The following is a 46121-nucleotide window of genomic DNA, read 5'->3' as shown; positions in this document are numbered from 1 at the left end:
TGGCGTTCAACTTGAACGGTTTCAACTTCAACCAATCAATCATTGATTCTCAAGGTCGCGTTATCAGCACTTGGGCTGATGTAATCAACCGGGCTAACCTGGGTATGGAAGTAATGCACGAGCGCAATGCTCACAACTTCCCCTTAGATTTGGCTGCTGGTGATGTTGCTCCTGTCGCTCTGACTGCTCCTGCTATCAACGGTTAATCATAATCTGAGATACAATCTTCACGATTATCTATAAGTAAAAGACGCTCTCCCGAAAGGGGGGGCGTTTTTGCATTGGGTTAATTAGTACGTTTTTTTGAAGTGCAAAATGATGGGTGTTGCATCAAAACTAAACCGCCATAGTTTAGAACTTAAGCAATAATTATCAAAAAGTAAATTTTACAGGTAATAATTGCTAGCAGCGCAGATAATTGCCTCAAAGCTCAATTATAAGGAGAATCCAATAATGATTTTACACCGTGGGCGTAGGGTAGTAGCTGCTTTGCTGCTGTCAGTGGTATTACTGACAACAGCCTGTACCCCAAAAGCACCTGGGCGTTTTGACCAAGTGCAAAAAGAAAGCACTCAGCAAAGAAAGGGTCAAGCGGTGGCTGAAACCGCAACTAAGGGTAGCGAATTTAATAAACTTTTTCCTGATGCAGGCGATGGCTATCAACGCGTCTATACCCAAGAGAAAAAAGGCTTTGCGGAAGCGAAGTTGAAAAAAGGCGGTAAAGATATAGCGATGCTGTCTATTTCTGATACCACTAGCACACCTAGCACAGCAGCAAAGTTCTCGAAGAGCACCAAAAAAATTGGCGGTTATCCCGCAGTAGAAGTTGGTAAGACGCAAACTGCAATTTTGGTAGGTAAGTACCAAGTAAAAATACTTTCCCGCGTTCCGTCATTTACAGCTAGCGATCGCGCAGATTGGCTAGAGAAGTTTAATCTTAATGGTCTGGCTAAACTGAAATGATTTGCACTACGAACATTTAGATAATAAAACCTAAATAAGGAGATTTTTGTGAGCAAATCGATTTTTGAGTTGGTTGATCAATTACCAACCGGCGGCTTGACCATTTCTATGTTGAAGTCCCTCGATTTTGTTGCTCCTGGAGAGTGGCAAAATACTGTCGGCTTTGTCAACACTATTAAGACCGTCACTGGCGAAGATGACGAAGATTTAATTCAGCAAATTGGTGAAAGAGCAATTTATTTATTCAACGACAAATCTCAAGGATACCAAACAGCCTTGTGGTTATATCAAACCGTTGATAGTACAGATAAAGCGCTTGGTGCAGCAGCTTTAGCTAACAAAGTCGGTGAGAAAATTCCTCTGTTGGGTTTTTTAAACTCTGTCACTCCCAAACCTGACAAAGCCCAAACAATCGATCTGACATTAAAATTAGTGGCTGAATTGGTAGCCTTCTGCCAAATTAACGGCATTCCTGGAGACAGCATTGGCGATTTTGTTGCCTCTTTAGGTGAGTATAGTGGTGAATCGCTCATCCGTATGGTGGCATTAGTTTGCGTTGATGGTTTGATACCTCTAGGCCCAGACTTCATCAGCAAAGCGATATCTGGGCTTAATCAAACAAATCCACAGGAATTAGAAAAAAACTCCACTTTCCAAAACATCAAAGATGTGATTCCAGGGAACAATGCTGGTAGTAAACTCAATTTTATCGGCGAAAGTTTTGACTCAGTTAAAGGTTGGATGAATGGGCTAGTTAGCGCCAATAATTTAACGCCACAAAAGGTTGTCCACAACTTGCAAAGTTTTGCCGATATTGCTGATGACAAGTTGGACTACCTCGCAGCGTTCCTAGATGTAGCAACGAATTATTATGAGCACACCGGCACGCAAACTTTAGCACGTCGCTTGATTGAACGGGCGGTGGCTGAGATTTAGGTTAATGGGGAGTGGGGACTAGGGACTAGGAAGATTTCCCAATCCCCAATCCCTATCAGGGTAAACGCAAATCTGCTGCGATCGCATATAAGTAAGGTTGAAAAATAGCCAAGTTTTCTAGTTTCTCAAACTTACCTGTTTGCGTACCTGGATCAAAGGCAGTGGTAATTACGTAAAGTTTACTGCCATCAAAGGCAACATGACCGATATGTTGCTCTTGTACTTCACCTTGTTGTTTGAGTCCGGCGAACCCATAGCGAATTCCCTGAAGCTTACCAACAGTTACTGGTTGCGGTGGGTAGGCTGAAAAACTAATCTCTTTTCCATATTCACCCTGACGGTCTTTCGCAAAAGCAGCGTAGTGGTCTGCAACCCAAGCCTTGAGGGCTGGTAATACCTGGGTTTGGTATTTGGAACTTTGGTAGTCCACCTGGGAACTATTGGGAATACCCGCTGCTACGAGTTTCTTTTGGAAATCCTCATTGTTTGCTAGTGGGTAAACGTTAATCTCAACTGTACCCAAACGTTTCCCTTTAGAAGAGACACACAACAGAGGTGCATTTCCCTCACAAGCAGCAACTTGCCAGTTAGTTGGAGCAGCAGTATTTCCCAGGATTTTCTGCCAGATATTTCCCTCATTAGGGTTGGGAACTTTTGCAACAGCAGGGGATTTTACCACTTTGGGTAGAGAAAATTGGGGGAGAACAAATTTGGCTCCCAGCGGTATTGACACCAGTAAAATAGAACCTAGCAATAAATGATAAAGTCGTAACATTTTCCTGAAAATCTAAAGTTAAGGATTGTAGACTAACGATATCTACAATACTTTATGGGTATATAGGAAGAATACATTTTTATTGCTGCAAGTTCCGCAAATGGAACCCAACAAACTATAAGTCCTGATAAACCTTGCTATGAGCGATGAATTGTTCACTAGAACTAAGATTTAATTGTATGTTTAATTATGCCTGCCTACTTCATACAATTGAAAACATATACGCATAGTGGCGCTGAAAGCAAGCACAGCGCTACTATGAACAGTGTTGTTTATTTATATATGCGTAATTCCTTGTGGCGTGCCGGAGATATGGCAACAATGAAGAGATGCTGGCTGGATGTGAAATTGAAGGGCAAATTTGCTTAGACTTGTTAATTGAAGCGAGAACGTTGATTACGACGTTGCTTGTGCCTAGCAATTGCTTTACGCTTCTCTTTTTCTATTGGTGTCTCGAAGTGACGCTTTTTTCTCATATCCTGGAAAATTCCTGCTTTAGAAACTTCCCGTTTAAATCTTCTCAAGGCTGATTCAATACCTTCATTCTCCCCTAAAACTACTTGTGTCATTCTCATTCCTCCTTAATGTGGATGAATAGTTTAAAGCTAGATACAAAATAAAATATTCCAGCAGAGTGGAGCCTTTGGCTTTATCTGCTGGAGACTCTAAATGTGAAACTTTAACGAATCGACTTAGTAGCGATTATTGTTGCGGCGGGCATTACCGCCACCCCAGCTACCACGAGGAGAATTACTTCTTTCTTCACGAGGTTTAGCTTTGTTCACTTTCAAGTCACGTCCCATCCACTCAGCACCATCAAGTGCATCAATGGCAGCTTGTTCTTGTGTGTCTGATTCCATTTCCACAAAAGCGAACCCACGAGGCCGGCCTGTTTCCCGATCTGTGGGTAGTTGAACACGATTTACTGTGCCGTATTCTGCAAAAGCCTGCTTTAAGTCCTCTTCTGTAACCTGATAGGACAGGTTTCCGACGTAAATTGACATATAAATCTCCGAATTCAGGGAGTGTAGAGACTTAAATTCGGAGAGACGGTTTTTAGAAATCAAAACGAGTTACTCAACCGAAAATAATCTTTATGTCCATGAGTGTAGCACAGCCTTCAGCCTTTGAAAATCGTCTTATAGTGAATTTTATTCACAAATCAAACCTTTAGGGCAGGTTTGCAGACTTTCCAAAGACTGGCTTTTGTGGGTTGTACTATAAAAGTTACACTTTTAACAGGAAATCGGAGTTAACTAGCGATCGCCCAGGTATTTAGTGTTTTGAAAATTAAGCTGTGGACTAAGGGGTAAAGATTATTATCGGTATTCGGGCTAATCATACCATGACTAACTGTATTAAAAGCAAATTAAAAAATATTCATCCTCAAATGCCCCATTTAGCTATGCTCGAACTGCGCTAAAATCTTTTCCGCTTGCTTGCATAGTGCTTCGTGATATTCACCATTACTAGCCAGCAAACCTCCCCATTGATTGATATCACCTGTGTTGTACTGCAACGAAGTACCGTCGAAGTGGGTAAATTTACCACCAGCTTCTGTTAAAATCAGTTCTGGTGCTGCCATATCCCAATCTTTGGGCGCAGATTTGCCAGAAAGAGAAATGTAGATATCTGCCTGTTGCTCCACAATGGTGGCGATTTTGCAGCCTACACTACCCACGGATTTATGATTTTGACAGGGTAAGTTTTGTAATAAATAATCTAAGCGTTGGTTGCGGTGAGAGCGACTAACAACTAAGGTTAAATCCTCAACTGGTTTACCTGACGACACTTGTAAAGGAACAGAACCATCAGGGGTTTCTACAAATGTACCCCCGCCTTTGATAGCGTAATATAACTTTTTAGCTTCTGGTACTGCCACCACTGCCAAAACTGGGCGTGTTTCCTTGATTAAGGCAATGTGAACTGCATAGTCCCCAGTTTTTTCGATAAAGTCTCGTGTGCCATCCAAAGGGTCAATTATCCATATCCAAGGGGCGGAAGGCTGTGCGTCCAGACTTGGCGATTGGTAAGTTTCTTCACTGATATAGGCAAAATCTTCGTTACCCAAAGCTGCTTGTAGCCTCTGCAAAATGTATTGACTCACAGCTATATCAGCAACGGTAACAGGCTCATTCTGTTTATATTGGACTTCTAAGTTAGGATCTTTTGCAGTGCCATGATAATACGATCGCAGTATATCTGCTGCGCCCCAACCTACCTCACGAGCGATCGCTAATATTTCTTGTAAGTCTTTCATTAAATTTGACCTTATATAATTTTATTAACCTGACTACTCAGCCGTTTAAATTCATCCAGCGCCGAGTACCAAAAAATTTACAGGAATCAGCAGCAATATTAGCTGCCAGTGCCAGTGCATTAGTAAAACTTTCCCTTAAAATGTAATCACAGAGAGCACCGTGGAAAATATCTCCAGCCCCTAATGTATCAACCGCTTGAATCTGCGGCACATCTACGATACCAGTTTTAGTGCAACTCAAGTATTCAATTGGTTTTTGTCCGTGGGTAATAGCAATGTGAGGAATGCCAAATCCACTCAGATAGGCAAAAACGTCTTCTCCAGTTTGGCAATTGGGAGGATGAAAATTAGCCGAACAGATGGCGTAATCTACAAACGGCAGAATTTCCTCAAATCCAGGCTTCCAACTACCACCATCAATTACTACTGGGATATTCTTGGCTTTAGCCCTTTGAGCTATGAAATAACTAACCGTCATTTGATGTCCATCAATCAGTACTATATCGATATTTTGCAAAATATCTGGCGGGATAGATGCGCTGCTGGCTTGAGTTTTGACAGCATTGATGGAAACTACAGCTCGTTCACCCGTGGCTTGAGTAACAATGATTGAGGAGACAGGCGGTGCTAAATCAGTGGTAGGCTCAAGGTCTGCGATCGCAACTTTGTAATTTGCCAAGTCACCTCGAATTAGCTGTGTCATTGGGTGAGAACCCACTATACCCAAGACTGTAGCCTGATTTCCTAAATAATTGAAAGTTACAGCCGCGTTTGTTGCTGGGCCCCCTGCCGCTACAGTATAGTCAGTAGCAACAATCTTCTGATTATTTTTCGGGGCAGAGTCAGCAAGGTAGATCAAATCTAAGGTTACTAAACCTACAAATAATCCACGATCCGATTTTGAATTTTGAATTTTGGATTTTAGATTATCCATTCGTCATATATGTTCGTAATTATTTTTAACTCTTGTACAGACGCGATGAATCGCGTCTCTACAAACTCCTACACAGACGCGATGAATCGCGTCTCTACAAACTCCTACACAGACGCGATGAATCGCGTCTCTACAAACTCCTAACTTTCCCTCATGCAAACCGATCCAAAACCAGGAACACTTTATGTTGTCGGCACCCCAATTGGCAACCTGGAAGATATAACCTTTCGGGCGGTGCGAATTTTGCAGACTGTGGATATCATTGCTGCGGAAGACACCCGTCACACGGGAAAACTGCTACAGCATTTTCAAGTTAAAACTCCCCAGGTGAGTTACCACGAACATAATCGTACCAGCCGCATCCCAGAATTATTAGAGCATTTAGTCAACAATAAAGCGATCGCTCTAGTGAGCGATGCTGGAATGCCAGGTATTTCCGATCCGGGATATGAACTGGTGAAAGCCTGTATCGAGGCGGGAATCCCAGTAGTTCCCATTCCAGGCGCTAGTGCAGCAATTACCGCTTTGAGTGCAGCAGGATTACCAACAGATCGGTTTGTCTTTGAAGGCTTTCTTCCAGCAAAAAGTCAACAGAGACAAGAACATTTAGAATCTCTGCAAACAGAATCTCGCACATTAATTTTTTACGAATCGCCCCACCGCTTGCGAGATACTTTGCAAGACTTAGCAGAGGTTTGGGGAAGTGATCGCCAAATTGTGCTAGGGCGGGAGTTAACAAAATTGTATGAAGAATTTTGGCGGGGGACAATTGCCGAAGCGATCGCTCACTACAGCCAACGAGAACCCCAAGGTGAATATACGTTAGTAGTGGCGGGAATTCCAGCCAGTCAGCCACAATTGACAGAAGAGGAATTGAAAGCCGAATTGAAGCAGTTAATTAGTCAGGGAATATCGCGATCGCAAGCTAGTCGTCAGTTAGCAAAATTTACCTCTCTTCCCCGTCGCCAACTCTATCAACTAGCTCTTTCTTTAGTCCTCAGTCCTGAGTCTTGAAATGCTCATATCGCTTTCAGAAAATTGCAAATTAAAATATATACTTACCTTCTTGTGAATAATTAAATCTACAGAATTATCTGATTGATATTTTAGGACAAGCATAATTTTAAAGTCCAGTTCCCACTCTTATGTTGGGAAATACATTATTATGAATAATTTCTATATTCATCCTCAAAGACGATCTGGTGAATATTCAAATGATATCTAAAGATTTTTGATATTAGTTCTCTAGATAGATCAGGAATTTTGTGGGCAAACTTTAATATGAAATAGTCAAAAGCAAACAAAACAGATTCTCAAGGAAGGAGAAATTTTATGGGTAACATTATTGCTTGGCTGGTTTTAGGCTTAATTGCAGGTGCATTAGCTAAGTTATTTTATCCAGGAACCCAAGGTGGCGGAATTCTTTCCACCATTATATTAGGAATCCTTGGAGCCGTAGTTGGAGGTTATTTGGGTCAAGCTTTGCTAGGAAGTGGTTCGGCAGCCGCCGCATCTGTAGGAGCCTTATCCCTTGGAAGTATTTTATTTGCTGTTCTTGGCGCTATGCTACTGATTTTCCTTTGGGGTTTACTGACTCGTCGAGCTGTGTAATTGCCTCAAATTAGCTAATACTATTGGGAATCATTTCAAGCTGCAACAAACCGATAAAATGACATTAGAAAAAGAGCGAAGAACTATAGGAGTTTTCGCTAAGTGTTCCGATGCACAATTGGTACTTCAGGAACTAAAAGCTTCTAATTTCCCGATGCACAAAGTTTCTGTGATTGCACGGAATGCAGAACAACAAAGTGATATTGCTGGTGTTGAAGTTAAAAAGCGCACTGGCAATACATCCTCAGAAAATACTGGTGGTGCTTTAAACGGTCTTACTGGCTTATTAGTTGGTTTAGTCGTTTGGGTAATTCCTGGTATGGGCAGAGTTATGCTAGCCGGAGCGGAAGCAACAGCGATCGCTACCACTTTAGCAGGTGGTGCGATCAATGCAGCGGCTAGTAGTTTGTATGGTGTGTTGCTAGGTTTAGGAATTCCTAAAGAGCAAGTACAGGATTACAGCGATCTAGTTAGTAAAGGTTACTATTTAGTGATAGTAACCGGCATAGACATAGAGATTCGTGTTGCTAAGAGGATTTTTAATCGCCTTGATATTCAAGGGTTTAGCATGTATGAACCATACTTGACCCCAGATAGCCGCTATAAAAATGCAGTTGGTGTTTTTTCTACGCGCCAAGACACAGAAAAAGCACTTACTGAACTTAAAACTGCTGGCTTTCCGATGAGTCAAGTCTCGGTGATTGCTAAGGATATAAACACGCTTAATGGTCTCGCTGAGGTAGATATCAGCAGTTTTAAAGATGACTACACTACTTTAGGAATTCCTGAGAATCTAGCCAGAGATTATGAAGATCAAGTGGCCCTTGGCAATTACCTATTAGTCATAAATAGTACTGATATTTACATGGCAGGTGCAAGAGCTATTTTAGAGAGTAACAAAATTCAATATTTTCGGATCTATAACCAATCCGTAGTTAATGCAACTAGAAGCGATCGCGAGGTTATTAGTCAATAGGCTTAGTCAATAGGCTTAGGTTAGTACTTAATTCTCCTTAAAACAGCTTCCCCGATAAGCATTAGTTAAATCTCAAAGTTAATCTTAAGGGGTTTGACACCATAACAGGATTGTGCATATTCCCGGAAATTGTCAGGAAAGTATATTGTTTGGCAGAAATTAGGTTATGACTGAACTGTATAGTTATATACAACAATTTTGATGCTGCATATAACATCAATAAGCATAATATATATTTAACATTTATAAAAATTATGGTTGAATGAGCTTAATTTTCACTATTCATTCGGCTTCTTCATTACTATCCAGTAGAGTAAGGCGTAAGTAAACTACCTACCCATTCCAAATCAATGAAACGCTTGCAGTATAAAAATTGTAAATTCCGTAGTAGAACTTTGTGCTTACTGTAGGGTATAGGCTTTTTGTCAGTTCTAAAAGTTGTTTAACTCTCACAAGAAAACATTGAGTGCTCGTTAAATTACTTAATATACTCAAATCACTTTTTGCTCAAAAGATCATTTCAAGCTGAAAATTAAGCTAAAACAGGCTCGTCTTGGGGTAAAATAATATCTGTTTCAAATAATAAAATTGTAGTTTCACAACCAATCCGACCCATTTCTGGCTCTGAACCCATTTCCATTTCTACAAGATACGACCAGTATCCAGAGTTAAGACAATATTGTATTATGGTTCCCAATCCACCAATAAATTCTACCTTTTGTCCTTTACAAAATTTTGGCCTTGTTAGGTCAAGGGCTGTACTCATAAAAACCACCCTTTTTTAGTTAAAGTCTGTTATTAAATTTATAATCTAATAACAAGCATTTAATTATCCACCACAAGATTCAATTAAAAAAATATATGAGTGCTTCTTTTGAAAGAAGCTACGCTATCTCAAGATTTAATGTTACGCTAATTATCAGATTGTTAGAAAAATAGATTATTTAATATATTTTTTGACGAAAGGGTTAAATATATAAATAAATGTATTTAATAATTAAAGGATGCAAGTAATATTATTTAGCGTGCAAAAAAAATAGAGATATGGCATGTAAACGAAATCTTCATAAATTTGTATAGCTAAAATATAATCCCAATAGTTAGTGCCAAAAATATAAATAATTGCAATTAACTGCCTGGAGTAATGTTGAAACGTTTGAAGATTGGAACCAAAATTGGAATTAGTTTTGCCCTGAGCTTGGCAACTCTGACCACCATCGGTTTAATCTCATACCAAAGCACCAATGAGCTAATTGAAACTTCACGCAAAGAAAGCCATACCTACCAGGTGTTAAGTCAGCTTGAAGACCTTAACTTGCAACTGACAAATGCTGAGACTGGACAACGCGGTTACATTATTACTGGGGAACAGCGCTATTTAGAACCTTATAACGCTGCCATTCAATTACTGAATCAAAAATTCAAAGAACTTCAAAGATTAACGGCAGATAACCCCAACCAACAAAATCGGCTTGATATTTTGCAGCCACTAATAACCGAGAGAATGGCTGTAATGAAAAATGTCATCGACCTACGGCAAATCCAAGGCTTAGAATCTGCCCAGAAAGCTGTCCTGACAGATCAGGGTAAGCAGCTGATGGATAAGATTCAGAAAGTTATCCAGGCAATGAAAACTGAGGAGAATGCATTGCTGAAACAGCGCTCTCAAACAGCGCAAGCAGCTGCTCAAAAAACGATCGCTAGTATTGTCTATAGTATTCCCTTCTTTTCTTTAGTCTTAGCTTTGATCGGATTCGCCCTGACCAGACATATCTCAGCACCGCTGAAGCAAGTTTCTGATTTGGCAGAAAGAATGGCGGATGGGGATTTATCGGTGAGTTTACCAGATAGCGATCGCCAGGATGAAATTGGCGTGTTGACGCGCACTTTCAACCAGATGATCGTTAATCTGCAAAACACAACTCAAAAAAATGACGAGCAAAACTGGCTAAAGTCTAATTTGGCTGAATTTACCCAGATGCTCCAAGGGCATCGAAATCTAGAAAGTGCATCTCGCCTAATATTGTCGAATTTAGCACCACTGGTTGGGGCATCGCAGGGCGTTTTTTATGTGATGGACTCCATAGACGACGAGCCTACACTAAAGTTGTTGAGTAGTTATGCTTACAAAGAGCGCAAAAATCTGGCAAATCAGTTTCGCTTGGGCGAGGGACTGGTGGGACAATGCGCCCTAGAAAAACAAAGAATTCTCCTCACAGAAGTACCTAGTGACTATATCCGCATCAGTTCCGGCTTGGGAGAAGCTCCACCGCTAAATATTATTGTGTTGCCCATAATATTTGAGGCAGAAGTGAGTGCTGTAATTGAACTTGCTTCATTTGGGTCTTTCAGCTATCTGCATCTGACATTTTTAGAGCAATTGAGTGCAATTCTTGGTGTATTTTTAAATAATATCGCCTCACAATTTCAAACCCAGCAACTACTTGAAGAGTCTGTTGCTTTAACAGAGGAACTGCAAAGCCAGCAAGAAGAACTACAACAGAGCAATCAACGCCTAGAAGAACAGGCGCACGAATTAGAGGAATCACAATTTCTTGTCAAGCAGTCTAACGAAGAATTACAACAACTCAATGAAGAGCTAGAAGAAAAGGCAGAATTGTTAGAAGTTCAAAATCGAGAAGTTGCCCGCAAGAACCAGGAAGTTGAGCGGGCGAGGAAGTCTTTGGAAGAAAAAGCGGAACAACTGGCCTTGTCTTCAAAATATAAGTCGGAATTTCTCGCGAATATGTCCCACGAGTTACGAACACCGCTAAATAGCCTGTTAATTTTAGCAAGGCTGCTAGCAGATAACTCGCTTAACAACTTGACCGACAAACAGGTAGAGTACAGCCGGACTATTTACTCGGCTGGGACTGATTTGCTGGAATTAATTAATGACATTCTAGATTTGGCAAAAATTGAGTCGGGTACTATGTCGCTCGATATTGAGCAAATTGCTCTTGCAGATTTGGAAACATCTTTAGAGCAGACTTTCCGGCAGCTTGCCCACAATAAAGAACTCAATTTTACTATTGAACGGGATGAGAAGTTACCACCGACAATTTATAACGACTCCAAACGTCTGCAACAAGTGCTGAAAAATCTCTTAGCTAATGCCTTTAAATTTACGGAACAGGGAAGCGTAAAGTTACAAATTCGCATGGCAGATGAGACAGCCGCAGTTGATAATCCGATGATTGCTTTTGCAGTTAGCGACACGGGCATAGGCATTCCAGCCGAGAAACAGAAGATTGTTTTCGAGGCATTTCAACAAGCAGACGGCACAACCAGCCGCAAGTACGGCGGAACTGGCTTGGGCTTGTCCATCAGCCGCGAACTGGCTCAACTGTTGGGCGGGAGAATTGAACTAGTCAGCCAACCAGGGCAGGGAAGCACCTTCACCCTTTACTTGCCTAGGCGACAGGAAAAAAATATTCAAAATACTCTCACTACACCACCCGCTGAGTTAACCACCTCTATCCGCACAGCGTCGATCATAAAAGAAGTGCCAATTGTCGAAAATAGATCCACAACTGTTGATATCTCTCCAACCGCGAAAGTACTTAGCACCTTCATCAGCGAAATTCCAGACGACCGGGAAATAATTCAACCAGGCGATCGCATTTTGCTAATTATCGAGGATGATGATAAATTTGCCCGCATCTTACTAGATATGGCTCGTGAGCAGGGATTTAAAACCATTGTTGCTTTACAGAGCAAACAAGGTCTAGCACTAGCGCAACAGTTTAAGCCCGATGCAATTATGCTAGATATCCATATGCCAGAGATGGATGGTTGGACGGTGCTAGATCGTCTGAAACATAACCCAGACACTAGACACATACCAGTACATATACTTTCTGTTGATGAAAGACAGCAACGGGGATTACAACTAGGCGCGATTACCTATCTCCAAAAACCCGTTTCTCCAGAAGCGCTAACTCAAGTATTGACAGAAATTAAAGGCTTTATTGAGCGTCAGGTAAAAAATCTCCTCATCGTAGAAGATGACCCCGTACAAGCCCAAAGTATTATCGAACTAATTGGGAATGGCGATGTCCACAGTACAGCAGTGGGTACGGGAGCAGAAGCACTCTCGATTTTGCGATCGCATCACTTTGATTGTATGGTACTGGATCTTGGTCTGCCCGATATGAGCGGCTTTACACTAATTGAGCAAATAAAGCAAGAACCCAGGCTTTTAAAACTGCCGATCATTGTTTACACCGGCAAAGAACTTAGCCGACAAGAAGAAACCCAACTACGGGGACTCGCAGAGACAATTATCATTAAAAATGTGCGATCGCCAGAGCGGTTGTTAGACGAAACTGCCCTGTTTTTACATCGAGTGCAGGCAAATTTGCCGCCACCAAAGCGGCAAATGCTAGAGCAACTACACCAAACTGACCCGGTGCTGGCTAATCGGAAAATTTTGATTGTAGATGATGACCTGCGAAATATTTTTGCCCTTACCAGCTTCTTAGAAAGCTATCAAATGCAAGTGCTGTTTGCCGAAAATGGCAGAGATGGCATAGAGAGACTGCAAACTAATCCTGAGATTAATATAGTTTTGATGGACATCATGATGCCGGAAATGGATGGTTACGAAACTACCCGCGCCATCCGCCAACAACAACAGTTTCGTTCCTTACCAATAATTGCTTTAACTGCTAAAGCCATGCCAGGCGATCGCGAAAAGTGCATCGAAGCTGGAGCCTCTGACTACATCACCAAACCTGTAGATACTGAGCAACTGCTTTCACTACTCCGGGTTTGGCTGTATCGGTAAGGGAGGGGAAGCAGGGTAGAAAGAGTTTTCTGTAATATCATGTCCGCTTAATTAGTTATTATTCAGGGCATCTATGCAAAAATCTTAAAACTCTCTTTCCCCCTGCTCCCTGCCCCCAGCAAGAAATGCGGTCTTAATGATAAGTCTTTTACCGGACATGATATAAACCACCTTGGCAGCTTGAACTATTTGTGTTGTAATCACAGTAAAGAAAGTTTAAAAATGCTAAAAACCCACACTGTGCCCGATCAAGAGGACAATGTGGGTAATTTACGCCCATAATACAAATGACAGTCTTTGTATTGGCTAGCGGAACATACTACTGACTGAAGTATCTTCATGAATCCGCCAGATAGTTTCTCCTAAAAGATTAGCTACTGACAGCACCACTAGTTGTGGAAAACGATTGTTTTCTGGTATGGGAATTGTATTTGTAACAATGACTTCCTCAAACAAGCCACTGGATAACCGCTCCATCGCTGGTGGAGAGAACACTGCATGAGTTGCACAGGCGTATACCTGACGCGCTCCTTCTTCACGCAGTAATCGCGCTCCTTCAGCGATCGTGCCCCCAGTGTCAATCATGTCATCCACCAACACTGCCGTTTTGCCTTTAACATCGCCGATGACGTTTAAAACTTCTGCAACATTATGTGCCTGACGACGTTTGTCAATAATCGCCAGTGGGGCATCATTGAGTTTTTTCGCAAATGCTCTGGCTCGTGCTACACCGCCAACATCAGGGGAAACAACCACAAGATCGGGGAGTTGTTTGCTTGCTAGATAATCCAGCAATACTGGCGAACCGTAAACATGGTCAAAGGGGATATCGAAATAGCCTTGAATTTGAGCGGAGTGCAAATCCATTGCTAGAACGCGGTTGGCGCCTGCTTCAGTGATCAAGTTAGCAACCAGCTTGGCGGTTATTGACTCTCGTCCTGCCGTTTTGCGATCAGCACGGGCATAACCGTAGTATGGAATTACTGCTGTCACCTGCCGCGCAGAAGCTCGACGACAAGCGTCAACCATAATTAATAATTCCATCAAATGATCGTTCACTGGTTGACAACATGGCTGGATTAAATAGACATCACAACCCCGAATCGATTCTTGGATTTGAACGTAAAGTTCTCCATCCGCAAATCTTTTGCGAATCATTGGCCCTAAGTCCATGCCCACATAACGAGCGACTTCTTGAGACAGCTGTATATTGGCAGAGCCAGAAAACAGCCGCAGGCGATGATTCTCGGTCAGTCCCGTTGCAGATGGTTGCACTTTGAAAGTTGCAGAACTGAGCACAGCAGATCCTCTATGTGCATTCATAACAATACTATAGTTAGAGATTTAATAGATTTAACCGAGAAATCGCCTAAAAAAACATCTGTGAGTTTTTTTGAAACTTCCATACAAAATTTAAACATTTTTCCATAAAATTATCATTTGCTAATTGTCTAGTCTTCTTGGCAAACAAGCTATTGATAGCTTAACTGACATCAAGACCGTCCACTAGGTCTATAGTTCAAATTTTTTGGGTTGAGGTAAACATTGGTATGGTAGGTTCTTCTAACTACCTCATTTATAGCTGACAGTAAAGCATTTACAACTTAAGTGATATTGAAGTTTGTTCTCATACAGTATAGCACCTGCTACTAAGTATAGAAATTGTATTTTATTATTCCAGTAATTAGCATTTACAAAAACGACAATTACATAATTTAGAAGTCACTCGCAGTAGAGACAACCCACCCACACACAGGAAAATTTTTAGATAAAGTTTTAATAAAGATTGATTAAAGATTGATTAAAGATATTTTTATACTCCCAAAACATTACTTAACAAGGGTAATATCATCAGGGTAATATCATCTTAGATGTTAAGTAAAAATGCTTAAAAATTCTTACTGAAACAAATTTTAATTAAATCTAGAAAAGTTGTTCCCTCTAATTTTCCTGAGACATAAAAGCGGAAAATATACTTATGGACTCTCGACGGACTTCAGTAGTAGAGAAATCTTTAACTGCCATAGTAACTAGTTCCAAGAAGTCGCCATACTATCTAGCTGCGATGCGACCGCGACAATGGACAAAAAATCTGGTGGTGTTTGCAGCACCATTGTTTGCATTTAGTATTAATCTACAATCTCTGCTAGGTAGCCTATTGGCATTTGTATTATTTTGTTGTGCATCAAGTGGCTTCTACTTAATCAATGATATCGCAGATGTTGAATCTGACCGTGAACACCCTGTTAAATGTAAGCGGCCAATTGCCGCTGGATTAGTTAGTATCCGTGTTGCTGCTGGGATGGCATTAGTGTTGTTGAGTAGTGCTCTGATTTTGGGGTGGTTGCGATCGCCTCAGTTGGGTGCAGCCATAACTGCATACGCCCTGTTGCAGATCGCCTATAATCTGCGACTCAAACGGATGGTGATTTTAGATGTTGGGGCGATCGCTACCGGATTTGTCCTACGAGCCTATGCCGGAGCTGCTGCTACCGGAATTGTTTTATCTAGTTGGTTTTTAATCTGCACTGCAATGCTGGCGCTATTCTTAGGTATTGAAAAACGCAAAGCAGAACTACGGTTAGCACAAATTAAAGGCAACAAACCTCGCTCTGTCCTCAAATACTATTCCTTGCCTCTGCTGGCTCGCATGGAAAATGTCGTAACTACTTGTACGGTTGTCACCTATGCTCTTTGGAGCGCAGGCCCTTACTTGCATGGAGCACGCACCTCTTGGATGCTAATCACTTTGCCGTTTGTTTTGTATGGAATTTTTCGCTATCAACTGCTGAGTGATCCTCAGGTGATTGCCAGTTCTAGTGAAAACACTATAGAGCAAGGTGGACGCAGTGAAAGGCCGGAAGAAGTTTTATTGAAAGATTTACCCATCCTATTAACTGTTATTGGTTGGGTGATAGCTTGCTTTGTGATTCTTTTACTCAAACACCAAGGGCTGATCGCATAAATCTAGTAAATGAGTTAATAGCAGAATTTTGGTTTGGCAAGGGAATTTGTGGATGAAAAATTTCAAGGTTTTTTTGATGAAGTGGCGCAAATTGGGTTTTAAACAGAAACGCCATAAGCTTCCACAACATGTCCATACACTCGCTCAAATAAAAATTGACGAAATCAAGGTTTGTGGTGTTAAAGGAATAATTCTCGATTTAGATAACACTATTATTTCTGAAGATGATCGCTACCTATCTCCTTGTGCAGAAGATTGGATTACACAAGCAAAGTTAGCCGGATTGCAATTTTTTATCCTCTCAAATGGGAAACGTCGCTATCGCGTCAAATATTGGTCTCATCGTCTTGATATTCCAGCGCTCAGTCCAGCGAAAAAACCCTTTCCCCCTGCATTTAGACAGGCAATAGCTTATATGCGGTTACCAGCAAAACATGTACTCGTCATTGGTGATAGTTTACATACTGATTTTGTAGGAGCACTACTTTGTGGATGTGGCTACATACAAGTTGCTAGCCTACCACACCCGCCTCGATGGTGGGAAAAACTTGCTAGCAAATGGGTGCAGATACCTTATCCATCTGGAGAAGAACTTTGGAATTTTGACGGTGCTGCTGGCTATGAAAGCTTCTTCTAAATTGTAAATTTCTCTTTTTATCAAAAAATATCGCCTTGTAAAGTGACTAAATTTTCACCATGAATAACCAGATAGTTTTTAGTTTACTGATTCTAATCACAGTAGGGTTAAATACACTGGCTCAAAATCTCTTGAAACTGGGAGCAGGACAAAATCCTTTAAATATCTATTTACTAGGAGGGATTTGTAGTTATGGTCTGAGTACGATTTTTTACGTAGTAGTTTTAGGAAAGCTGAATTTATCTGTCGCCTATCCAGTGGTAATAGGGTTAACAATTATATTCACAATGATTACTGGCGCTGTAATTTTGCGAGAAAAAATCTTAGTTTTGCAATGGTTAGGAGCGGGTTTGATGTTGAGCGGTATCGGGGCAATTGCTTTAGGTAAGCATTGACTAGAGCATCGATTCAGTAATCAAAAACCTAACCCCCCAGCCCCTTCTCTAGCAGGGAAGGGGGAGCTAAACTCCCCTCTTTGCGTCGGAAAGGTTCTTCCAGGATTACTGAATTGGTGTTCTAGTGTTTTAAGAATAGATAAGTTATGTAATTAAAATTTTCAGTATGAAAAACCCTTTATCCTAACATTACTAATAAACCACTATAAACTCATTACATTGATTTGAAAAACTTGCTTGATTACTTGTTACTAACAATTGGATTTAAAAAGGTGTGCAGTAATGATTGATGTAGTGTCATTAAGAAGAAATAAAATTAGGATTAAAATGTTAAAACAGAGAGTGTCAAGATATTATCTATCTGTTTTAATAGTAATTATTTTGGGTGTTTTTCTGCGCTTTTTTCTGTTAGGGAAACAGAGTCTTTGGTATGATGAGGGCTTAACCTTAACTCTTTCTGATGCCTCGACACTTCAAGAAAGCATTGCGAACGTAAGAGCCATAGGAAATAGTGATAGATTTCAACCACTATACTTTATAGTTCTCTTTTTGTGGCGTCAGATATTTGGTGAAAGTGAATTTGCCCTTCGCTCACTCTCTACTCTTTTAGGAATTGGCTCAACTATTGTTATATTCTTTACTGCTTTGCGGATATATGGAAAAAAGCACGCTTTATGGTCTTTGCTAATCCTGACATTCAGTTCTTTTTGTATTTACTACAGCCAAGAAGCAAGAATTTATGCCTTAGCAATGTTTATAGCTTCACTTCAACTATATTTCTTCAGCAAGGTATTAGTTAAAAACGAAGGTAGTCTAGGTATTTCAATATTGCTATTCAGTATTTTTACCGCTATAGGAATTTTTACTAATATTAACTTCTGCTTTTCCACGACAGCTCTATGTCTATCTCATATTGTTATCTATAGAAATTTAAGACAATGGCTGCAATGGTGGCTGCCTGCGGGGTTTTTATCTTTACCGCCAGTATTATATTATCTGTCTTTACCTGGAGCAACTGATCCAGAAAGCATTTCAGTTTCTCGCTTGGGATTCCCCATAATTCAAAATATTATTTTTGTGTTACATGGAATTTTAGTGGGGACAACTTATGGGCCTTCAATGGAGCAGTTGCGAGGCGATGATAAAGTACAGGTTGTGCTTCGTTACTGGCCTCACATACTTTTATTGGTGATTGTCGGTAGTGTAATTTTTCTGGCTTTAATAAAAATTTTATTGAGACACAAAAAAAATAACAGAGAGCAGCATCCTGATTACTTCTTTGCTTCTGTGTTTGTTATGACATTTTTACTAGGATTGCTCTTAGCTATTGTTACCAAATTTAATTGGGTACCGCGTCACTCTTATTATCTTTGGTTCCCACTTGCCATGCTTATCCCATCAGCTTTGAATCAAAGGCCTAGTATTAGCTCAAAACGCTACGGAGTGTCTCAGTTTGCTCAAATCGCTGTCATATCTCTGATAGTTCTGAATATTTATTCTCTTTGTAATTACTACTTTAATGATGACTATCAGAAAGATGACTACCGCTCTACAATCCAGTACATTATAAAAAATCGTTCTTCTTCGACAAAATCTGTAGTTTTATTTGGCAATCTCAGATTATTTAAATACTATGGTGATCCTCTAACTCTGGATGCACACAATTTAGGTAATCAGTTAAGAAAAGGTATTACTGATGAAAATTTCGCAGAAAAAATTGAAAAATTAACAAATAGTGCAGACACAGTTTTGATCGTAGTTAATCGGGAACATCTATTTCCCAAAGGATTGATTGAAAAAGAGATGAGTGATTTGTATAACCTGGATTCTCAAGTTAATTTTACATATTTCAAAATTTATCGTTTTCCCAAGAAGAAAAATTGAATTGGAGATTGCAGACTCTGTAAGTTATACAGTACGACACAACCTTGCTCTGGTGGGGGTGTACCCGTTGAGTATAGTAGAATATTGCCGCAGGTAACTGTCTGTCGCCTCTTGGACTTAATCTTTGTGGGTGACTGCCTCTTCAGTTGCTAATACACTCAATGATTCGATCATGCAACCACCCATTACAGTTGGCACTGTCTTGCAAAACCGTTACCGCATAATTCAAATTCTCGGACAAGGGGGATTTGGTAGAACCTATCTGGCAGAAGACCAGAGGCGCTTTAACGAACTTTGCGCGATCAAGGAATTGATTTCAACAGCAACGGAGGCTTTGGCTTGGGAGAAGGCGCAAGAGCTTTTTCATCGAGAAGCCGCCATTTTATATCAAATTGAACACCCACAAGTCCCTAAATTCCGGGAAAGATTTGAGCAAGACCAACGTTTATTTTTGGTGGAGGACTACGTTGCAGGTCAAACGTACCAAACTTTGCTGGCTGAACGTCAAGCTGTGGGACAAACTTTCACAGAGGCAGAAGTATTGCAGCTAATTCAGTTGTTGTTGCCTGTTTTAGAGCATATTCACAGTCGAGGGATTATTCACCGGGATATCTCGCCAGAAAATATTATTTTGCGAGATAGTGACGCTAAACCTGTGTTGATTGACTTTGGAGTGGTAAAAGAACTGGCAACGCGTTTACGATCGCCAGAGAGTGCAATGCCAGAAACTACCGTGGGCAAATTAGGCTACTCTCCTAGTGAGCAAATGCAAACAGGGGGAGCTTATCCTAGTAGTGATTTGTATGCATTAGCGGTGAGTGCAATTGTTTTGCTAACTGGTAAAGAACCAAGGGATCTATTTGACGAAAACCAACTAACTTGGAATTGGCAGCGGTGGGTAACAGTTAATCCGCGATTGACCCTGGTTTTGAATCAAATGTTGAATCATATACCGAGCGATCGCTACCAAAGTGCTGCTAGTGTATCTCAAGCACTACAACCTTTACAGCAAGTCAGTCTTCCTTCCCTGAATACATCTAACTTGCAAACAATGGCTGTTGGCCGCCGTCCTGATTTTGTAGCACCAGCAGCTTCGCCCAAGAAACAACCCGATCCTGTGATTCCACCAAGTCCCCCTAGTTCACTCTTGGATAATCCTTTAGCGATCGCAGCAATTGCCACTGCTGTAGTGATCGTGGCGGGATTTGGTTCTTGGGCACTCGTAAGTTCCATCCGCAGTCAGTCGAAAACCCCAGATGAGACGCTTCCACAAAATTTTCCTTCACCAGTGATTTCTGGTGGTACTACATTCACATCCACACCCACACCCACCAACGATCAACCTGTTGTATCTAGTAAGCGCCTCAATCTAGGAGCATCTAATAACACAACCGCAGTTCAAGATACTCTTAAAACAAATCAAATAATCCGGTACACTTTTTTTGGGCAGGAAGGTGACAAGTTAAGTACGTTGATTGACCCAGGAAGCAGCGTTTTGCTAACAGTCTTAAGTCCCAATGAACAACCTATTGATAATAATGGGCAGCAAGTAACATCTTATGAAGGCACATTACTGGTTACTGGTAGATATAGTATTGAGGTAACACTGGTTCCAGGAGTTACCGAAAGCAATTACAATCTCAATGTTGCATTAGAAAAACCAGTCAAACCAACACCCCTCCCAATTCCGACAGAAACACCCCTCCCAATTCCGACAGAGACACCTATCCCAATTCCGACAGAGACACCCTTTCCAATTCCGACAGAGACACCTATCCCAATTCCGACAGAAACACCCTTTCCAATTCCAACAGAAACACCTTTTCCAATTCCGACAGAGACACCTACCCCACTTCCGACTACTGGTGAAACGCCAACTTTTCCGCCGGTTGATGAAACACAACCATTTTCTGGCCAAAGAAATTAATGTTAAACACACTACTGATTACTGGAACTGATACAGAAGCTGGTAAAACTGTTTTAACAACAGCATTAGCAGCCTATTGGCAAAAATATTACCCACAGCGTAGCTGGGGAATCATGAAACCGATTCAATCGGGAATTGGCGATCGCGAATGGTATCAAAAGCTATTTGCACTAGAACAAACCGCAGATGAAATTACACCTTTGTACTTCCAAGCACCTCTCGCCCCTCCCATCGCAGCAGCACGGGAAAATCGTCGAGTCGATTTAGCAGTAGTTTGGCAAGCTTTGTCTAAGTTGCGATCGCAACGTGATTTTGTGCTTGTAGAAGCCTTAGGAGGGTTAGGTTCGCCAGTAACTGAGGAATTAACGGTAGCTGATTTAGCAGGGGAATGGCGTTTACCAACAGTATTAGTAGTACCAGTGAGATTGGGTGCGATCGCTCAAGCAGTGGCGAACGTAGCATTAGCTAGACAATCGCGCATCAATCTTAAAGGCATTGTTCTCAACTGCGTCCAACCCCGAACGGATGCAGAAATAGCCGACTGGACACCACCCCAATTGATTCAATCACTTACTAACACGCCAGTTTTAGGCTGCTTGCCCTATTTAGATAACCTGACTGATTTAGATAAACTTGCTCAAATAGCATCAGATTTAGATTGGGAAACACTGACACATTCAGAACGATAAACTAAGAAAATAAACTAAGTTAGCTGCCTAAGTTAGCTTTACTTAAACTAGCTTGTCTTTATAATGGTTTCTACCTTTCCCAATCCCTCTTCTGTTGACCTATCTCGCATCCGACTTTCAATCCGTTCATTGCAACCGCAATTGGTAGAATGGCGGCGGCGATTGCATCAACAACCAGAGTTGGGTTTTCAAGAAAAACTGACGGCTGAGTTTGTCTCACAAAAGCTGCAAGAATGGGGGATTGATCATCAAACTGGCATTGCTCACACTGGGATTGTTGCCACCATCAAGGGTAACAAACTAGGTGCAGAGAAAGTTTTGGCGATTCGGGCGGATATGGATGCTTTGCCAATCCAAGAACTTAACGAAGTGCCCTACAAATCGCAGCATGATGGAGTGATGCACGCTTGTGGACATGATGGACATACTGCGATCGCTTTAGGTACAGCTTATTATCTGCAACAGCATCGCCAAGACTTCTCCGGTACCGTGAAAATTATCTTCCAACCAGCAGAAGAATCACCAGGAGGCGCAAAGCCGATGATTGAAGCTGGAGTTCTGAAGAATCCTGATGTTGATGCGATTATTGGTTTGCACTTGTGGAATAATTTGCCCTTGGGAACAGTCGGTGTGCGGGCTGGGGCATTGATGGCAGCAGTGGAGTGCTTTAACTGCACAATTTTGGGTAAAGGTGGACACGGCGCACTACCGCATCAAACAGTGGATTCAGTTGTAGTTGCAGCTCAGGTGGTGAATGCCTTGCAAACTATTGTCGCTCGGAATGTGAATCCCATTGATTCAGCAGTGGTGACAGTAGGCGAACTTCATGCTGGAACCAAGCGGAATGTGATTGCTGATACAGCGAGAATGAGTGCCACTATCAGGTATTTTAATCCTAGTTTGAAAGGCTTTTTCAACCAGCGTGTCGAGCAGATTATTGCCGGAATTTGTCAAAGTCATGGTGCGAGTTATGACTTAGAATACTGGTCACTTTATCCACCAGTAATTAATGATATGAAGATGGCAGAATTGGTGCGAACTGTAGCAGAAGAAGTGGTAGAAACCCCGTTGGGTATTGTGCCAGAATGCCAAACTATGGCTGCTGAAGATATGTCATTTTTCTTGCAAGAGGTTCCTGGTTGCTATTTCTTTTTAGGTTCTGCGAATCCAGAGAAAGATTTGGCGTATCCTCATCATCATCCCCGGTTTGATTTTGACGAAACGGCGTTGGGAATGGGTGTGGAAATGTTTGTTAGATGCGTGGAAAAGTTTTTGAATTAATCGCACCTGAAGAGTCATGTGACACAGTTTTAGAAAAGAGTGAATGGCAATCCTTGTGTGCCACTATCAATAAAAATCCTACCCCACCTGACACACCACCATATTTACGATTGCATATCTTGGTGACTTTTTAGGTCGAAGAGGTGATGGTGAACTTGGCGTGAAAACCATTTGGCTTGGGCTGCGGCAATTACACGATATCGCTGTCACTTGGAAACTTCTCTACTCAGATTCTCCGAAGACATCTTTGTAGTTAACGATTACCTCAGGCACGCTACGCGATCGCACAGTGGGTTTAATTCCTCACACCAAGCCCCTTTAAATCCTGCTCCTGTCTTTGTAGATTTAGGTTTTTGACCAACACACAACACAATGTCATGAAAAATTGACATTTTTGCCATTGCTCAACATCCAACTAGCTAATGATGTCATAATATCATGACAATTAGATCCCGGAAGGGCTGATAAATTCGTGTAACAGGCAAAAAACCTATGGAAAACACTTGATCCCTACATATGCTTAGTGGTTAATATTGACTTAACAAATAGAACTTCTCCGATCCCAAAGAAATGCTGATTTTGGCATAACTAAGGAATTGAAAGAAGTGACCCCAATTTAAAAACAGACTAAAAAACTTAAAAACTGGGCAAAACCAGGAGTCAGGAATAAGAAATTCATCTGGAGTGGATGACATTTTACATAGCATTCTTTAACCAGGGGAAATCATTTACCGCTTAAACTACTGGAGGCCAAATTAATGGCAAAAGAACGCCCGCCACTAGAGGAGATGACCTTACGCCAACTACGCAAAGTTGCTAGCGAATATAGCATCTCTCGCTATAGCCGAATGCGTAAATCACAATTGCTGGCATCAATTCAAGAAGTCCAGCGCAGCAAAAATTCGTTCAGTCCATCTCGTTCATTGGAGGCACAGGAAACCGTGGAAGCTGCAAAGTTTGAATTAGGTCAGGAAGATCGTACTGGTGGATCTCTAGCTGATGTTGATGAAGGACTCGCAGATTTGCCTTCTGGCTATGGTGAAAGCCGGATTGTTCTATTACCACGTGATCCTCAGTGGGCTTACACTTACTGGGATATTCCTAATGAGCACAAAGAGGAACTGCGCCGGCAAGGGGGACAACAACTGGCACTACGGATTTATGATGTCACAGACATCGATATCGAATACCAAAGCCCCCACAGCATTCAAGAATATCCTGCTGATGAACTAGCTAGAGAATGGTATCTACCAGTTCCAGTTAGCGATCGCGATTATGTGATCGATATCGGCTATCGTGCTGCTGATGGTCGTTGGTTAGTACTCGCTCGTTCTGCTAGAGTACACATTCCTCCCGTTTATCCTTCTGACTGGATAGAGGATGTCTTCATCACTGTCAACTTTGAAGAAGATTTGCGTGGTAAGACTCAATACGAACTAGTTCCCCCTGCCAAGAAGATTGCAGCTACCGCCAGTGGTAATCCTGTGAATACCAACGGCAACCCCATCTACGACCAAATCTTTGGTTTAGCCGAATCTGCCGAAGCACTACGGGTTGCTGGTTCTATCTTCGGCTCCCAGCACCAAGTACCAGGTTCAGCACGTCCTGAACAAGCCATTAGCTCCTACGTTTTCCCATCTGGTGTGGGTATGTGGGCAGTTCCTACCGTCTCTGGCTTAACTGCTTCCGGTGCAGGAATGTCAGGTGTTGGCTTCTCAGCTTCCGCCATACCAATGCGTCCGCGCCAGTTCTGGTTAATTGCCGATGCTGAGTTGATAGTCTACGGTGCAACCGAACCTGATGCTACCGTAACCATTGGTGGCCGGCCAATTCAGCTAAATCCAGATGGAACATTCCGCTTCCAGATGTCCTTCCAGGATGGTTTAATTGACTATCCGATTTTGGCTGTAGCTGCTGACGGTGAGCAAACCCGGTCAATTCAGATGAAATTTAACCGTGAGACACCATCCCGAAATACCAATACCAAAGAAGAAGCTGTTGTAGAATGGTTCTCTTAAGTTTTGGTGATCAGATTAACTCCAGACTGAAATTTTAAATTATTCCCCGCTATAGTAATTCTGTAGCGGTTTTTTTTGCATTATTATGTCTACAAAAAAATTATTTTTGTTATTTATCTTGATAATTGGTGCAAGTTTATTATCAGGTTGTCAAGAAATTGAAGCAAATTCAGTGCCAAAAGCATCTAAAACTTGTCCTGGCAAAGATCCTAAGTTCAGTATTGATTTTTTTAAAACCAATAATCAAGGTAAAAAAAATCAAAGAGGTATTAACAATGTGATTATTTTTAATCCCAAATCATCAGAATTAGATTTCAAAGTTAATGTTGGTATATCTCATAAACTTTATGCCAAAGATGCTAGGGGGAAACTGCGTAAAGAATATGTACCAAAGCAGTTTCGTGATCTCATTGCCGATGATAATGCCAAATTAAACGGACAGCTACCGATTGCTGCAATTAATGCTGACTATATAGATACTGATGATAAACCACAAGGCTTAAATGTTTCTCGTGGTGTCGAGTATTCAGGAGCATTTAAGAATAAGCGTTCTTCTTTTGGGATATCAGGAGGTAGACCCAAGCAGCGACAGGCTACTATCCAGGCTGGTAGAAGAAAAAGCGATATTCTCAATTACAATTTAGTGGGCGGTAATGGCAGATTCTATCGTCAGGGTAAGTTTAAAGACATTTGTCAAGATTTGGGAGAATTTGCTTGTAAAAATGCAACTAATCGTTCTTTGGCAGCTATCACTAATCAAGGCTATGTAATACTATTAGTTAATGACTTGAAAGCTAATTCAGATATTGAATTATCTCAAGTTAATCAAGAGTTACTGCCAGATATGTTTGATAATGTCCTGGAAGGCATTGCTAGCAATAACTGTTTAGGTAAGATTCAAGAAGGGATATTATTTGATGGGGGTATGTCTCCAGGATTGTATTATAACCAAAAAACTTATGTAGAAAATTTTGGGCCGATTGGTTCAGTTTTTTTGATCTACAAAAAATAAATTACTTGGTTAGGTTTTTTAAGATTTTGATGTTAGCAATCATACTTTTCAAACATCCTCTAACTTGAGATTAAAATCTCTATCTCAGGATTAATAGACGCAAAAGAACACTCTGTCGTAGAAATGATAATATATAGTGCTTTATAAACTTTGATCTATATGCTTCAGAGTGAAAGCTTACTTGTGGCCAAGCAACCTAATATTAGTATTGGCAAACTAGTTCGTGCCCTGCGGCAAGAGTTAAATCTGTCTCAAGAAAAATTTGCCGCCGAGTTTGATGTCACTTTTGCAACAATTAATTGTTGCGAAAATGGACGTGCAACACCTTCTCCTTTAGCAATACAGCGAATTAGTAGTTTACTCAATGAGTTAGGTGAACGTGGTCAAATTGTTAATTTAACATACTTCCGAGAAGAGGAGTAGGCTTTGTGAGTTCTGAATGAGAATCGGCCTTGGTAGCTTGGAATATAGATGATATAAAGGTGACAATAGAAAATAGCCAAAACAGCAACTTGCCGCTAAAAGGCAATCTCAATGCTTTGAAAAGTCACGGCAGAGCTGGGATTTTACGCTATATCTGTCCTTGAATATCCTCAAAAATGACTGTTTAGGATCATAAACCTCTGATTTAGAGGGGATTTTTCCCAAAAGATGACCACAGATATAGCCTGTAATCGACGCATGACCAATCGAGAGGAATCAGTGAAGAACGAGTCAACGTTAGCAAGCAACGCCGACGTAAATTTCCTTCTCGGTGGGGGTGAAATGGGTGCGCGGATGCGAGAACAGGACTGGTCAAAAACGTCCCTTGGCCCAACACAGCAGTGGCCACAGAGTTTGAAGACTGCTGTCCGAATTATGCTGACTTCCCGTCAACCTATGTTTGTCTGGTGGGGCGAGGAACTGATTAACCTTTACAATGACCCTTACAAGGGTATTATTGGCGGCAAACATCCAGAAGCACTTGGACAGCCAGCTTCCTATGTATGGCGGGAAATATGGGATCAGATTGGGCCTCGAGCAGAATCAGCGATGCTGAAGAACGAGGGCACTTACGACGAAGCGCTACTGCTAATTATGGAGCGCAACGGCTACCCAGAGGAAACCTATTACACTTTTTCATATAGCCCGGTTCCTAATGACCAGGGCGACACAGGTGGGATCATCTGTGCCAATACAGAGGACACGCAGCGCATCATCGGTGAGCGTCAGTTAGCGCTTTTACGCGAACTAGCGGCGAGGACGGCAGATGCACGGACATTTGATGAAGCCTGCACACTGAGTGCGAATTGTCTAGAGAGCAATCCTTACGACCTGCCTTTTGCAATGATTTATCTGGTTGACCCAGATCAGCAGCAAGTTTTTCTGGCTGGAACGTGCCGCATTGGGGAAAACCACGTAGCAGTTCCAGAAACAGTAGCTCTCGATTCTGATTCAGTTTGGCCCTTTGCGGAAGTGATTAGAACACATCAGGCAAAATTGATTTCCGATTTGGCAGTGTCTTTTAGTAGCTTACCTTGTGGTGTTTGGCAGCGATCGCCCCATCAAGCGATCGCTGTGCCAATTGCACCATCTGGTCAAACGGGAAAAGCTGGTATATTAATTGCTGGTTTAAATCCCTTTAGGCTATTCGACGATAATTATAGAGGATTCATCGATTTGGTTGCGGCTCAAATTGCAGCCAGCATCGCCAACGCCCAAGCCTACGAGGAAGAACGCAAACGCGCTGAAGCATTGGCAGAAATTGATCGTGCTAAAACCATCTTTTTCAGTAATGTCAGCCACGAGTTCCGTACCCCACTTACCCTGATGTTGGGGCCATTAGAGGAAACCTTAGCCAATTGTGCCACTCTGCTTCCAGCCAAAGAACGAGAGCAGTTAGAAATGGTGCAACGCAACGGACTACGCCTGCTGAAACTGGTCAACAGCCTGCTAGACTTCTCGCGCATTGAAGCCGGACGGGTTCAAGCTTCATACGAACCCACCAACCTTTCCACTTTCACCGCAGAACTAGCTAGTGTATTTCGTTCAACGGTAGAACGGGCAGGGATGCAGTTATCAGTCAATTGTCCTTCCCTCCCAGCACCAGTGTATGTAGATCGAGAGATGTGGGAAAAAATTGTTCTTAACCTGCTCTCAAATGCATTTAAGTTCACGATGGTTGGAGAAATTACTGTCAGCTTACAGTGGTCAAATGACCATATTGAGTTCGCAGTGAAAGACACAGGAATTGGTATCCCAGCAGAAGAAATCCCACACCTTTTTGAACGATTTCACCGCGTCAAAGGAGCGCAAGGACGCACTTTTGAAGGATCAGGAATTGGATTGTCGCTGGTGCAAGAATTGGTGCAAATGCATGGTGGAACAGTCCATGTCACCAGTGTTTTAGGAGCAGGTAGTTGCTTTACTGTGTCAATTCCAACAGGATCTGCTCATCTGCCTCCAGACCGGATTAGTGCCCCTCGAACCTTGGCTTCAACTGCATTAGGGGCAACACCCTATCTAGAAGAGGCACTGCGTTGGCTACCTGAGGAAGGGAACAGAGAACAGGGAACAGGGAATAGGGAAGAATCTTACCTATCACCTATCACCTATCACCTATCACCTTCTCCTGCCCGAATTCTTCTAGCTGACGACAATGCAGACATGCGCGATTACGTCAAGCGGCTGTTAAGTCAGCATTATGAGGTGGAATCAGTGTCGGACGGTTTAGCTGCTTTGAATTCTGCTCGTGGGCGTGTACCAGACTTGGTACTGACGGACGTAATGATGCCTGGATTAGATGGCTTTGGACTGCTGCAAGAATTACGAGCTGATCCGCAGACGAGAAAAATTCCAATCATCCTGTTGTCGGCACGGGCGGGAGAAGAGGCACGAGTGGAAGGGTTAGAAGCGGGAGCCGATGATTACTTAATTAAACCGTTTTCTGCTCGTGAATTGTTGGCGCGGGTGGAGGCAGCCCTCAAAATGGCTCGTCTCCGCCAGGAGGCAATGGAACGGGAGCAATATCTGCGAATTGAAGCTGAGGTGGCGAAAGCACACCTAGAGACTGCCTTAGCTGGCATCCAAGACCAGTTTTTTGTGTTGGATCGAGAGTGGCGTTATACCTTTGTCAATGACCAGGTAGCAGAAGTTGTTGGCATCCAAAAGGAAGAGTTGCTAGGTAAGATCATTTGGGAAGTGTTTCCAGATGTGGTCAAAAGCGAGTTTTATACTCAGGTTCAGCGGGCGTTCGCACAAAATACCGTTGTTCAGTTTGAATACTTTTATCAGGCTTGGCAGCGCTGGTTTGAAAATCGCGTCTACCCGAATGCTTTTGGAGTAAGCATTTTTGTTACAGATATCAGCGATCGCAAACAGGCAGAGAAAGCACTTCGTGAAAGCGAAGAACAGTTCCGCAATATGGCTGATAATGCCCCCTTCATGGTTTGGGTAACTGATACAGATAGCTACTGCACATATCTCAGTAAAAGCTGGTATGAGTTTACAGGTCAGAGCGAGGAAATGGGTGTGGGATTTGGCTGGTTGAACGCCGTGCATCCAGAGGATTACAATCAGGCCAAGAATGTTTTCCTGCAAGCTAACAGGCGCTACGAGGATTTCCGTATCGAGTATCGCTTGCGGCGCAAAGATAGCGAGTATCGCTGGGTGATCGATGCTGCTAATCCTTGGTTTGGGGTAGACGGTCAATTTAAAGGTTATATTGGCTCAGTAATTGACATTACCGAACGCAAGAGTGCAGAAGCCGAACGCGATCGCCTCCTGCAACTTGAGCAAGCTGCCAGAACTGAAGCCGAAACAGCCAACCGCATTAAGGATGAGTTTCTGGCAGTGCTTTCCCATGAATTGCGATCGCCTCTCAACCCTATTCTTGGTTGGGCGAGACTCTTACAGACTCGTGAGTTTGATGCAGCAGCGGTGAAGAAAGCTATTGCAACCATCGAGCGGAATGCTCAATTACAAGCTCAACTAATTGAAGATTTGCTCGATGTCTCTCGCATCTTACAAGGCAAGCTCAACCTCAACATGTTTCCCGTCAACCTAGTGCTTGTGATTGAGGGGGCATTAGAGACAGTGCGATTGGCCGCAGAGGCTAAAAATATTAAAATTCAGACAATGCTAGATGCTTCTTTTGGGCAAGTTTTGGGTGATTCCGGTCGCTTACAACAAGTTATCTGGAATCTCCTATCGAATGCCGTTAAATTCACTCCTGAAGGAGGAAAAATTGCTATTCAACTGGAGCGCGTTGATACTCAAGCTCAAATTACCGTCAGCGATACAGGCAAGGGAATCAGCCCTGAATTTCTTCCTCATGTGTTTGAATATTTTCGTCAGGCTGATAGCACAACAACCCGAAGGTTTGGTGGGTTGGGCTTAGGATTAGCAATTGTCCGTCATCTGATAGAATTACATGGCGGCACGATTTGGGCAGAAAGTTTAGGTGAAGGGCAAGGAGCTATTTTCACGGCTAGGATACCGCTCATCAAAAAAAAGTTAGCCCCAAAACAACAGATAATTGCTGCCTTAAATGCTTCTCCTACAACTGAAATCCTTGCAGCGATCCAAATCTTAGTTGTGGACGATGACGATGATACTCGTGAATTCCACACATTTGTCCTAGAGCAAGCTGGAGCAAGGGTGACTGCTGTGGCATCGGCAAAAGAAGCACTGCAAGTATTGGCAGAGTCAGAACCAGATATTCTGCTCAGTGATATTGGGATGCCAGAAACAGATGGCTATATGCTGATGCGCCAAGTTAAAACATTGCAGGCATTGCAAGCTAAACAGATTCCCGCGATCGCTTTAACTGCTTATGCCGGAGAAATCAACCAGCAACAAGCACTCGAATCAGGGTTTCAAAAACATATGTCCAAACCCGTCGAACCAGAGGAGTTAGTCAAGGCAATTGCAACTCTGATTGCAAGGAGTGAGAATAGCTGAGTGTTCGGCTGCTGTGCAGAAACCATGTAAATGCATGTTTATACCAGAGGAATTTATGAATTTATTCGTGCAAGAAATACCAGCGTTAGATATCTCTCCAAAAACCATTCAAGAAACACCCTCACCAGCCACAGACCCACTAATTGCCCGCAGTTTACAAAAAGAGCAGTATTTTGGCATTATCTGGCTCGCGATCATCCTGATTGCTGCTGTAGGATTTTTTAGTCGCAGAGTTGAATATGCTATTGCGATCGCTATTATTCTCAGTGCAATTTTAATTGCTTTCTTTTTGTTCGTATAGCAAGGGCTGGGAAAATTCAAATAACATTTGCCAGAGCGATCGCTCACCAAATCCCGAAGCCTTAAAGCTACGTTGTCTATTTTGAATAAAATTGCGTTTTTATCGAAACATATGGGATAATTTGCCAAGATCAAAAGAAAATCTAAACCTTCTTATTCTTATAAAACAATGGATTCAAGATTGTTAATAAAGATGTGGGTAATAGATAGTTTAAAAATGGCAGAAATTGAGAGTTTTGTGCCAGCAAATTTATTCGGGTTTGGGGAAATTTAAAGCTTATGTAGCAACAATGTTATAAGACTTGTGTATACAGCGTAGCTCCTACGGGTGAGAGAAAATTTAGCTTTAGTTAAAGGCATGGAGAGGTTCATCGGACTTACGTTAATCTAGCTAAAACTATTCCTAATCTTGTCTGACTTTATCTTTAATTTAGAAATTTAATTATTAATTTAAATTTTCGCTATTTTGATTAATTGCACAGAATATATCGGTAATTAATTGAGTATTTAATATAATTTTGGGGAGATGCTGGCGAGTTACCTGAGCAGCTAAATTATTCAATTAACCTAACTCATCAAATCTTCATATATTTGAAGTCTAGTTTATCTTTTATAGGAAAAATAATGGGAATAATAAAGTAAATCGGATTAAGCAAATTAGTTAGCTATGAGCCACATATGTCCTATCTCCAAAATCTGTGCTTGTCGTAATATTGCACGCTGCCGGACTAAGGAGGCAGGTAGGCTCTTTCTCTGGTTCCCCGTTCCACATACCCTGAAAAAAGTCACCACCTACCTACAGCAGTTTGCCCTTGAGTATGAACTGATGCACGAGCGTCCAGGTCTGAGTTTGGACTGTAGACCCGGACAGTCCCTAGAAATTGCGCGTAATCTGGCCCAACTACTTGCACCGAGAGAATTAAAAGAGACGCAAGTCCTTTTCATTCAAGGCGCTATGCAACCTCAACTCCACGATTTTAGTGATATAACCTCATTACAACGCTTTATTAAGTTCAACCAATCCGACTGGCTGATTGAAATGCTGGCAACAGAACGATTCACCAGTTACTTTCAACCAATTGTCTCAATTAAGGATACATCGCAGATTTTTGGATATGAATCGCTCTTGCGGGGACTGGATGAACAAGGCAATTTAGTGTTACCGGGGCCAATTCTGGAGTTAGCAACCGAAGCCGGACTCCTACCACAACTTGACCAAGTGGCTCGCCTCAGCACAATTACTCAATTCAGCCGCTATCAAGTGAGTGGGCACATCTTCATTAATTTTGCACCAACATCACTTTATGATCCAGCTTTTTGCCTACGTAGTACGGTAGAGGCAATTGATGCTGCTAGCATTCCCCATGAGCGGGTTGTTTTTGAAGTCGTGGAGTCAGATAATCCTCAAGATTTAGCCCACCTCAAAGCAGTGCTCCAATACTACCGGGATGCTGGGTTTTTAGTCGCCCTTGATGACCTAGGTTCTGGCTATTCCAGCCTAAACTTGCTGCATCAGTTACGTCCAGATTTTATCAAGCTGGACATGGAATTAATTAGAAATGTGCATCAAGACCTGTACAAAGCCTCAATTACCGAGAAGCTTCTAGAGATTACTCAAAAATTAAACATCCAAACCGTTGCTGAAGGAATTGAGTGCATTGAGGAACTGAACTGGCTGCAAGAACGAGGTGCAACTCTTGCTCAAGGCCATTTGATTGCTAAACCCAGTGCAATGCCCGTTACTACAACCCCTCATTTTGATACGATCGCGTTAAATGTAGCATTGGCAAATTGTAAGCAGGTTGAGGGGCATGTCCAACACCAAAGCGAGTCCGAGCGAATTGTCGCGGCTGTGACGCAGCGAATTCGACAATCGTTAGAGTTGGACGAGATTTTGCAAACCACAGCAGCCGAAGTGCGACAACTGTTTGAGGTAGACCGAGTGGTGATCTACAAGTTTGAGCCAGACTGGAGTGGATTAGTCGCTGTAGAATCCTTAGCAGAAGGGTGCATGTCGATTTTGGGATTTCACGTCATGGACACCTGCTTTCAATCTACACGTGCAGCTTACTATCAACAAGGTAACACCAGAGCGATCGAAGACGTTGAAAATGCGGGACTATCGCCGTGTCATGTTGACCTTTTGCGGAGTTTGCAAATCCGGGCAAACCTTGTTGTGCCTATTTTGCAGCAAGAGCGTTTGTGGGGACTATTGATCGCTCACCAATGCCGTAATAGCAGACAATGGCAGCAATCGGAGATTAATCTATTTAACCAGTTAGCGGGACAAGCTGCGATCGCTATTCAGCAATCAGAACTTTACCACCAATTACAACAAGCAAACCATGAATTACAGCGTCTTGCCTGTTCTGATGGTCTAACCCAAGTGGCAAATCGACGTTGCTTTGATGATACGTTAAACGCACAGTGGGAAAGGTTGGCACGAGAGAAAGGTTCGCTATCTTTGATTTTGTGTGATGTCGATTACTTTAAGCTTTACAACGATACGCATGGACATCTGGCAGGAGATGATGGACTCAGACAGGTTGCCAAGGCAATTTCTCAGACAGCTAAACACCCCGCTGATTTAGTCGCTCGTTATGGTGGAGAAGAGTTTGCGGTCATTTTGCCAAATACTGATATCGAAGGGGCCATGGCAGTTGCAAGAGATATTCAGAAGAATGTTAGTGCATTAAAAATGCCTCATCTCTATTCTCATGTCAATGAATTCATCACCCTAAGTCTTGGTGTGGCAACCATCACTCCTCATAGCCAATTATCTCCCGCAATCTTAATTGCTGCTGCTGACCAGGGACTCTACCAGGCAAAAGCACAAGGAAGAAATTGTGTGGTGCAGATGGATTGTGAGAATGCTGACGTTTAGATATCTCTTTTAGCGCCAGTCTCTATGTTCTGTGCCAATTTTCCTGAATATTGTCGATAAGATGATTATTCAATTCTGCTGAGAGAACGCATTGATGAATTGACAACGTTATTTACCGCACAACGAAAGCGATCGCACTGATAAAATTGCTTCTACTTGGGTAACTATCTTAGAGATGCCCTACTCGTGAAAACTTATGTAAAATTAGCTCGTCGCCCCGTCAGAGAATCATGTCAAGCTTTATTGCAAGTAACTCGTCGGGCATCCAGACACTTTGGGCGATCTTAATGAAAAACTTCAGCATTTAGACAGTTTTGCTGCATTGAGAGAAGCAGAGGGCGATAAACTATCAAAAAAAGAAGCGGGACGGCTGCGTTTATTAGTTGAAAAAGACGTTAACAGTCAACTGCAAAAAGTGGAACAAGCCTTTGAAGATTTTGTTAGAGAAATTAAGAAGTTAGAAAAGGGTGGATTGAATTTACAGGAGTTGAGAATTCTACAGAAAAATTATTTAGAAATCATGAACCTTGTGGGTCTATTAATCATAACAGAACTTCAGGGAAAACGGCTGCGATCGCGCCTAGAAGAACAAGAATAGACTGATAAATCAACGTCGGTTAAGACAAGCTTATATCTACACACTAGGGTGATGAATTTTAGATATCAAATAATTTGTCTGTCGATCATGTAAAAAAGTTGGAGTGTAACGTCTTTACTGTGAGTGCTAGAACCCAAATATTCTTATGTAGAAAAATAGCTTTTTAGTTCGTCCAGTGATTAGCCTTGTCCATTGCTATAACATAAAAAATAAATTTGAAAACCAAAAAAAATGTGTCCACTTATACAACAAAATAGTAATAATTGTTATAGGCTTGAAAAGCCCTTTACTTTTATACTTTTGGCGAAACTTCACCGCCAAAAAAGCACCAGAGCGATAGGAAATTACCTATGACCAAGTGCGATTGATAGTTATCAAACGTAAACCTGGTTAAGTTGAACATATTCCTGTCAGCAGCATAGGTGACTTCCTACGCCCTGGTTATTTCTTTTAATTATTTTTAGATCAACGGCTTAAAGCGATGTCTACGACGGGCTATTCTGCGTCGCTTGTGAGTTTAAACTCGATCCTCTCTAAGCATTCTTAAAATTTAGGAAACTGACGTAATAGCCAATACCATCTAGAACCTTCACGAGTTAGCTAAGAGTCATAAGTTCATAGTTGGTGCTTTAGCGCTAAAACGCCAACTACGAACAATACCTACCCCTCAATCTAACCAATTAATTTCTGCCAGCTAGCAGGCCCCACAATGCCATCGGCATCTAAACCATTTTGCTTTTGAAAGTTCTTAATTGCAACTTCTGTTTGCGGGCCATAAACGCCATCAGCCTCAACACCTACACGGTATTGCAAGTATCTGACAACTGCACCACCAGCATGGTTTGGTCTGATAATCCGTTTTGCCAAAATTAGATTTATGGCATTCCATGTAGCTGAGTCAGCAATTCCAGTCGCTTGAACCCCGACAATAGCCTGAAATTTTTCTAAGGCAGATTTTGTATTAGCCCCGGTTATGCCATCTTCTACTAACGCCTTACCATTTTTATCAGTTATTTTGAGTCGATTTAAAGATTTTTGCAGTCTGAGAATAGTGGCATCTACATTATCTTCTTCATCTGGTACGGGATTAACAGGAACACTTGGCAATTTACCAGTTAAGCCTTTGACAATTGCATTGGCCATTGTTTCTGGATTAAAAAGATTCATATCTTTTTGCGAATCAATAAAGCAACATTCTACAAGAATCGCAGGCATATCTGTATTTTTCAGGACATACAAGTGGGAACCACTCTTAACACCACGATTAAAAAATCCCAACTTGACGATTTCATCTAATACAGGTTTGGCTATTCTTCTGCCATTTTCACTAGTTGCAAATACTTCTGTGCCATTAGCTTGCCTGTTAAAAGCATTAAAATGAATCGAGACATAAATATCTAATTTACTCGCATTAGCTGTGCTACATCTTTTTGAGAGCGATTCAGTTACTGTACGAGCACTACTTGGTTTACATACGACGACTTCATGTCCTAAAGCTCTTAACTTGGTTATAACTCTATTACCCACATCTAGAGTTAAATTATCCTCAACTTTAATGCCTCTAGCTCCTGTATCTGGTGGACAATTGTGTCCACTATCAATTCCAAATTTCATGATTTAATCCTCAACTTACTTATTTATCACACTAATTCAAAACTCTTCCAATTATAGAGACAAAGTTTTGTTAATAAATTTGTTTAAGTATTTGTTGGCAATATTCACATTATTTTTAGCATTACTACGCTGGTAAGTAAAATAAGTTTTTTTTGCGAACTTTGTAAGCAGAGTTTATGTGGGATAATCCGCTTTTTACAAGGTTTTTTGGAAGAAAAAACACAACCATCATAATTTATCAAAATCGAGAAGAACTAGGTGATTGTTGCAATAAATTGAAATGCAGCAATTAACCCCATTATTCAGATAATAACGCTTTGTAAAAGTAGAAAGCTATGACAAATGTACCTATTTCGATGCCAAGCCAAAAGCACTGCTTGATGTAAAGTATGTTTATAAAGCTGTAAACCCTTTATAGGTCTGCCTTTTGGCATTCCTATCAACCTTGAGTAACTGAACACATAATGGTTGACAGTATTAATAAATACGCGATCGCTTCTAGACACTTCCAGGAAATTAATCAGATAAACTTCTTAAAAAAGCAGGGTCAACATCGGATCTTTAAATTTTGTGAAGTTACTGGAGAATTCCATCAATGAACTCGGTTTGGGGTGGAGAATTTTCTGCGGCAGGCGATGGAAAAGAGAATTTAACTGGTTTTTCCTAATGGAGAATAGTCCCAACATCGCTTGAAATCATACTTGCAATGATTGATTTTAATAATAGCCGAAATGATGCGTCTCTGAAAGTCAATGATCATGTTAATAACAGTGACTTAAAAGGAGGCAGCCTTGGAGCTTAACTTTAGAGATAGTTTAAGACTTCATTATCTTACGTTCGTGCTGTAATGAATTTGGCTCTATTGTTCTTTTTATGAACTGCCAGCAAGTACAAAATAAAATTTTCATTGGAAGCTTTATATAGCAAAACTTTTAAGATTTAAGTAGCAGGCAAATGACAGAAGAAAGGCAGAGGAGAGTTCTTGCAGGACGCAGGAGGTTATAGAAAATAATTCTTCCCTCTGCTAAGAGGGTTTCAGAGCAAGTAAATTTATTTATTTATGGGGATTCCTCCTGCCTTCTGCCGACGTTCGCGGACTCGCTACCGCTGCGCTATCCTGCCTTCTGCCTCCTTAAAGCTAACTAATCTCACCCTTTCAAGGATAGTTTAACTGCCCTTAAAACAGCGACTTTAAACAAAGGTAAAAATTTAATTAAAATTAAAAAATATTTGTGTATCAATAAAAATTAATTATGTAATAAGTCCAAAATATTACTAAGAGTAATAGGCTTAGTAATACGCTCGTAAGTTTTTGTATTATGATATATGAAAATGCTATAAAGTATTTCTTTTTTATGGGACGGATAGTTATGACTATTAATCATGATGTCTTAATCCAACAGTTTATTTTATGTAAAACAGAAAATAATATACCAGAAAATTGGAATATACGACGTAATAGTTCTTGGTGCTTAGGATTCCATCAAGATTTGCCAGTAATAGAAATTCTGGCTTCTGATTCCTCATTTATAGGATGGTTACTCGGCTATCCAATTAATACAAATGGTCTATTGCTGAAGAAAAGCCTACAGATGTCAGTGTCTCTAGAGGATAGCAGCGCTGCTTCTCAACTGGAATCATCACTTTATGCCTTTGGTGGACGTTTCGTTGCGATTTTTCTCACAGGGAATATCTCGCGTGTTTATTTAGATCCCTTAGGTTCTCTAGCAATAGTATTCTGTGCTGAACAGCAAATTGCTGCTTCATCAACAGTCTTAATTCCATATTCGGAAGATTCTAAAGATAATTATGAGTTAATTAATTCACTAGATATTCCTATAAAGGATAACTGGTATCCGTTTGGTTTAACGCCAAGACATTCAGTTGAACGACTATTACCCAATCATTTTTTAGATTTGGATAATTGGCAATCAACAAGACATTGGCTTACCGACGAAATAACTACGGCTCAAGATGTTGATAGTTCCATATATGAAATTGGCTCTATTGTAAAGAATAATATCGCAGCATTTGCTAAGAATGCTCCGGTTTATATGGCATTAACAGCTGGAAGAGACTCACGAATGCTCTTAGCATGTGCGCGAGAATATCTCCAAAATATTGAATTTTTCACCATAAGAATACCTACTAAAGGAGGAAGACTCGATTGTGAAGTCGCCTCTCAAATGGCAAAAAGGTTTAAATTAAATTATAGGGTTATAGAATTTGAAGAGGCAACGGAAACAGAACTAAATGAATGGTTGTATAGAACCGGAAATTGTGTTGCTGGAAATTCGTGGAAAAATGCTCGGACAATTAAACAGTTAGATTCTTCACGTGGATTATTACTTGGACTGGCTGGCGAAGTTGGACGTTCACTTTATTGGCGCGTTTCAGATACAGAATCCACTTATCTCTCCCCAAGTGAACTTTTACGAAGAATTGACGTTCCAGCTACTCCTTACCTCAAAGAGCAAGCAAATAAATGGCTGAGTAATTTACCAATTAAAAATACTTTTACAGTACTAGACATTGTATTCATAGAACTGAGATTAGGATGTTGGGCTGGCCCACAACAGTATGGTCATGTAAATAATGCCTTCCGTATATCTCCCTTCTCTCATCGTAAAATTATGGAAATAATGTTAAGTTTGCCGCCCGATTATAAGCGTCATCAAATGCTTACCAATGATTTAATTAAAAGATTTTATCCAGAACTACTTATGTTTCCATTCAATGAACCTATTGGCATACAAAGATATTTGTGGTTGTTGAAAAATGGAGATAAATTAATTAACATAATCCAAAAAAAGCAAGTTACTCAGCAATTATTTTGGGAGAATCCAGTTTCGGAAGATGAAGATATAGAAGTTTTGGGAGAAGGTAAGAAAAGATAAAAAGTGTGCATCAGCAACCATGAACTAAGAAAAATAACAACGTCTCAAAGGCTGATTATAAGCATTGTTAACATTGCTGTATTAAAAAGTAGCCAAAAATTCAGCTCATCCGAAAGGCATTGGTGATAGTAAAGCCCTAACTATCTCAAGGAATTACTGACCAGAATCTGTAGGTAGATATTTAACACTCAACCTGAAAGCACGTTTAAAATTTAAGTAAAGAAATATTTCGTAGCTTACAGGCATGAAACGCATCGTCTTGGTTGCTGGGTTTGAATCGTTCAACGCTGACTTGTACAGAAAAGCAGCCTTTTTGGCTAACTCTCGCTGTCCTGAGTTGGATATTCGGGTATTTAGCGATCGCGATCTTACCAACAAACGCACTGAGGTAGAAGCAGCACTTGATGGGGCTGATGTGTTTTTCGGTAGCCTCCTGTTTGATTATGACCAAGTTGTGTGGCTGCGCGATCGCATTTCCCAAATTCCCATTCGCTTAGTCTTTGAGTCAGCCTTGGAATTGATGAGTTTAACCAAGTTGGGTATATTTGCCATTGGCGACAAACCCAAAGGAATGCCCAAACCAGTAAAATTCATCCTCGACAAATTTAGCAATGGACGAGAAGAAGATAAACTCGCTGGTTACATCAGCTTCTTAAAAATTGGCCCCAAACTACTGAAATATGTCCCAGTGCAAAAAGTTCAGGACTTACGAAACTGGTTAATTATCTATGGTTACTGGAATGCAGGCGGCCCAGAAAACGTCGCTTCATTATTCTGGACACTAGCAGAAAAATACTTAGATTTAAAAGTCGGCGACATTCCCCCGCTAATTGAAACCCCCAACATCGGATTACTCCACCCCGACTATCAAGGGTTTTTTGAATCCCCCCGCCAATATTTGGAATGGTATAAAACCCATTGTAGAGACGCGATGAATCGCGTCTCTACAAAACCTGTTGTTGGAATTTTACTCTACCGCAAACACGTCATCACCAAACAACCCTACATTCCCCAACTAATTCGCAGTTTTGAAAAAGCTGGCTTAACTCCTTTACCCATCTTCATCAACGGCGTAGAAGGACATGTGGCGGTACGAGATTTAATGACAACCGACTATGAAATTCAGCAACGACAACTAGGTAATATAGAAACTCCCTCACTATCAAGTGAAGCAGTAAAAGTAGATGCGATCGTCTCTACAATTGGCTTTCCTCTGGTGGGTGGCCCGGCTGGTTCAATGGAAGCAGGCCGTCAGATAGAAGTAGCAAAACGCATCCTCACTGCCAAGAATGTACCTTATATTGTTGCTGCACCACTATTAATTCAAGATATTTACTCGTGGACGCGCCAAGGTGTCGGCGGTTTGCAAAGTGTGGTGTTGTACGCATTACCAGAATTGGATGGGGCTATTGATACCGTTCCCCTCGGTGGTTTAGTGGGCGAAAATATTTATCTGGTTCCCGAACGGGTGCAGCGATTAATTAGTAGGGTGAAAACTTGGGTGGCTTTGCGGCAAAAACCTGCATCGGAACGCAAGATTGCCATCATTTTATATGGGTTCCCACCGGGTTATGGTGCTGTAGGCACAGCTGCATTATTAAATGTCCCGCGTAGTTTGCTGAAGTTTCTCCATGCACTCAAAGAACAAGGTTACACCGTCGGAGATTTACCAGAAGATGGGGAAGAATTGATTCGCTGGGTGAAAGAGGCGGATGAATCTTTAAATGACGCGGAGAATATCCCGGTATCTGTTAACGCCCGTACATTAGAAAAATGGCTGGGATATCTGCAAACTTCCCGCATCGAAAAACAATGGAAATCTCTCACGGGAACTGGAATTAAAACTTATGGCGACGAATTCCAGATTGGCGGTGTGCAATTAGGAAATGTGTGGATAGGTGTACAACCACCATTAGGGATACAAGGTGATCCCATGCGCTTAATGTTTGAACGAGATTTAACGCCCCATCCCCAATATGCAGCTTATTATAAATGGCTGCAAAATGACTTTGAAGCTGATGCTATAGTTCACTTTGGGATGCATGGAACGGTGGAATGGTTGCCTGGTTCTCCGTTGGGGAATACGGGTTATTCTTGGTCGGATATTCTGTTAGGAAATTTGCCTAATCTATATATATATGCAGCGAATAATCCTTCGGAATCGATGTTGGCAAAACGTCGCGGTTATGGTGTGTTGATTTCTCATAATGTACCGCCTTATGGTCGCGCAGGTTTATATAAGGAATTGGTGGCATTGCGGGATTTGATTTCGGAGTATCGTGAAGATCCGCAAAAGAATTATGTGCTTAAGGAAGGCATTTGTAAAAAAATTGTGGACTCTGGTTTAGATGCAGATTGTCCGTTTGAGGATGCTAAACGGTTGGGTATTGCGTTTACTCCCGAAAATATTCGGATGTTTAGCAGTCATGCTTTTGATGATTATTTGGTGGAGTTGTACGAATATTTACAAGTTTTAGAGAATCGGTTGTTTTCTTCTGGGTTGCATACTTTGGGGGAAGCACCGAATGAGGAGGAATTAGGATCGTATTTGGAGGCATATTTTGGGGGGGAAGAGGAAGAAAACGAACCGCAAAGGCGCAAAGGACGCAAAGAAGAAAGAGAGGAGGAGGAAAGGTTAATAAGGGATTTGTTGATGCAATCTACTGATGAGTTGACGAATTTGTTAAGGGGGTTGAATGGGGAATATATTCCGCCTGCGCCTGGTGGAGATTTGTTGCGGGATGGGGCTGGTGTGTTACCGACTGGAAGAAATATTCATGCTTTAGATCCTTATCGGATGCCTTCACCTGCTGCTTATGAACGGGGACGAGAAATTGCTCAAAAAATTATCGCCCAGCATTTGGATGAACATGGGACATATCCAGAAACGGTGGCGGTGATGTTGTGGGGATTGGATGCGATTAAAACTAAGGGTGAATCTTTGGGGATTCTGTTGGAATTGGTGGGGGCTGAACCTGTTAAGGAAGGAACTGGCAGAATTGTTCGTTATGAATTAAAGCCGTTGATGGAAGTTGGACATCCCCGCATTGATGTGTTGGGTAATTTGTCTGGAATTTTCCGAGATAGTTTTGTCAATATCATCGAATTGTTGGATGATTTATTTCAACGGGCGGCTGATGCTGATGAACCGGATGATCAGAATTTTATTAGAAGACATGCTTTAGCTTTAAAAGCCCAAGGGGTGGAAAATGCATCAGCGAGATTGTTTTCTAATCCGGCGGGTGATTTTGGTTCTTTGGTAAATGATAGGGTGGTTGATGGTAACTGGGAATCTGGTGAAGAGTTAGGCAATACTTGGCAAAGTCGCAATGTATTCAGCTACGGGAGAGAAGATAAAGGTCAAGCTAGACCGGAAATTTTGAATACATTGTTAAAAACTAGCGATCGCATTGTTCAAGAAATCGATTCGGTAGAATATGGTTTAACTGATATTCAAGAATATTACGCCAATACGGGTGGTTTGAAAAAGGCAGCAGAAAAACAAAGCGGTAAGAAGGTTACAACCAGCTTTGTGGAAAGTTTCTCGAAGGATACTACACCCCGCAATTTAGATGATTTGCTGCGAATGGAGTATCGCACCAAGTTGGTAAATCCCAAATGGGCGCAAGCGATGGCGAATCAAGGTTCTGGTGGTGCGTTTGAAATTTCCCAACGGATGACGGCGTTGATTGGTTGGGGTGGTACTGCCGATTTTACCGATGATTGGGTTTATGACCAAGCGGCTGATACTTATGCGTTAGATGCAGAGATGGCGGATAAATTGCGTAAGGCAAATCCTGAAGCTTTTCGCAATATTTTAGGGAGAATGTTGGAGGCGCATGGGCGGGGTTTCTGGGAAGCTGATACTGATAAGTTAGATAAGTTGCGGCAATTATATGAGTTGACAGATGAGGAGTTGGAGGGCGTGACGGTTTAGAAAGTAGATGCCTAACCATTAATAAAAATTATTGTAGAGACGGCGATTTATCGCGTCTTTGCTGAACCGAACCGTATTGAAAGCGATATCTACGACGGGCTATGCCTACGCTTTTACGCTTGAGGTTGTAAAAATTTAAACCTTTGCAGCTAAGATTCCTTCATGTATAAGAAAGGCTTAAGTTTTTCTTGCAAATGTATAAGTCGTTGCTGCAAATGCTTAATACTTTGCAACAAATGTTCTTCCATGTATAAGAAAGGCTTAAGTCTTTCTTACAAATGTATAAGCCGTTGCTGCAATTGTTTAATGCTTTGCAACAAATGTTCTTCCATGTATAAGAAAGGCTTAAATCATTGCAGCAATTGTTGTAACGAACTTATGAATCTATTTATTACCGGAAATAAAATATAGTCTAAGTGAAATCAACTAAACTACGCTTGGGATAAGCTAGAAACCCCTCATGTAGCGATTTATCGCGTATAAAAACTGACACGTTAGAGAGACGCGATAAATCGCCATCTCTACAAAAGAGATTACCAATGCAGTTGATCAAGCCCTCCTGCGTTGCCCTTTGAGAAATTTTAATTTCCCTCGTTATCATTAGAGTTAGTACACATTACGAGTGTAAACCGGAATATTGAGTGACTAATTCAAGAGAACAAACTAAAAGGTAAACTTGATTATTATCTCTACAACCAAAATAGTATTTTGGTTATTAAAGCTAAACAAACTAACCTCGCTAAAAGTTTTACACAACTGGCTGTAAAACTGATTGGCCTCAGTGATGAGCCGGGTTTAAACTCAGCTTCACGAACCTCTGTGCTATGCACAGCAACTACTGGGGACATTCAGCAGTTAAATAATGACGTACTCCAAGCTAATCAGATTACCTAAGATTTGTTGCTATAACGAGTACCAGAAAACCTAAAAGCAGTTAAAATCAACTTTCTGCTTTGAGAAAACCTTCTTTAAACACCAAAACCCAGGAAATTCTTTAGAGATAAGGCTATGGCAACCGAACAGTTAACTAGAGACAGCGATAATCTAGATTTAAATCAGCTACTAAGAACGCTGAATGCTGTTAAACAGGGTGATTTCTCTGCTCGGATGCCCATAGATCATACTGGTGTAGCGGGGAAAATCGCTGATACGCTCAATGATATTATTCACCAGAATGAGCGAATGGCGGCAGAACTACAACGGATTGGTAACGTTGTCGGCAAAGAAGGCAAAATTGCTGAACGCGCCTCTCTCGGAGATGTTCATGGTTCTTGGTCACATTGCGTTACTTCTGTCAATACTCTCATTACAGATTTAGTTCAACCAACGGCTGAAACTACTCGGGTAATTCGGTCAGTCGCCAATGGTGACTTATCGCAAACGATCGCAACAGAAATCGATGGCAGACCCCTTCAAGGTGAGTTTCTGCAAACTGCTAATATCGTTAACACGATGGTAGATCGGCTTGGTTCTTTTGCTTCGGAAGTAACACGGGTTGCACGTGAGGTAGGAACCGAAGGGAAGTTGGGCGTTCAAGCCGAAGTGCAAGGTGTTGCTGGCACTTGGAAAGATTTGACTGATAACGTTAACTTGATGGCTGGTAATCTTACCGGACAAGTTCGCAACATTGCCGAAGTTGCAACTGCGATCGCAAATGGTGACTTATCCAAAAAAATCACTGTCGATGTGAAAGGCGAAATCTTAGAGTTGAAAAACACCGTCAACACGATGGTGGATCAACTTAATTCCTTTGCATCAGAAGTAACGCGGGTGGCGCGTGAGGTGGGAACTGAAGGTAAATTGGGCGTGCAAGCCGAAGTTAAGGGTGTAGCAGGGACTTGGAAAGATTTAACCGATAACGTTAACTTGATGGCAGGGAATTTGACAGCCCAAGTCCGTAACATTGCGGAAGTGACAACGGCGGTAGCGAATGGCGACTTATCCAAGAAAATCACTGTTGATGTCAAAGGCGAAATTTTAGAGTTGAAAAACACCGTTAACATCATGGTGGATCAACTTAATTCTTTTGCATCGGAAGTAACAAGAGTTGCCCGTGAGGTGGGTGCTGAAGGAAAATTGGGCGGTCAAGCAGAAGTTCGCGGGGTAGCGGGTACGTGGAAAGACTTGACCGATAGTGTGAATTTCATGGCGGGAAGCTTGACGGCGCAAGTGCGGAATATTGCGGAAGTGACTACGGCGGTTGCAAATGGCGACTTATCCAAGAAAATCACTGTGGATGTCAAAGGCGAAATTCTGGAGTTGAAAAACACCATCAACACGATGGTGGATCAACTGAATTCCTTTGCATCAGAAGTAACGCGGGTTGCCCGTGAGGTGGGAACTGAAGGGAAGTTGGGCGTGCAAGCAGAAGTCCGGGGAGTAGCAGGGACTTGGAAAGATTTAACCGACAACGTTAACTTAATGGCGGGAAATCTCACCGGACAGGTGCGAAATATTGCCGAAGTTGCTACTGCGATCGCCAATGGTGATCTATCTAAAAAAATCACCGTCGATGTCAGAGGTGAAATTTTTGAACTCAAAAATACCATCAATATCATGGTGGATCAACTCAGTTCCTTTGCATCGGAAGTAACAAGAGTTGCCCGTGAGGTGGGCAGTGAAGGAAAACTGGGAGTGCAAGCCGATGTGCGCGGCGTGGCTGGCACTTGGAAGGATTTAACTGACAGCGTGAACTTCATGGCGGGAAGTTTAACGGCACAGGTGCGAAATATCGCGGAAGTAACTACGGCGGTTGCAACAGGCGACTTATCCAAGAAAATCACCGTTGATGTCAAAGGTGAAATTCTAGAGTTGAAAAATACCATCAACACAATGGTGGATCAACTGAATTCCTTTGCATCAGAAGTCACCAGGGTTGCCCGTGAGGTGGGCAGTGAA

General features: G+C 41.6%; 33 protein-coding genes and 2 pseudogenes (1 of these 35 only partly in view). 26 read left to right on the top strand and 9 right to left on the bottom strand.

The features are described 5' to 3' along the window. The 3 genes and pseudogenes from H6G92_RS22135 to H6G92_RS22125 form a co-directional block, all read left to right on the top strand. Window positions 1-206: pseudogene (locus H6G92_RS22135) on the top strand (photosystem II q(b) protein); the annotation flags it as partial. A 247-nt stretch (window positions 207-453) separates the two neighbouring features. Then, window positions 454-963, top strand: coding sequence for a hypothetical protein (locus H6G92_RS22130; protein ID WP_190895754.1), 510 nt, complete (start codon window positions 454-456; stop codon window positions 961-963). 48 nt (window positions 964-1011) lie between these two features. After that, entirely contained in the window at window positions 1012-1899 is an 888-nt protein-coding gene (locus H6G92_RS22125; protein ID WP_190895752.1) for a hypothetical protein, read from the top strand. 55 nt (window positions 1900-1954) lie between these two features. Here H6G92_RS22125 and H6G92_RS22120 read toward each other — a convergent pair whose 3' ends face one another. The 5 genes from H6G92_RS22120 to H6G92_RS22100 form a co-directional block, all read right to left on the bottom strand. Beyond that, a complete protein-coding gene (locus H6G92_RS22120; RefSeq protein ID WP_190895750.1) occupies window positions 1955-2674 on the bottom strand; it encodes a hypothetical protein in 720 nt (239 codons plus the stop codon). Window positions 2675-3048: 374 nt separating this feature from the next. Further along, window positions 3049-3243, bottom strand: a complete 195-nt coding sequence (gene rpsU / locus H6G92_RS22115) for a 30S ribosomal protein S21 (protein ID WP_190895748.1) — start codon at window positions 3241-3243, stop codon at window positions 3049-3051. A 123-nt stretch (window positions 3244-3366) separates the two neighbouring features. Next, window positions 3367-3678 (bottom strand): RNA recognition motif domain-containing protein, encoded by a 312-nt coding sequence (locus H6G92_RS22110; RefSeq protein ID WP_190895746.1) that lies wholly within the window; start codon window positions 3676-3678, stop codon window positions 3367-3369. Between the two features lie 395 nt (window positions 3679-4073). After that, window positions 4074-4934: a 3'(2'),5'-bisphosphate nucleotidase CysQ family protein gene (locus H6G92_RS22105; protein WP_190895744.1), complete on the bottom strand. Its 861-nt coding sequence runs from the start codon at window positions 4932-4934 to the stop codon at window positions 4074-4076. Window positions 4935-4971: 37 nt separating this feature from the next. After that, window positions 4972-5868 (bottom strand): sugar kinase, encoded by an 897-nt coding sequence (locus H6G92_RS22100; protein WP_190895743.1) that lies wholly within the window; start codon window positions 5866-5868, stop codon window positions 4972-4974. 153 nt (window positions 5869-6021) lie between these two features. On the opposite strand from H6G92_RS22100, the gene rsmI reads away from it, so the two are divergent. From rsmI to H6G92_RS22085, 3 genes are all read left to right on the top strand, one after another. Further along, complete coding sequence (gene rsmI, locus H6G92_RS22095) at window positions 6022-6882, top strand: 16S rRNA (cytidine(1402)-2'-O)-methyltransferase (protein ID WP_190895742.1); 861 nt, start codon at window positions 6022-6024, stop codon at window positions 6880-6882. A gap of 318 nt (window positions 6883-7200) precedes the next feature. Beyond that, the gene (locus tag H6G92_RS22090) at window positions 7201-7479 is read left to right on the top strand and encodes a GlsB/YeaQ/YmgE family stress response membrane protein (protein WP_190895741.1); all 279 of its coding nucleotides are present in this window, start codon (window positions 7201-7203) and stop codon (window positions 7477-7479) included. Between the two features lie 58 nt (window positions 7480-7537). Continuing rightward, the gene (locus H6G92_RS22085; protein WP_190895740.1) at window positions 7538-8455 is read left to right on the top strand and encodes a hypothetical protein; all 918 of its coding nucleotides are present in this window, start codon (window positions 7538-7540) and stop codon (window positions 8453-8455) included. Between the two features lie 532 nt (window positions 8456-8987). Here H6G92_RS22085 and H6G92_RS22080 read toward each other — a convergent pair. Next, window positions 8988-9221 carry a hypothetical protein gene (locus H6G92_RS22080; RefSeq protein ID WP_190895739.1) on the bottom strand — a complete coding sequence of 78 codons (234 nt, stop codon included), beginning with the start codon at window positions 9219-9221 and terminating at the stop codon, window positions 8988-8990. A 378-nt stretch (window positions 9222-9599) separates the two neighbouring features. Here H6G92_RS22080 and H6G92_RS22075 point away from each other — a divergent pair, with 378 nt between their 5' ends. Then, complete coding sequence (locus tag H6G92_RS22075) at window positions 9600-13244, top strand: response regulator (RefSeq protein WP_190895738.1); 3645 nt, start codon at window positions 9600-9602, stop codon at window positions 13242-13244. A gap of 306 nt (window positions 13245-13550) precedes the next feature. Here the strand turns inward: H6G92_RS22075 and H6G92_RS22070 are convergent, their stop codons facing one another. Next, window positions 13551-14567, bottom strand: a complete 1017-nt coding sequence (locus H6G92_RS22070) for a ribose-phosphate pyrophosphokinase (RefSeq protein ID WP_190895737.1) — start codon at window positions 14565-14567, stop codon at window positions 13551-13553. 634 nt (window positions 14568-15201) lie between these two features. On the opposite strand from H6G92_RS22070, the gene H6G92_RS22065 reads away from it, so the two are divergent. The 8 genes and pseudogenes from H6G92_RS22065 to H6G92_RS41340 all read left to right on the top strand — a co-directional run. Continuing rightward, window positions 15202-16209, top strand: coding sequence for a decaprenyl-phosphate phosphoribosyltransferase (locus H6G92_RS22065; protein WP_390625449.1), 1008 nt, complete (start codon window positions 15202-15204; stop codon window positions 16207-16209). Between the two features lie 76 nt (window positions 16210-16285). Continuing rightward, window positions 16286-16846 carry a YqeG family HAD IIIA-type phosphatase gene (locus tag H6G92_RS22060; RefSeq protein ID WP_242059269.1) on the top strand — a complete coding sequence of 187 codons (561 nt, stop codon included), beginning with the start codon at window positions 16286-16288 and terminating at the stop codon, window positions 16844-16846. Window positions 16847-16905: 59 nt separating this feature from the next. Further along, window positions 16906-17241, top strand: a complete 336-nt coding sequence (locus H6G92_RS22055) for an SMR family transporter (RefSeq protein ID WP_190895734.1) — start codon at window positions 16906-16908, stop codon at window positions 17239-17241. Between the two features lie 282 nt (window positions 17242-17523). Further along, window positions 17524-19125 (top strand): glycosyltransferase family 39 protein, encoded by a 1602-nt coding sequence (locus H6G92_RS22050; protein WP_190895733.1) that lies wholly within the window; start codon window positions 17524-17526, stop codon window positions 19123-19125. 172 nt (window positions 19126-19297) lie between these two features. After that, window positions 19298-21052 (top strand): serine/threonine-protein kinase, encoded by a 1755-nt coding sequence (locus H6G92_RS22045; RefSeq protein WP_190895732.1) that lies wholly within the window; start codon window positions 19298-19300, stop codon window positions 21050-21052. Further along, complete coding sequence (gene bioD, locus H6G92_RS22040) at window positions 21052-21741, top strand: dethiobiotin synthase (RefSeq protein WP_190895731.1); 690 nt, start codon at window positions 21052-21054, stop codon at window positions 21739-21741. The genes H6G92_RS22045 and bioD overlap by 1 nt, the downstream gene beginning before the upstream one ends. A gap of 63 nt (window positions 21742-21804) precedes the next feature. Next, entirely contained in the window at window positions 21805-23022 is a 1218-nt protein-coding gene (locus H6G92_RS22035) for a M20 family metallopeptidase (RefSeq protein WP_190895730.1), read from the top strand. A gap of 8 nt (window positions 23023-23030) precedes the next feature. Beyond that, window positions 23031-23275, top strand: a pseudogene (locus H6G92_RS41340) (IS4 family transposase); the annotation flags it as partial. 7 nt (window positions 23276-23282) lie between these two features. Here the strand turns inward: H6G92_RS41340 and H6G92_RS22020 are convergent. Continuing rightward, the gene (locus tag H6G92_RS22020) at window positions 23283-23423 is read right to left on the bottom strand and encodes a hypothetical protein (RefSeq protein ID WP_190895728.1); all 141 of its coding nucleotides are present in this window, start codon (window positions 23421-23423) and stop codon (window positions 23283-23285) included. Between the two features lie 357 nt (window positions 23424-23780). Here H6G92_RS22020 and H6G92_RS22015 point away from each other — a divergent pair, with 357 nt between their 5' ends. The 7 genes from H6G92_RS22015 (at window position 23781) to H6G92_RS21985 (ending at window position 34775) form a co-directional block, all read left to right on the top strand. Beyond that, window positions 23781-25040, top strand: a complete 1260-nt coding sequence (locus H6G92_RS22015; protein WP_190895727.1) for a DUF4912 domain-containing protein — start codon at window positions 23781-23783, stop codon at window positions 25038-25040. Window positions 25041-25125: 85 nt separating this feature from the next. Continuing rightward, window positions 25126-26052, top strand: a complete 927-nt coding sequence (locus H6G92_RS22010; RefSeq protein WP_190895726.1) for a phosphodiester glycosidase family protein — start codon at window positions 25126-25128, stop codon at window positions 26050-26052. Between the two features lie 159 nt (window positions 26053-26211). Further along, the gene (locus H6G92_RS22005; protein ID WP_190895725.1) at window positions 26212-26475 is read left to right on the top strand and encodes a helix-turn-helix domain-containing protein; all 264 of its coding nucleotides are present in this window, start codon (window positions 26212-26214) and stop codon (window positions 26473-26475) included. A 228-nt stretch (window positions 26476-26703) separates the two neighbouring features. Beyond that, window positions 26704-30993: an ATP-binding protein gene (locus tag H6G92_RS22000; protein WP_242059268.1), complete on the top strand. Its 4290-nt coding sequence runs from the start codon at window positions 26704-26706 to the stop codon at window positions 30991-30993. Window positions 30994-31048: 55 nt separating this feature from the next. Then, window positions 31049-31294 carry a hypothetical protein gene (locus H6G92_RS21995; protein WP_190895724.1) on the top strand — a complete coding sequence of 82 codons (246 nt, stop codon included), beginning with the start codon at window positions 31049-31051 and terminating at the stop codon, window positions 31292-31294. A 666-nt stretch (window positions 31295-31960) separates the two neighbouring features. Next, window positions 31961-34177, top strand: a complete 2217-nt coding sequence (locus tag H6G92_RS21990; protein WP_190895723.1) for an EAL domain-containing protein — start codon at window positions 31961-31963, stop codon at window positions 34175-34177. Window positions 34178-34451: 274 nt separating this feature from the next. Further along, on the top strand, window positions 34452-34775 hold the full coding sequence (locus H6G92_RS21985) for a hypothetical protein (protein ID WP_190895722.1): 324 nt from the start codon (window positions 34452-34454) through the stop codon (window positions 34773-34775). A 672-nt stretch (window positions 34776-35447) separates the two neighbouring features. Here H6G92_RS21985 and H6G92_RS21980 read toward each other — a convergent pair. Further along, on the bottom strand, window positions 35448-36389 hold the full coding sequence (locus H6G92_RS21980; RefSeq protein WP_190895721.1) for an N-acetylmuramoyl-L-alanine amidase: 942 nt from the start codon (window positions 36387-36389) through the stop codon (window positions 35448-35450). Between the two features lie 464 nt (window positions 36390-36853). Between H6G92_RS21980 and H6G92_RS40425 the strand changes: the two genes are divergently transcribed. From H6G92_RS40425 to H6G92_RS21965, 4 genes are all read left to right on the top strand, one after another. Continuing rightward, window positions 36854-36988, top strand: coding sequence for a hypothetical protein (locus H6G92_RS40425; RefSeq protein ID WP_277926772.1), 135 nt, complete (start codon window positions 36854-36856; stop codon window positions 36986-36988). A 771-nt stretch (window positions 36989-37759) separates the two neighbouring features. Further along, window positions 37760-39286: a hypothetical protein gene (locus H6G92_RS21975; RefSeq protein ID WP_190895720.1), complete on the top strand. Its 1527-nt coding sequence runs from the start codon at window positions 37760-37762 to the stop codon at window positions 39284-39286. A gap of 244 nt (window positions 39287-39530) precedes the next feature. Continuing rightward, a complete protein-coding gene (gene bchH, locus H6G92_RS21970) occupies window positions 39531-43223 on the top strand; it encodes a magnesium chelatase subunit H (protein WP_190895719.1) in 3693 nt (1230 codons plus the stop codon). Window positions 43224-44231: 1008 nt separating this feature from the next. Beyond that, window positions 44232-46121, top strand: partial view of a HAMP domain-containing protein gene (locus tag H6G92_RS21965; RefSeq protein ID WP_190895718.1) — the 5' portion only. Its footprint extends 4707 nt past the window's final position; 1890 of the gene's 6597 nt are visible here — the first part of the coding sequence; the start codon lies at window positions 44232-44234; the stop codon falls past the right edge of the window.

This window comes from Nostoc foliaceum FACHB-393 (assembly GCF_014698505.1).
Classification (GTDB): Bacteria; Cyanobacteriota; Cyanobacteriia; order Cyanobacteriales; family Nostocaceae; genus Nostoc; species Nostoc foliaceum_A.
The sequence above is the reverse complement of the archived record's forward strand: the minus strand, read 5'-3'. Positions and strand labels throughout refer to the sequence as shown.

Coding starts and splice junctions, on each gene's coding strand:
- H6G92_RS22130 (WP_190895754.1), top strand. CDS start 454: ATGATTTTACACCGTGGGCGTAGGGTAGTAGCTGCTTTGCTGCTGTCA.
- H6G92_RS22120 (WP_190895750.1), bottom strand. CDS start 2,674: ATGTTACGACTTTATCATTTATTGCTAGGTTCTATTTTACTGGTGTCA.
- rpsU (WP_190895748.1), bottom strand. CDS start 3,243: ATGACACAAGTAGTTTTAGGGGAGAATGAAGGTATTGAATCAGCCTTG.
- H6G92_RS22110 (WP_190895746.1), bottom strand. CDS start 3,678: ATGTCAATTTACGTCGGAAACCTGTCCTATCAGGTTACAGAAGAGGAC.
- H6G92_RS22105 (WP_190895744.1), bottom strand. CDS start 4,934: ATGAAAGACTTACAAGAAATATTAGCGATCGCTCGTGAGGTAGGTTGG.
- H6G92_RS22100 (WP_190895743.1), bottom strand. CDS start 5,868: ATGGATAATCTAAAATCCAAAATTCAAAATTCAAAATCGGATCGTGGA.
- rsmI (WP_190895742.1), top strand. CDS start 6,022: ATGCAAACCGATCCAAAACCAGGAACACTTTATGTTGTCGGCACCCCA.
- H6G92_RS22090 (WP_190895741.1), top strand. CDS start 7,201: ATGGGTAACATTATTGCTTGGCTGGTTTTAGGCTTAATTGCAGGTGCA.
- H6G92_RS22085 (WP_190895740.1), top strand. CDS start 7,538: ATGACATTAGAAAAAGAGCGAAGAACTATAGGAGTTTTCGCTAAGTGT.
- H6G92_RS22080 (WP_190895739.1), bottom strand. CDS start 9,221: ATGAGTACAGCCCTTGACCTAACAAGGCCAAAATTTTGTAAAGGACAA.
- H6G92_RS22075 (WP_190895738.1), top strand. CDS start 9,600: ATGTTGAAACGTTTGAAGATTGGAACCAAAATTGGAATTAGTTTTGCC.
- H6G92_RS22070 (WP_190895737.1), bottom strand. CDS start 14,567: ATGAATGCACATAGAGGATCTGCTGTGCTCAGTTCTGCAACTTTCAAA.
- H6G92_RS22060 (WP_242059269.1), top strand. CDS start 16,286: ATGAAGTGGCGCAAATTGGGTTTTAAACAGAAACGCCATAAGCTTCCA.
- H6G92_RS22055 (WP_190895734.1), top strand. CDS start 16,906: ATGAATAACCAGATAGTTTTTAGTTTACTGATTCTAATCACAGTAGGG.
- H6G92_RS22050 (WP_190895733.1), top strand. CDS start 17,524: ATGATTGATGTAGTGTCATTAAGAAGAAATAAAATTAGGATTAAAATG.
- H6G92_RS22045 (WP_190895732.1), top strand. CDS start 19,298: ATGCAACCACCCATTACAGTTGGCACTGTCTTGCAAAACCGTTACCGC.
- bioD (WP_190895731.1), top strand. CDS start 21,052: ATGTTAAACACACTACTGATTACTGGAACTGATACAGAAGCTGGTAAA.
- H6G92_RS22035 (WP_190895730.1), top strand. CDS start 21,805: ATGGTTTCTACCTTTCCCAATCCCTCTTCTGTTGACCTATCTCGCATC.
- H6G92_RS22020 (WP_190895728.1), bottom strand. CDS start 23,423: ATGGCAAAAATGTCAATTTTTCATGACATTGTGTTGTGTGTTGGTCAA.
- H6G92_RS22015 (WP_190895727.1), top strand. CDS start 23,781: ATGGCAAAAGAACGCCCGCCACTAGAGGAGATGACCTTACGCCAACTA.
- H6G92_RS22010 (WP_190895726.1), top strand. CDS start 25,126: ATGTCTACAAAAAAATTATTTTTGTTATTTATCTTGATAATTGGTGCA.
- H6G92_RS22005 (WP_190895725.1), top strand. CDS start 26,212: ATGCTTCAGAGTGAAAGCTTACTTGTGGCCAAGCAACCTAATATTAGT.
- H6G92_RS22000 (WP_242059268.1), top strand. CDS start 26,704: ATGACCACAGATATAGCCTGTAATCGACGCATGACCAATCGAGAGGAA.
- H6G92_RS21995 (WP_190895724.1), top strand. CDS start 31,049: ATGAATTTATTCGTGCAAGAAATACCAGCGTTAGATATCTCTCCAAAA.
- H6G92_RS21990 (WP_190895723.1), top strand. CDS start 31,961: ATGAGCCACATATGTCCTATCTCCAAAATCTGTGCTTGTCGTAATATT.
- H6G92_RS21980 (WP_190895721.1), bottom strand. CDS start 36,389: ATGAAATTTGGAATTGATAGTGGACACAATTGTCCACCAGATACAGGA.
- H6G92_RS40425 (WP_277926772.1), top strand. CDS start 36,854: ATGGTTGACAGTATTAATAAATACGCGATCGCTTCTAGACACTTCCAG.
- H6G92_RS21975 (WP_190895720.1), top strand. CDS start 37,760: ATGACTATTAATCATGATGTCTTAATCCAACAGTTTATTTTATGTAAA.
- bchH (WP_190895719.1), top strand. CDS start 39,531: ATGAAACGCATCGTCTTGGTTGCTGGGTTTGAATCGTTCAACGCTGAC.